The sequence below is a fragment of the Endozoicomonas sp. NE40 genome, assembly GCF_040549045.1.
In the GTDB taxonomy this organism is placed as follows: domain Bacteria; phylum Pseudomonadota; class Gammaproteobacteria; order Pseudomonadales; family Endozoicomonadaceae; genus Endozoicomonas_A; species Endozoicomonas_A lisbonensis.
Window position 1 is genome coordinate 2,252,356 of sequence record NZ_JBEWTB010000002.1, and the last position, 57,645, is coordinate 2,310,000.

49 protein-coding genes, 2 rRNA genes and 1 pseudogene (1 of these 52 only partly in view) are annotated in these 57,645 nt (G+C 46.5%); 10 read left to right on the top strand and 42 right to left on the bottom strand.

Features of this window, described 5'->3' with window-relative positions; all coding sequences use genetic code 11:
- Window positions 1-25 precede the first annotated feature (25 nt).
- Both V5J35_RS11235 and V5J35_RS11240 read right to left on the bottom strand, forming a co-directional pair.
- Complete coding sequence (locus tag V5J35_RS11235; protein WP_354011271.1) at window positions 26-1,072, bottom strand: Leu/Phe/Val dehydrogenase; 1,047 nt, start codon at window positions 1,070-1,072, stop codon at window positions 26-28.
- A gap of 211 nt (window positions 1,073-1,283) precedes the next feature.
- Complete coding sequence (locus V5J35_RS11240) at window positions 1,284-2,642, bottom strand: hypothetical protein (protein ID WP_354011272.1); 1,359 nt, start codon at window positions 2,640-2,642, stop codon at window positions 1,284-1,286.
- Window positions 2,643-2,835: 193 nt separating this feature from the next.
- Between V5J35_RS11240 and V5J35_RS11245 the strand changes: the two genes are divergently transcribed.
- Window positions 2,836-3,246 carry a PilZ domain-containing protein gene (locus tag V5J35_RS11245; RefSeq protein ID WP_354011273.1) on the top strand — a complete coding sequence of 137 codons (411 nt, stop codon included), beginning with the start codon at window positions 2,836-2,838 and terminating at the stop codon, window positions 3,244-3,246.
- Between the two features lie 9 nt (window positions 3,247-3,255).
- On the opposite strand, the gene lrp is transcribed toward V5J35_RS11245, so the two are convergent.
- From lrp to V5J35_RS11290, 9 genes are all read right to left on the bottom strand, one after another.
- Window positions 3,256-3,774 carry a leucine-responsive transcriptional regulator Lrp gene (gene lrp / locus V5J35_RS11250; protein WP_472924777.1) on the bottom strand — a complete coding sequence of 173 codons (519 nt, stop codon included), beginning with the start codon at window positions 3,772-3,774 and terminating at the stop codon, window positions 3,256-3,258.
- A 245-nt stretch (window positions 3,775-4,019) separates the two neighbouring features.
- Window positions 4,020-5,129, bottom strand: a complete 1,110-nt coding sequence (gene alr / locus V5J35_RS11255) for an alanine racemase (RefSeq protein ID WP_354011274.1) — start codon at window positions 5,127-5,129, stop codon at window positions 4,020-4,022.
- A gap of 142 nt (window positions 5,130-5,271) precedes the next feature.
- Window positions 5,272-5,814 carry a BPSL1445 family SYLF domain-containing lipoprotein gene (locus V5J35_RS11260; RefSeq protein ID WP_354011275.1) on the bottom strand — a complete coding sequence of 181 codons (543 nt, stop codon included), beginning with the start codon at window positions 5,812-5,814 and terminating at the stop codon, window positions 5,272-5,274.
- Window positions 5,815-5,923: 109 nt separating this feature from the next.
- Window positions 5,924-6,376: an Lrp/AsnC family transcriptional regulator gene (locus tag V5J35_RS11265; protein WP_354011276.1), complete on the bottom strand. Its 453-nt coding sequence runs from the start codon at window positions 6,374-6,376 to the stop codon at window positions 5,924-5,926.
- Between the two features lie 77 nt (window positions 6,377-6,453).
- Window positions 6,454-7,059 carry an acyloxyacyl hydrolase gene (locus V5J35_RS11270; protein ID WP_354011277.1) on the bottom strand — a complete coding sequence of 202 codons (606 nt, stop codon included), beginning with the start codon at window positions 7,057-7,059 and terminating at the stop codon, window positions 6,454-6,456.
- A 138-nt stretch (window positions 7,060-7,197) separates the two neighbouring features.
- Window positions 7,198-8,484 (bottom strand): capsule biosynthesis protein, encoded by a 1,287-nt coding sequence (locus tag V5J35_RS11275; protein ID WP_354011278.1) that lies wholly within the window; start codon window positions 8,482-8,484, stop codon window positions 7,198-7,200.
- 115 nt (window positions 8,485-8,599) lie between these two features.
- Complete coding sequence (locus V5J35_RS11280) at window positions 8,600-10,681, bottom strand: capsular polysaccharide biosynthesis protein (protein ID WP_354011279.1); 2,082 nt, start codon at window positions 10,679-10,681, stop codon at window positions 8,600-8,602.
- A 53-nt stretch (window positions 10,682-10,734) separates the two neighbouring features.
- The gene (locus tag V5J35_RS11285) at window positions 10,735-11,976 is read right to left on the bottom strand and encodes a type II toxin-antitoxin system HipA family toxin (RefSeq protein WP_354011280.1); all 1,242 of its coding nucleotides are present in this window, start codon (window positions 11,974-11,976) and stop codon (window positions 10,735-10,737) included.
- Window positions 11,973-12,215, bottom strand: coding sequence for a helix-turn-helix transcriptional regulator (locus V5J35_RS11290; RefSeq protein ID WP_354011281.1), 243 nt, complete (start codon window positions 12,213-12,215; stop codon window positions 11,973-11,975). The genes V5J35_RS11285 and V5J35_RS11290 overlap by 4 nt, the downstream gene beginning before the upstream one ends.
- A gap of 269 nt (window positions 12,216-12,484) precedes the next feature.
- Here V5J35_RS11290 and V5J35_RS11295 point away from each other — a divergent pair, with 269 nt between their 5' ends.
- Genes V5J35_RS11295 through V5J35_RS24295 form a run of 3 tightly spaced genes read left to right on the top strand, consistent with a single transcriptional unit; the run spans window position 12,485 to window position 13,345 of the window.
- Window positions 12,485-12,676, top strand: a complete 192-nt coding sequence (locus V5J35_RS11295) for a type II toxin-antitoxin system VapB family antitoxin (protein ID WP_354011282.1) — start codon at window positions 12,485-12,487, stop codon at window positions 12,674-12,676.
- A 5-nt stretch (window positions 12,677-12,681) separates the two neighbouring features.
- Complete coding sequence (gene vapC / locus V5J35_RS11300; protein ID WP_354011283.1) at window positions 12,682-13,098, top strand: type II toxin-antitoxin system VapC family toxin; 417 nt, start codon at window positions 12,682-12,684, stop codon at window positions 13,096-13,098.
- A gap of 34 nt (window positions 13,099-13,132) precedes the next feature.
- A complete protein-coding gene (locus V5J35_RS24295) occupies window positions 13,133-13,345 on the top strand; it encodes a peptide chain release factor family protein (protein WP_419095779.1) in 213 nt (70 codons plus the stop codon).
- A gap of 4 nt (window positions 13,346-13,349) precedes the next feature.
- Here V5J35_RS24295 and tkt read toward each other — a convergent pair whose 3' ends face one another.
- From tkt to V5J35_RS11370, 13 genes and pseudogenes are all read right to left on the bottom strand, one after another.
- On the bottom strand, window positions 13,350-15,347 hold the full coding sequence (gene tkt / locus V5J35_RS11310; protein ID WP_354016387.1) for a transketolase: 1,998 nt from the start codon (window positions 15,345-15,347) through the stop codon (window positions 13,350-13,352).
- Between the two features lie 61 nt (window positions 15,348-15,408).
- Window positions 15,409-16,362, bottom strand: a complete 954-nt coding sequence (locus tag V5J35_RS11315; protein WP_354007241.1) for a KpsF/GutQ family sugar-phosphate isomerase — start codon at window positions 16,360-16,362, stop codon at window positions 15,409-15,411.
- A gap of 16 nt (window positions 16,363-16,378) precedes the next feature.
- Window positions 16,379-17,161 (bottom strand): 3-deoxy-manno-octulosonate cytidylyltransferase, encoded by a 783-nt coding sequence (gene kdsB / locus V5J35_RS11320; RefSeq protein WP_354007242.1) that lies wholly within the window; start codon window positions 17,159-17,161, stop codon window positions 16,379-16,381.
- Window positions 17,162-17,192: 31 nt separating this feature from the next.
- Window positions 17,193-17,753, bottom strand: a complete 561-nt coding sequence (locus tag V5J35_RS11325; RefSeq protein WP_354007243.1) for a KdsC family phosphatase — start codon at window positions 17,751-17,753, stop codon at window positions 17,193-17,195.
- Between the two features lie 129 nt (window positions 17,754-17,882).
- Window positions 17,883-18,680, bottom strand: a complete 798-nt coding sequence (gene kdsA / locus V5J35_RS11330; protein ID WP_354007244.1) for a 3-deoxy-8-phosphooctulonate synthase — start codon at window positions 18,678-18,680, stop codon at window positions 17,883-17,885.
- 161 nt (window positions 18,681-18,841) lie between these two features.
- Window positions 18,842-19,990: a hypothetical protein gene (locus tag V5J35_RS11335; RefSeq protein ID WP_354007245.1), complete on the bottom strand. Its 1,149-nt coding sequence runs from the start codon at window positions 19,988-19,990 to the stop codon at window positions 18,842-18,844.
- A 13-nt stretch (window positions 19,991-20,003) separates the two neighbouring features.
- Complete coding sequence (locus tag V5J35_RS11340) at window positions 20,004-20,744, bottom strand: glycosyltransferase family protein (RefSeq protein WP_354007246.1); 741 nt, start codon at window positions 20,742-20,744, stop codon at window positions 20,004-20,006.
- Window positions 20,745-20,830: 86 nt separating this feature from the next.
- Window positions 20,831-22,039 (bottom strand): annotated as a pseudogene (locus tag V5J35_RS11345) (IS256 family transposase).
- A gap of 165 nt (window positions 22,040-22,204) precedes the next feature.
- A complete protein-coding gene (locus V5J35_RS11350) occupies window positions 22,205-25,660 on the bottom strand; it encodes an HAD family hydrolase (RefSeq protein ID WP_354007247.1) in 3,456 nt (1,151 codons plus the stop codon).
- A 149-nt stretch (window positions 25,661-25,809) separates the two neighbouring features.
- On the bottom strand, window positions 25,810-27,390 hold the full coding sequence (locus tag V5J35_RS11355) for a polysaccharide biosynthesis/export family protein (protein WP_354007248.1): 1,581 nt from the start codon (window positions 27,388-27,390) through the stop codon (window positions 25,810-25,812).
- Window positions 27,391-27,449: 59 nt separating this feature from the next.
- Window positions 27,450-28,715 (bottom strand): KpsE/RkpR family capsule polysaccharide export protein, encoded by a 1,266-nt coding sequence (locus tag V5J35_RS11360; protein ID WP_354007249.1) that lies wholly within the window; start codon window positions 28,713-28,715, stop codon window positions 27,450-27,452.
- 27 nt (window positions 28,716-28,742) lie between these two features.
- Entirely contained in the window at window positions 28,743-29,396 is a 654-nt protein-coding gene (locus V5J35_RS11365; protein WP_354007250.1) for an ABC transporter ATP-binding protein, read from the bottom strand.
- The gene (locus V5J35_RS11370; protein ID WP_354007251.1) at window positions 29,393-30,172 is read right to left on the bottom strand and encodes an ABC transporter permease; all 780 of its coding nucleotides are present in this window, start codon (window positions 30,170-30,172) and stop codon (window positions 29,393-29,395) included. Before V5J35_RS11370 ends, V5J35_RS11365 begins: the two co-directional genes overlap by 4 nt.
- Before the next feature lie 1,872 nt (window positions 30,173-32,044).
- On the opposite strand from V5J35_RS11370, the gene V5J35_RS11375 reads away from it, so the two are divergent.
- Entirely contained in the window at window positions 32,045-33,151 is a 1,107-nt protein-coding gene (locus V5J35_RS11375; protein ID WP_354007252.1) for a M20/M25/M40 family metallo-hydrolase, read from the top strand.
- Window positions 33,152-33,220: 69 nt separating this feature from the next.
- Here the strand turns inward: V5J35_RS11375 and V5J35_RS11380 are convergent, their stop codons facing one another.
- The 3 genes from V5J35_RS11380 to V5J35_RS11390 all read right to left on the bottom strand — a co-directional run bounded on the left by V5J35_RS11380 (window position 33,221) and on the right by V5J35_RS11390 (window position 35,241).
- Complete coding sequence (locus V5J35_RS11380; RefSeq protein ID WP_354007253.1) at window positions 33,221-33,877, bottom strand: lysoplasmalogenase; 657 nt, start codon at window positions 33,875-33,877, stop codon at window positions 33,221-33,223.
- Between the two features lie 71 nt (window positions 33,878-33,948).
- On the bottom strand, window positions 33,949-34,638 hold the full coding sequence (locus V5J35_RS11385; RefSeq protein ID WP_354007254.1) for a YoaK family protein: 690 nt from the start codon (window positions 34,636-34,638) through the stop codon (window positions 33,949-33,951).
- 93 nt (window positions 34,639-34,731) lie between these two features.
- The gene (locus V5J35_RS11390) at window positions 34,732-35,241 is read right to left on the bottom strand and encodes a 2-thiouracil desulfurase family protein (protein WP_354007255.1); all 510 of its coding nucleotides are present in this window, start codon (window positions 35,239-35,241) and stop codon (window positions 34,732-34,734) included.
- 98 nt (window positions 35,242-35,339) lie between these two features.
- On the opposite strand from V5J35_RS11390, the gene V5J35_RS11395 reads away from it, so the two are divergent.
- Window positions 35,340-35,741: a NirD/YgiW/YdeI family stress tolerance protein gene (locus V5J35_RS11395; protein WP_354007256.1), complete on the top strand. Its 402-nt coding sequence runs from the start codon at window positions 35,340-35,342 to the stop codon at window positions 35,739-35,741.
- An 86-nt stretch (window positions 35,742-35,827) separates the two neighbouring features.
- On the opposite strand, the gene cysQ is transcribed toward V5J35_RS11395, so the two are convergent.
- Window positions 35,828-36,670 (bottom strand): 3'(2'),5'-bisphosphate nucleotidase CysQ, encoded by an 843-nt coding sequence (cysQ, locus tag V5J35_RS11400; protein ID WP_354007257.1) that lies wholly within the window; start codon window positions 36,668-36,670, stop codon window positions 35,828-35,830.
- A 25-nt stretch (window positions 36,671-36,695) separates the two neighbouring features.
- Window positions 36,696-37,262 (bottom strand): ADP compounds hydrolase NudE, encoded by a 567-nt coding sequence (gene nudE, locus V5J35_RS11405; RefSeq protein ID WP_354007258.1) that lies wholly within the window; start codon window positions 37,260-37,262, stop codon window positions 36,696-36,698.
- Window positions 37,263-37,363: 101 nt separating this feature from the next.
- On the opposite strand from nudE, the gene yrfG reads away from it, so the two are divergent.
- Together yrfG and hslR are read left to right on the top strand one after the other, a co-directional pair.
- On the top strand, window positions 37,364-38,074 hold the full coding sequence (yrfG, locus tag V5J35_RS11410) for a GMP/IMP nucleotidase (protein ID WP_354007259.1): 711 nt from the start codon (window positions 37,364-37,366) through the stop codon (window positions 38,072-38,074).
- Window positions 38,071-38,499, top strand: coding sequence for a ribosome-associated heat shock protein Hsp15 (gene hslR, locus V5J35_RS11415; RefSeq protein ID WP_354007260.1), 429 nt, complete (start codon window positions 38,071-38,073; stop codon window positions 38,497-38,499). The genes yrfG and hslR overlap by 4 nt, the downstream gene beginning before the upstream one ends.
- A 36-nt stretch (window positions 38,500-38,535) precedes the next feature.
- Here hslR and V5J35_RS11420 read toward each other — a convergent pair whose 3' ends face one another.
- From V5J35_RS11420 to trpR, 8 genes are all read right to left on the bottom strand, one after another.
- Entirely contained in the window at window positions 38,536-39,267 is a 732-nt protein-coding gene (locus V5J35_RS11420) for a nitroreductase family protein (RefSeq protein ID WP_354007261.1), read from the bottom strand.
- A gap of 58 nt (window positions 39,268-39,325) precedes the next feature.
- Window positions 39,326-39,640 carry a Rieske (2Fe-2S) protein gene (locus V5J35_RS11425; RefSeq protein ID WP_354007262.1) on the bottom strand — a complete coding sequence of 105 codons (315 nt, stop codon included), beginning with the start codon at window positions 39,638-39,640 and terminating at the stop codon, window positions 39,326-39,328.
- A gap of 72 nt (window positions 39,641-39,712) precedes the next feature.
- Window positions 39,713-42,733: an autotransporter family protein gene (locus V5J35_RS11430; RefSeq protein WP_354007263.1), complete on the bottom strand. Its 3,021-nt coding sequence runs from the start codon at window positions 42,731-42,733 to the stop codon at window positions 39,713-39,715.
- 123 nt (window positions 42,734-42,856) lie between these two features.
- Window positions 42,857-44,170, bottom strand: coding sequence for a short-chain fatty acid transporter (locus V5J35_RS11435; RefSeq protein WP_354007264.1), 1,314 nt, complete (start codon window positions 44,168-44,170; stop codon window positions 42,857-42,859).
- 60 nt (window positions 44,171-44,230) lie between these two features.
- Window positions 44,231-45,154 carry a proline iminopeptidase-family hydrolase gene (locus tag V5J35_RS11440; RefSeq protein WP_354007265.1) on the bottom strand — a complete coding sequence of 308 codons (924 nt, stop codon included), beginning with the start codon at window positions 45,152-45,154 and terminating at the stop codon, window positions 44,231-44,233.
- Window positions 45,155-45,192: 38 nt separating this feature from the next.
- Window positions 45,193-45,372, bottom strand: a complete 180-nt coding sequence (locus V5J35_RS11445) for a type II toxin-antitoxin system RelB/DinJ family antitoxin (RefSeq protein WP_354007266.1) — start codon at window positions 45,370-45,372, stop codon at window positions 45,193-45,195.
- Between the two features lie 110 nt (window positions 45,373-45,482).
- On the bottom strand, window positions 45,483-46,742 hold the full coding sequence (locus tag V5J35_RS11450; protein ID WP_354007267.1) for an aromatic amino acid transport family protein: 1,260 nt from the start codon (window positions 46,740-46,742) through the stop codon (window positions 45,483-45,485).
- Entirely contained in the window at window positions 46,739-47,026 is a 288-nt protein-coding gene (trpR, locus tag V5J35_RS11455; RefSeq protein WP_354007268.1) for a trp operon repressor, read from the bottom strand. The genes V5J35_RS11450 and trpR overlap by 4 nt, the downstream gene beginning before the upstream one ends.
- A gap of 176 nt (window positions 47,027-47,202) precedes the next feature.
- On the opposite strand from trpR, the gene ispG reads away from it, so the two are divergent.
- Window positions 47,203-48,438: a flavodoxin-dependent (E)-4-hydroxy-3-methylbut-2-enyl-diphosphate synthase gene (gene ispG / locus V5J35_RS11460; protein WP_354007269.1), complete on the top strand. Its 1,236-nt coding sequence runs from the start codon at window positions 47,203-47,205 to the stop codon at window positions 48,436-48,438.
- 141 nt (window positions 48,439-48,579) lie between these two features.
- Entirely contained in the window at window positions 48,580-50,118 is a 1,539-nt protein-coding gene (locus V5J35_RS11465) for a hypothetical protein (protein ID WP_354007270.1), read from the top strand.
- On the opposite strand, the gene V5J35_RS11470 is transcribed toward V5J35_RS11465, so the two are convergent.
- The 5 genes from V5J35_RS11470 to V5J35_RS11490 form a co-directional block, all read right to left on the bottom strand.
- Window positions 50,115-52,505, bottom strand: a complete 2,391-nt coding sequence (locus V5J35_RS11470; protein WP_354007271.1) for a penicillin acylase family protein — start codon at window positions 52,503-52,505, stop codon at window positions 50,115-50,117. The two genes, V5J35_RS11465 and V5J35_RS11470, sit on opposite strands and share 4 nt — an antisense overlap.
- Window positions 52,506-52,673: 168 nt before the next feature.
- Window positions 52,674-53,591 (bottom strand): ribosome biogenesis GTPase YlqF, encoded by a 918-nt coding sequence (gene ylqF / locus V5J35_RS11475; RefSeq protein WP_354007272.1) that lies wholly within the window; start codon window positions 53,589-53,591, stop codon window positions 52,674-52,676.
- A gap of 59 nt (window positions 53,592-53,650) precedes the next feature.
- On the bottom strand, window positions 53,651-54,577 hold the full coding sequence (locus V5J35_RS11480) for a 2-hydroxyacid dehydrogenase (RefSeq protein WP_354007273.1): 927 nt from the start codon (window positions 54,575-54,577) through the stop codon (window positions 53,651-53,653).
- A gap of 442 nt (window positions 54,578-55,019) precedes the next feature.
- A 5S ribosomal RNA gene (gene rrf / locus V5J35_RS11485) occupies window positions 55,020-55,135 on the bottom strand.
- A gap of 123 nt (window positions 55,136-55,258) precedes the next feature.
- A 23S ribosomal RNA gene (locus tag V5J35_RS11490) occupies window positions 55,259-57,645 on the bottom strand; it runs 506 nt beyond the window's last position.

The following is a 57,645-nucleotide window of genomic DNA, read 5'->3' on the forward strand; positions in this document are numbered from 1 at the left end:
GATTGCCTGTTTATAGTAGATAGTTTTAAGCAGTTAGCTGTCTGATCTCATCACCAAACAACATAGCTTCAGCCATCTGGTCTGCAATCCTGTTAACCGGCTCCTGTTGTTGCTGCTGTCTGCGGAAGACCTGTAGCAGCGTTTCTCCAATCCCCTTAATTCTGTGATTCAGCTCTTCGTTGCTTTTGCGGGCGTGCATCATAGCGACAAAAATCAGGCCACCCGCATTAATCAGGTAGTCCGGTGCGTAAAGAATGCCCCGGTTAAACAGTTGTTCCCCACACTCCGGGGTCAGTAACTGGTTGTTGGCAGAACCGGCAACAGCGCCGCACTGCAACTGATCGATAGTCTGCTCATTCAGGATTCCGCCAAGGCCACAGGGACTGAAAATGTCACAGGGGGTTGAATGAATCTCTGCCGGGTTAACCCCTCTGGCACCGAACTCCCGGATACATTGTTCAACCTTGTCGTCATCAATGTCTGACACAACCAGCCGGGCGCCGTCTCTGTGCAACAGCTGGCACAGGGCATACCCCACATTTCCCAGCCCCTGGACAGCAAGGGTCATACCTTTGAGAGTATTGCCAAACCCTTTGTGAACCTTGAGCGTAGAAAGAATACCGTAATAAACCCCCCTGGCGGTTGAAGGCGCAGGGTTGCCACTGGCAGACGTACAGGAAACATGGCGGGTCTGAGTGGCAATGATATCCATATCGGAAACCCCGGTGCCACTGTCAATGGCTGTGATATATCGCCCTCCCAACTCATCAACAAAGCGCCCGAACGCACTGAACAGTTCGGTTCGGTCAAAGTCGCCTTCGGGCATCATGATTACTGACTTGCCACCTCCCAGGTCCAGCCCTGCCAGAGCCGCTTTGTAACTCATACCCTGAGCCAGCCGGATCGCATCGGTCACGGCATCATCAAAAGAGGGGTAAGGGATAAAACGGCAACCGCCCAGTGACGGGCCTCTGCGGGTGTTATGGATGGCGATAATGGACTTCAGGCCTGAATGTTCATCGTATTTAATATGAATATCATTCATTCTGGCCTCGGTTATCTGTCTGAACATACGGGATCCTCCGAATGGTCCAGAGCGGATAAGGCTCTGATTTTGCTTTGTTTCTTATTATTATTTTAGGCATCCTGCAAACGGGTTGGTTACAAGATTAATGCAACAGGATTGTAATCCCTTATTGTGATTAAGAATGAGATCGGAAGCTTTTGTCAAATTCTGAAGGGAAGTTATCCCTGCATCCAACAAAGCACTACCGAATTAAGCTCTATCTTTCCTTAGGCCGGGGCGCTAAGTGACTGGGATCCATCATCGGAGGCAGCCAGCCCCAGCTACGTACAACATTTTCATTCTCCTGACTGGGAAGCCCTCCCTGTTCATATTTTTCTGATTTTTTTCCAGATTCTTCAGGTTCAATACCACCAAACTGTTTTCTGCGCTTTACTTCAAATGTTTCAAAACCTGTCACCCACTCCTCGTAGGTATAGGGTTTCTCCAGAGATTTTCTATGTGTCAAATCGTGATTTATATGCTCTTCTTGTGTATAACCAAGCCAGTCACAATACTTACAGTGAAATAGCTTCTCAGGATGCTCATTTTGCTGATGATCTTTCAGCCCCTTTTCGTTGTAATAGCCTGCTTGTCGACAAATTTTACAAAGAAAAGGCCATTCAAAGTGAGTGTTGCTGACAGGAAATTTGTTGTTTCTTTCTGAATATCGCCTTGTGAGAACCGGAGATCGACGTCCGCACTCTCCACTCTGGTGACTACTACCGCCCTGCTCTTTTCCACAAGTGTTAAATTTGATTTTGGCAGGCAGCTTACCGTGATAGCTAAATTGAGGGTCAAACACAACCAGCTCAGGTGTGTAAACAGGCACCTTCAACGTTACCTGATATTCCCTGTCGTCACGACTGAGATCGTTTTCAATCACCAGGGCTTCGCCCTCATGTATTTTCCTGATTTCCTCCGCTTTCTTCCTAATTTCGTTCTGCCTCTGAAGCCAGTTTGGTTCAGTAGACAAAAACTGGTTTCGCTTTTTGACAAGCTTATCTATTTTTTTCTGCTCTTCCTGTTGAGCCACCATCCGGGAAATCTGCTCCCAGGTTTCGTCATTGAGAGTCCGAACTATATCGACTGAATCATCTGTCGGTATTGATGGCACCAGCATGATTCGGGACTGCTTGTGTAGCGTCAGCGATAATTGTCCATCTGCAAAAAATGTCAGTCCCAGTTTTAACAAAGAGTCACCCGTTTGACCTTTGCAAAACAGCTTGCTTTCGTCAGGGCTATCACCTGATTGAAAGGTACATAAAGAATTAACCAGCAAAGGTTGAACCCATTCGCCCCCCGAAACACTTATTTCAAAGTCAACGGTTCCTTTGCTGAACAGTGATATATACGTTTTCCCGGTAACGGTCTGCACTCCCGGAGAGTCGGGTTCAACACTGAGTTGGTGAGAGGTCAGCTTCTGAATATCATGCACGTAAGAAGCTACAAAAGGATGCATAAATAAAGCGGGATTTATAACCGCTGGAACACCAGCAGCGTTAGCAGAAGCCCCTGAAGCCAGAATGGCGATCAATAAAAAATAGAGAGTAAAACCGTATGCCCTTGTTATCTGCACGCAGACCGCCTCGTGTCATGGATTTTTGATTATTCGGTTAAGATTGAAAGGCAATTCTAGTGCATATAACGGGCTTTGCTCTGCTTTATCCTGGTCAAAATTTGTCATCGGGGGCATTTTCTGGGTATCTTGTTAGATCGAAGCCGCCATGAGCAAGCATGAACGAGCATGAGCGAGAAAAGGAGGACGATCTATGACAGACACTGTACTTGAAAAACGTCGCTTCCCCCGAAAGCTGCTTGAAGAACCTGCAGAGGTTCTTGATAACGATACCGGTCAGTTGTTGGGCATTCTGGAAGATGTTTCGAAGGGAGGTTTCAGCCTGGTCACCAACCAGATGATCCGTCAGGAAGAGGTTCGTAATATAACACTGGTGCTGCCTGGCCCCCAGAAAAGCTATCACCGGGTATCGTTGATAGCTGAATGTGTCTGGTGCCAGTCAAGTAACAAGCAGAGGAGCAGGCAGGACAATAACACGCGTAAAGGCCCCCCCGACAATGCGTCCTCAGATCAGGTTCCAGAAGGCTATGCCGCTGGATTTCAGTTGCGGGAGATCGACGAGCAGGACCTGGTTGCCCTTAATTACTTTATCCGTGACTACTGATACGAAGCCTTAGTCAGGAATGGGCAGGTTCAGAGTTTCCTTCAACTCTTCCATCACGATGTAACTCTTCGACTCTCTTACACCGGGCAGCTTTAACAGGATGTCGCCCAGCAGTTCCCTGTAGGAGGCCATTTCAGAAATCCGGGCTTTAACCAGATAATCAAAGTGGCCCGATACCAGATGACACTCCAGAACATTAGGCAGGTTAGTAACCGCCTTGCGGAAATCATCGAAGATATCGGCGGATTTGGTGTACAAACTGATTTCGACAAACACCAGCAGACCGGCTTGCAGGAATTGTGGATTTAAACGGGCACTGTAGCCCTGAATAATCCCTTCACGTTCCAGTCTCTTAACCCGTTCCATGCAGGGCGTTGTGCTCAGGCCTACACGGTCAGCAAGGTCTACATAGGAGATACGACCATTTTCCTGCAGGGTGCGCAGAATATTACGATCAATCCTGTCTAGTTGGCGAACGACTTCTTTGCGGCTTCTCATGGTTTCAGCTGTTGTTTGACGAACTGTCATTGTATAGCCGTTGGGAAAGATCCCTTCAGCTACGCCATTCAGGAAAATGCCGCAATTTCGCATAAGTATGCATCAGCGAACATTCCGAGGGTGCGTGAGAGTATGGCACAGACAGAAAATCTTCAAGTACTTAAATAGGCCAGCTATGTAAATTTTCCGTTTGCCTGTAAAAAATAAGCAAGATAGCCCTGTGAATGTGAGTACTCACAGTATGATGCTCGTAGTCGATTCTTCACCATCAAACGTCAGGCTCCGACGGCTATAGACGACTGGACGTATTCAACCGGAACCCGGTTAAGATTGCAGTACAGCTGATAAGGTATGGTGCTGGCATAGCGTGCTATTTCTGCTGCCGGGAGATCCTTACCCCATAATACAACGTTGTCACCCGGCCGGGCTTCCTGTGCATCAGTCAGATCGATGGTCAGCATATCCATGGAAACCCGACCAATCACAGGCACTCGTTTACCGTTCACAAGAACGGGTGTGCCGTTCCGGGCGTGGCGCGGGTAACCGTCGGCGTAGCCAATCGCCACCACCCCCTGTCGGGTCGGGCGCTGACTGGTCCATGTGCTGCCATAACCAACCGGGCTGCCAGCAGGAATGTTCTTAATGCTTATTATGGCTGAGTGCAGCGCCATAACCGGTTGCAGCTGTTGCTCAATCGGATGAGCCGTTTCAAAGGGAGAAGCGCCGTACAATAATAACCCGGGGCGATTCCATTCAGCACGGGCCTGGGGGTAGTCCACCAGACCGGCTGAATTAGCAATACTCCGCTCGCCCGGCAGTCCAAGCGTATGTTGTTCAAAGACTTCCAGCTGGTGTCGTGTATAACCATTATCCGGCTCATCCGCACAGGCAAGGTGAGTCATCATTACAATGTCGCTGACCCAGGGCAGTGCGTCCAGACGCATCCAGGCGGCTCGAAACTCTTGTGGTAACAGACCGGCGCGATGCATGCCCGAGTCCATTTTCAGCCAGACACGCACAGGCTCTGATTGTGGGTTCTGCTCCAGCATGGTCAGCTGTTCGGGGTTTTGCACGACGATGTCCAGCTTATGACGGCTGATCTCGTTCAGCTCACTGGTTTCAAAAAAGCCTTCCAGCAGGAGAATCGGTTGCCGGATACCGGTACTGCGCAACTCCAGAGCTTCTTCAATACAGGCCACCGCAAACCCGTCAGCCTGACCTGACAGTGCTTTGGCACAGGCGACCGCACCATGCCCATAAGCATCGGCTTTCACCACTGCCAGAACTTTGCCATTCGCTCGTTCCCGGTTGGCTAACGCTTTGGCAAGCTGGTAGTTGTGTTGCAGGGCATCAAGATTAATGACCGCCTTAGCTGGACGACTCATGGTTGCAGTGTTTCCCCCAAAAGAATCAGCCGCAATGCTAACAATTTATAATTTTTAGCTCTTTATGTGATTATCGAAATTCACTAAGTGAATAAATAATACCAATAACGGTGGCTTATCTACACAGCAAAAGCCGTTCGGGTTACTTATTGATTCTGGTAATCTTGGTTCCTTCCAGAGTCAGGTTGTACATCAAACCCTTGTTGTCACTGATAAAGCCGATAATAGGCGCCTGAATGGTATTGGTTGCGATCGTTTCACCCACACCAAACTCGGCAATAGCAATGCTGCCATCAACGCCTGCTTCCCAGCCTTTGCTGTTGCGGAATTTCTCCAGAGCTTCATCGGTCATAAACATAATGACCTGGGAACGCAATTGAGCACCCAGCTGAAAACCAATAGAGGCCGATGCGGTGTTGTAATAGTCGACCACGCTCTGATTGATCAGCAGCGCACCTTCACCGTACTCACCTCCCAGAAACAAGCCACCCTTAATAATTTTAGGGAAAACCAGAATGCCCCTGGCCTCTTTGCCAAGCGCCCTGGCTGCAGAGCTTTTGTCGTAAAGGCTCGACAATGTTTCCTTAACGGTAGCGTTCAGTTCGGTCTTTGATGAAGCGACGGCGGGCAGAGTCAAAACAGAGACGACCATGAACAGAAATAGATGTCTCAACTGGCGCAACATAATGTTTCCCCATAGTTAATGCTGCCGTAATAGTACCAGTGCGGGGTCGTGTTTCGATGTCTGCTTTACACAACTTTTTCAGGTTTAAGCGTTATTTTCTCGCTCTGATTTAAAGGGGAAGTGCTGTTGTGTATTTCATCTGCTCCATGGCAAAGCTGGACGTCACATCACACAGGCCGTCGACACTGTTAACCAGTTTTTTATAGAAGCGATCAAAAGACTGAATATCTTTGGTCACCACTCTCAGCAGATAATCATACTCGCCGCTCATCCTGTAGCATTCTGCCACTTCCGGGAAACTATTGACGGTGTTTGAAAAAATTTTCAGCCAGTCAGACGAATGTTGTTGTGTTTTTATATGGACAAATACGGAAACCCCCAGGCCTACTTTCTCGGCATTAATCAGGGCCACCCGTTTACTGATGTACCCCTGCCCTTCCAGACGTTTAATTCGGTTCCAGCAGGGAGTAGGCGACAGGCAGACCCTTTCTGCAACTTCGGCCAGGGAAAGGGTGCTGTCTTCCTGCAGTTCAAGCAGAATTTTTCGGTCGATAGAGTCCATTGCGGGGGCAATTACAAGCTGAGGAGATTGGCGGGAATAGTGTCATACTCCCGGGAGCTTGGCAAAATCAGGCTCTTTTACCACTTATAGGCAAATGTTACAGAATGGAAATCAATGGATTCATTCAGCTTTGCCAGCCCCGCATTGGAATAATGCAGCCAACTGTAACTCACGGCATATTGCTGATGACTTCCAAAGGCAAAGCCAGCGCCTAAGCGCGTTTCAAACAGCCAGTGGCTACCCAGATTGATGGGGGATTTCTTCTTCTTTTCCAGATCTTTTTCAGAAAACCAGGCACCTCCAATGCCAGCGTCAACAAAGGGAACTGTGTTTCCAAATAAAGGATGGGCAGAAGAAAAACGGAAGACAGGGGAAAAGCTGATGACACTGGCTTTATCTTTACCATCCGGACTGGGATTATCAGAAGCATCCAGGCGACTCTGCAAAGAGCTGCCTGCCAGCTCGAAGTAACTGGACGCTACAATGCTGTCCGAACGGTACAGCTCTTTGTTCCAGTCCCACTGAATTCCAATACGGTAATGGTTATAACTCGCCTTTCTGCCACTGACGACAGGAAGGTATTGGCCATAGGCAGCTGATACCCCGTCGGGTCTAAGATCCAGGGCAAAGGCAGGCACAGACATCAATGAGGTAATGCCTGCATAGATGAGTCCTTTTTTCACTGATTCCTCCTGCGGGTGCGTGGGTATGCACACAGCACTTACCGTTATATCGGAAGAATCAGAGAGATGATGAGTCGATCTTTAACTCATCACGTTCAGGATGGAGAAGGGAGGGTTGAAGAGTAGAGTTGCCGCTGTTCAGGCGGCATTCAATGGAAGATCACAGACTCCGGTATGGCAGGATTTATGGGAAGGCAGGCTATGAATCGTCGACGGAGCAACGGTTTGCCCTGCCATCTTTTCAAAAAACGCCAGGACATTGCTGCAGCTGATATCGAAGTACTTGAAAAAACTACCGTTGACCTGAGTTTGCTCAAATAACAGGGAGTGGAACTTTGCAAAAAGCGACCGGTCAACCGGCTGAGGCGCTCTCCAGAAAGAGGCCAGACTTCCCTGATGGGTCAGTCTCTGAATATCATACATAGCTCTGCCTGTTACTTTAACAGGCACGCCATGCAACATGGCGGAAACACCGACAGTACTGTTCACAGTGACAACCCCTGCTGTATGACGATACAGTTCAGGAAGCGAAACATCATGACAATAAATCACCCGATCCTGTAAGCCCGTGTGTCTGACTTTCTCGCGAATAAACCTGCCGTAGTGTGTATAGCCCCGATCCATAGGATGATGTTTAAAACACAGTACCTGATCAGGTTTTGCATAGCTTTTGAAAGATTCAATAGTTTCAGAAATAAACGACTCAACAGAACTGAAGTTAGAGTGATAAGTCTTCTGAGAATCGTCGTGTACCTGTAAAGGCACCAGAAAAAACCGCTGACTATAAGTTTTTGTCAACTGTCTTTTAATAAGGTAATCAGAAGGCCTTACCAACCATTTGCGAGCAAATCCCCGTAGCCAGCAGTACCCTTCCTTGACAGGGTTCGAAGCCCGATGGTGAATATAATGTGGAAACTGCCTGCGGCTGAGCTGTGCAGCCCAGTAATACAACGATGCATAAACCGTCCTGCGCAGCATGGTATTACCAATCTTTACAGGCGTTTTAACGGATTTTACGGTGGTTTGCTGCAACCGCTGCGGAGACAGGTCCAGCCGACTTAGTGCATTAACACCGTGGGGCTCAAGCGTGATGGTGTTGGGTCGCAAATACCCCTCCTCAAACACCATAAAAGCAACACCCAACTGATCACAAACCGGTTTTGCCGTTCGATGATAATAACGACAATCTCCCAGCAGAAAGACAGCGTCTATCGAGTGCTCCAGCAGGTATTCCTGTAAAAAAGCCGGCCAGTCGTTTGGCTTTCCCTGATAGTCTACAACGCTGTCTGCACCGGCATAAAAGCGGTCACCACCGTTAAAATTAATTTTATGCGTGTAATAACCCGCACGTGTAAAAGCCCCGGCCAATTCCCGAAAGAAAGGCCCTAACGGCCCTTGTAAAAATAATACAGACGACTTTTGCACGTTGAACCGACCCGAAAAATCTGTCTTAAGACAGATAAAGAATTATATTGTTGTATAAATAAACGACCATTTTGTCAGAATAATAATTCAGTCCGGATGGTGGACTTACGAAGTATCACCCCGTAAAAACCTCTATCAGATAGCCTGCCTTGCGCTTTGTTCTTGCCAGCCAGCTGTATAATTTACCGGACTTGGTCTGATGAACGGCGGCTTCCTGTTTTAGGGCTCGAACCATACGCTCTACTGTCGTAAAACGCCGGGTTCCCCAATGCACGTAACACGGGTAATAACAGTGAACAAAGTACGTTAATTCTGCTAATGATCTTTTTGCTGTTCTGCGGGCAATGTCCAGGTGGTCAATGGTCAGCCCCCACCCGGAATAAAATGGAGCCCCCCAGCAGTGGACTCTTTTGCCTCTGATCAGTGCTTCAAACCCTGCCAGTGATGTCATCACATGCAACTCGTCACACTGATCAATACAATCCAGAATATCGCTGTCTGACACAACGCTGTCTGCCCACTGCAAAGCCCGGGGCTCAGGTATGTGTCCTTCTCTTCCCGCCAGCAACACATCCGGATGCGGTTTATAAACGATATAAGCATTGGGCTCTGAAGCCCTGACAGCCTTCAATAAATCAAGATTGCTGTGTATTGCCGGGCTGCCCCATTTTAAAGACGCATCATTATTCACCTGCCCGGTGACAAGAATTTTCTTCTGTTGAGGCGTTGCGTCAGCAAACACCTGATGCCCGGAGCCCGGCAGGTTATATTTACTTACCCGCTGCTGAACCAGTGTTTTAACCAGCTGACTGCCCCGTTCTATCTGCCTGTCAGACAGTTTTATAGTATTAATCGCGATTTCCAGATCAGAAGGGCGTGTACAGTCAAAATACATTCCCTGTTTATCGATGATCAGTGATCCGGGTCTGCGCAATTCGGCCCCAAGACCATTGCTGCGAATAAAGGCATCTTCCGCACGCCACAGGGCGATGCCTTCAGGTGCTTTAAATTCATACTGCTTTGCTCCCCATAAAAGAATGCCATCACCATCAATTGCTGTTTCAAGTGCCTTTTCAGTGGATCTGACAAACTGAATACGCCCGGCGCGACCACCAATAAAACAATGAAGAAATGCCCGCTTCCACAAACTGAAATCAACGGCATAAAGCGTGCTGACCTCTTGTGTCTGGTACTGCCGCTGCAAAGCAACTAAGTCAACAATATCTTCCAGCTCGCACCGTTCAACGCTTTCCGGGTCAATATAACGAGTGTATTTAAGACAGGCAGCGGCAAACAGACTTTCAACAGTATGTTTTACTGTACGACGGGGACAGCCAATCCGGTCATCCGTTAAAGACCAGCCACTGTAAAAAGGGACTCCAAAGCAAACCACTTCCTTGCCATACCAGAGAGCTTCAAACCCCAGTTGCGAAGTTACAACATAGACTTTGCTGAAGTGGGGAAAGAGAGACTGGGCATTAATCTTATCTGACAGTACTTTCAGGCGATCACTATCAAATCCTTTAATCTTCTGACCGCAAGGCTCCAGTTTAAAATAACCTTTCTTTTTTCCTAAAACGACATCAGGGTGAACTTTTACCCAGACTTCTGAATCAGGGTTTTCTGAAAGAGCTGCTTCCAGCATAGCCTTAAAGCTGGAATCATCAGCCATACCATATTTTACAGAACAGTCGCCGTATGTCTGGTCAACAACCAGCACTCGCTGTTGTGCAGCCCTTTGTGCTTTCCAGTCGGATACCGGTTCATGGTTGTATTTGGTGATCTGATGCTTTCGGATACTCTCAAGCAGGTTAGCCGAACGGGCCTTCAACTCTTCTGTTAACCATTCTTCAGGATGATTCAGCAGGTGTTCAATATCTGAAGACTGAGTGGCATCGTAATAAATGCCAGATTTGTCGACGATCAGGGAGAAGCGGCGATCACCCAGGGCTGGGTGGCCGAGGTAGGAGATGAAGCCGTCTTCCAGGCTCCAGTAGGGAAGGTTGTTCTTTTGGCTATAAGCCTTGGCTTTTGTTGTGTTGTTTTTCCTTCCCCAGCCAAGAACAGTAACGCCAGAACCTCCATGCTTTTTGGTTAACTGCTGGAAAAGATTAACGTAGGAAACGGGCTTTCCGATGAGGGGTTCAAGCTCTCTGGCTCCCGAAATGCCTTTGGAAAAAGTAATGAACTGAGACAATGAGTAGATTCTTTACGATGAGAAATAACGATCAGTCTGAGTCGTGCCTGTATTTAAGTATACCGGTCACTCTTACGCTTTTTGTGCCGTTTGACATCAAATCTTACATTCACGTTCGACGTCGAAACCGCTCGGGTTATGGCACGCTGCAATGCCGTTTTCAGCTCAGGAAAGACTGACCACTGGTCAAACTGGTTAATGAAATCACTGGCAATATCCGCAAGCTCTTCAAGTCTCGTTGCGGCACTTTCTACACCAATGCTTTTGCCATAACGCACCAGCCTGTCACGGTTAGGAAACTCCCGGCTTTTATCCATCTTCAAGGCAAGGTCATGGGACTCTGTTTCATAAACTGTAGTATTCACCACATCGTATAGTGGCGATAGCCTCAAGCCCTGAACAGGACTAATGTTGTCGTACAATAATGAAAAATTTTTCAAATGCGCGTCACCATTACCTAACAGACAACTAATGGCAACGTAATCAAAAATATCGTGTACTTGCTGAATATCTTTCGTGTAAAGCTGTACAACTTTGGCAACGTGCTCGTAGGAACCCAGATACTTATCATCTCCGGATTTTTTCATCAGTACAGCAAAATCTTCCATGCCAAGAGCATGACCATTTTGCCGGTCAAACCGCTTCATAATAAACAGTTCACGATTGCCGGAAATCCAGAACTCAGGAACGCTGATACCACAGGTTTTGGCAATACTCATGCACACAAACTCATTGAATGCCAGATGTTCGTAATCGTCTCCGCCAGATTTAACGATCAGTTCCGGCTCAACAAGTGTGCCTTTTTCACTATTTTTTTTCGTATTGACCAACAGCTTGGGTTGAACACCCGATATAGCTGAAGTGTTTAATAAATATTTGTCCAACAGGTACTCAAAAGCGCTTTCCCGGCTGTTCCAGTTTACGAGAGACTCAAGGCTGTCATAATCTTTCGTCTCAACTGTCAGGTCGCTTTTATAAGACAACCGACCAATGCCCCGGTGCTGTTGAAGCGCAAGAAACAGCATATCGTTTACTTTCACATACCGGCGCAGCTTTTCGGTTAACCTTTCCCGAACATAACCTTCAGGTATATTCATCTGAAACACTGGATGCAACGCCCCGCTGTTATACGATGCAACCTGTGCAGGCATGGTCAGGGAAATATCTTCACCAGAGTTATCCTGGTAAGAAAAAGCATAGGAGCCTCGCTCAAAGCTCAATACCCCGGCTTGCCCACCGGGAGTACAGACATAAACAGGATTTATTTTTTCCGGCCAGCGATGCAATGTGTTCATTCGTCATCACCAAACAGTTCATCCAGTTCATACCATGTAGGTCGTCGTGCTTCTTTTACTGACAGCTCCAACCCTAATAAACCCAAACAATTAACCAGAGCCCACAATGCCCCCCGGTAACGGTCATTCTCGATGGCTGACACTACGCTGCGGGTGGTTCCGGCTCGTTTTGCCAGCTGTGTCTGGTTCCAGCCTTTGGCTTTTCGCCGTGTTTTAAAGGTTTGTCCTATGCTTTCCATAATCTGGTAATTTTGAACTTATATAAATTCAAAATAGTATAAAAAACACTATTTGACTATATATAAGTTCATTTTAAAGCTTGCAAACACTTCAGACTGCTCGAACTAGCCGATCTGATCTATGGTGGTGTCGGTTGATCACCACCATAGATAACCCCCTCAAAAGCAGCCTTTTTACCAGCCTATTCAGAAGTCAGAAAGCGCCCTGCATTGTGTACTAAACTGTTTTTGTGTAAAGCTATGTGTAAGACACTCCGAGGAAGCTGATTATGCCCAGTAACCTTGCTATAGATGATGACCTGATTCTTCAGGTACAAAAACTGAGTGGCTCCAAAACAAAAAAAGCCGCAGTTAATGAAGCGCTGGCGGAGTACGTCCGACACCGGCAACAGTTAGAGCTTCTTGATGAGTTTGGGACTATCGATTACGACACTCCAAAAGCAAAAGAAAAAAGGCGCTGATCATTATGGTGTTGGTCGATACTTGCGTTTGGTCAGCAGCACTGCGACGAAAAAAAACACCCGTAGCGCCCGAAGAAGCCCGGATACTGAAGCGGCTTATACAACAACACAGAGCGGTTATGATTGGCCCTGTTCTTCAGGAAGTACTCACTGGCATACGCTATGAAGAACAATTTCAGCGCTTACAAGCCAAACTAACCGCTTTTGAGTTACTGACCATTACATCAGACGATTTCATTCAGGCTGCCCGATACTCAAGTCTGTGTCGAAGTAAAGGCGTACAAGGCTCACACACGGATTATCTGATAGCAACCATTGGCATCAAGTACAAAATCCCTGTTTTTACAACTGACAACGATTTCAATCATTACCGGAAGCATATACCTGTCCAGTTGTTTGCCAGGCCAGAAGATTTTTCCTGATCACAGGATATACAGTGCAAAGTTTTATCCTAATATGACCAATCAGTTTAACCCAGAAGATCTGCTTATCACGACTTGGAGCAGCACAGAAAACCACCCCGTTCCTTGTGCAAAAAACGGGGTGAAAATTGTTCACTTACCTACGAAACTGGTCGTTACCGTTGATGAAGAGCGAACCCAACATGCCAATAAGTTAAAAGCGCTGGCCATTCTGTCTGAAAAACTGGATAAACTGCTTGCCTATTAACACTTTAACGCAGCATATCTTCAGCAGCTCTTACAATGTTGTCTACTGTGAACCCGAAGAATGGGAACAGGTCACTGGCCGGAGCTGACTCACCGAAGGAGGTCATGCCGATAATGCGACCGTCTAAGCCTACATACTTGTACCAGAAGTCAGCATGAGCTGCTTCGATAGCAATGCGAGCAGGTACTTCCAGAGGCAGTACCTGCTGCTTGTATTCAGCATCCTGAGCGTCGAACACTTCGGTTGAAGGCATGGACACTACGCGTACCTTACGACCCTGTTCGGTCAGCTTGGCTTCGGCGTTCATAGCCAGTTCGATTTCAGAACCGGTAGCGATCAGGATCAGGTCAGGTGTGCCTGCACAGTCCTTCAGAATGTAACCACCACGGGCAATATTGGCGATTTTCTCTTCATCACGAGCCATGCATGGCAGACCCTGACGGGAGAAGATCAGCGCGCTGGGGCCATCGTTACGCTCAATGGCGTATTTCCATGCCACCGCAGATTCAACGGTGTCACATGGACGCCAGGTGTTCATGTTTGGCGTGGAGCGCAGGTTCGCCAGCTGTTCAATAGGCTGGTGGGTCGGACCGTCTTCGCCCAGACCGATGGAGTCGTGGGTATAAACGAAGATGGAACGCTGTTTCATCAGGGCAGCCATACGAACGGCGTTACGGGCGTATTCCATGAACACCAGGAAGGTTGCGCCGTAAGGTACGAAACCACCGTGCAGGGCGATACCGTTCATCATGGCGCTCATGCCAAATTCACGCACGCCGTAGTAAAGGTAGTTACCGGCAGCGTCGTCTTTTTCAACGCCCTTGCAACCACTCCACAGAGTCAGGTTGGAACCGGCCAGGTCAGCAGAGCCACCCAGCAGTTCAGGCAGAAGCGGGCCAAAAGCGTTCAGAGTGTTCTGGGACGCTTTACGGCTGGCAACTTTCTCGGCTTTTTCCTGGCACTCACGAATGTAAGCGTCGGCTTTTTCAGAGAAGTCAGCAGGCAGTTCGCCAGTCATACGACGCTTGAATTCAGCAGCCAGCTCCGGGTGAGCCGCAGCGTAAGCTTCGAATTTCTCGTTCCAGCCTGCTTCTTTGGCAGCACCGGCTTCCTTCGCACTCCAGCCTTCGTAAACGTTGGCAGGTACTTCGAATGCACCGTGGTTCCAGCCCAGACGTTCACGAGTCAGTTTGATCTCGTCATCACCCAGAGGCGCACCGTGGCACTCTTCCTTGCCTTCTTTGTTAGGAGAACCAAAACCGATAACGGTCTTGCAGCAGATCAGGGTTGGTCTGTCAGTTTCAGCACGACCGGCTTCAATCGCAGCCTTGATGGCTTCAGAGTCATGACCGTCAACACCTGGAACAACGTGCCAGTTGTAGGACTCAAAACGCTTAACGGTGTCATCGGTGAACCAGCCTTCTACTTCACCGTCGATGGAAATGCCGTTGTCGTCATAGAAGACAATCAGTTTACCCAGACCCAGAGTGCCGGCCAGGGAACAGGATTCGTGGGAGATACCTTCCATCATGCAGCCGTCGCCCATGAATACGTAGGTGTAGTGGTCTACGATGTCATGGCCTTCACGGTTGAACTGGCCTGCCAGTGCTTTTTCAGCAGCAGCAAAACCGACAGCGTTGGCAATACCCTGACCCAGAGGACCAGTGGTAGTTTCGATGCCAGGCGCATAACCGTATTCCGGGTGACCAGCGGTTTTAGAATGCAGCTGGCGGAAGTTTTTCAGGTCTTCGATGGATACATCGTAACCGGAAAGGTGCAGCAGGGAGTACAGGAGCATGGAACCGTGTCCGTTGGACAGGACAAAACGGTCACGGTCTGCCCACTCCGGATTAGCCGGATTGTGGTTCATATAGTCGCGCCACAGCACTTCGGCGATGTCGGCCATACCCATTGGGGCGCCTGGGTGTCCGGATTTGGCTTTTTGGACAGCATCCATGCTCAGAGCACGGATGGCATTGGCTAGCTCACGACGTGAGGACATATAAATCAGGACTCTTGGTTATCAATTAAACAGGTCAGGAATGGTTTTGAGAATCTGAAATTTAAGCTGCCCAGTCGATCAGACCAACAACATTTCCGTCGTCGTCTTTAGCAATCAGGCACTTCACATGAGCTTCTTTCATTGCTTTTTCAGCTTCGATCATTTTCACATCCTGTGAAATGCATACAGGCTTGTCACTCATCAGATCAGCAGCCTTCAAACCGTGGAGCGTTTCATGGGTAGTCATGTAACGACGAAGGTCACCATCTGTGATAACGCCTGCGAGCTTGTTGTTGTCATCCATAACCAGAGCCATTCCTGAGCGTGTTTCCGTCATGGTCAAAATGACTTCATTCACAGGCATACAAAGCTTGACGAACGGCAGGCGCTCTTTCTGCATAACATCTTTTACACGAGTCAGCAGGCGGCGACCCAAGCTGCCTCCCGGATGGAAGCGGGCAAAATCCTGTGGCTGGAAGTCACGGGCTTTAATCAAAGCAACAGCCAGTGCATCACCAATAGCAATAGCTACTGTTGTAGAGGTAGTTGGAGCCAGGTTGTTCGGGCAAACTTCTTCTTTAACAGAAGCATCCAGAACAACATCTGCATTTTTTGCCAGAGTCGAATCATGACCACCGGTAATGGCTATGATTTTTGTACCAAAGCTTTTCAGGGAAGGTATCAGCTTCAACACTTCATCTGTTTCACCGCTGTAGGAAATCAGAACAACAACATCAGCATGTTCATCGAAGCGTACCATGCCTAAGTCACCATGGAATGCTTCGCCAGGGTGCATAAAGAAACTGATAGTTCCGGTAGATGCCATGGTAGCGGCAATTTTTTTACCGATCAGGCCAGATTTACCCATACCAGAAATAATCACCCGACCTTTGCAGTCAAGGATCATTTCTACAGCTTTCTCAAAAGAGCTATCAACACGTTCACTTAAAACAAACAGAGCATTACCTTGTTCACGCAGAGAGTTTGCCATTACCTGGCGCATATTAATTGTCATATTAAACAGTTATAAATTATTGATGTGTAAATTCGGCTCGAACACGTTCCAGGTCGGCAGGTGTATCGACACCATGTCCAGGCTGCTCTGAAATGCTTTCAACATGAATCCCAATACCCAGCCATAAAGCACGCAGCTGCTCCAAAGCTTCCAGTGTCTCAATATCAGCAGCACTTGCGGCAGCAATTGTCTTCAATGTTTTGGCACGATAGGCATACATGCCAAGATGTCTTTGCGGGTGTGGCAGAGAGACCATTGTGGCTTTGCTGGCTGATTTATAGTTATCACGATCCCATGGAATTGGGGCTCGACTGAAATAAAGGGCCAAACCAGTCTGATTGGTTACAACCTTGACGATATTAGGATCAAACAAATCATCGGCATCATGAATAGGAGTAGAAAGCGTCGAAATACCTGCACTTTTATTCTCAGCCAGATTAATCGCAACTTTTGTGATCAGCTGATGTGGCATCAGAGGCTCATCCCCCTGAAGGTTGACGATGATACTTTCATCATCCCATCCCATAATTTCAGCCACTTCTGCCAGTCGGTCAGTACCGGAGTCATGTTCTGATGCAGTCATAACCGCATGAGCACCAAAGCCATGACAGATATTCAGAATACGTTCGTCATCTGTAGCAACAACAATATTGCCATCCGGATTAATCCCGGTTTCTACAGCTCTTTCAAAAACATGCTGAACCATTGGCTTACCCGCAATATCCAGCAGCGGTTTACCCGGCAGACGCGAAGAACCAAAGCGGGCAGGTATGACCACTTTAAATGAATGTTGTTTCATTAGAATTCAGTCTTTAATAGGGCTAAAAAGGTTACTGAACTACAGCGGCTTTAGGCATCACCAATACCCGATAGGCCTCTGCCAAATCTGTGCGAGCACCAATCAGTAGATCGGCGACTTCTCTTACTACCCCTTTACCACCAGAAGCCTCTGTGACAATGTGCGCCATCTCTTTTACCAATTGATAGCCATCAGCTGGCGCAATGGCCAGACCAACCTGTTCCATAACAGGTAAATCCAATACATCGTCGCCCACATAAGCGACAGCATCATTCTGTACGTTTAGTGTTTGTTTGAGCTGAGCGAAGGTTGCAGCTTTGTCATGACAACCTGGAAAAAAGTACTCTATCTTCAAATCCTGCATTCTACGTGCAAGAGGGGCTGAACGCTTGGCAGTGATGACAGCAACTGCAACACCGTTTTCCTGAAGTAGTCTTATACCAACGCCATCTTTGGCGTTGAATGGCTTTATTAACTCACCATGCTCACCATAAAGCAGCGTACCATCGGTGAGTACACCATCAATATCGAAAATGGCTAGTTTAATAGCCTCAGGTTTCACATGGGGCATATTTGCTTCAGATAAAGACATTTGGCTTGGAAGTGTTCAGATAAAGAGCAAGGTTATTGCAGAAAGCAAGTAACAATGAAGTGTATATGAGTAATAAAAGTGGGAAGCAGAGTCCCACTTTTATTGTTCTTGAAGAAAAGTGCCTAAGAATTAGGACAGTTCATCTTCCAGAAGTGGACGAGCTCGAACTACACGATCAATTTCGATCAGAGTTTCTAGCATTGCTTCCATTTTGTGAAGATGGATCATATTTGGGCCATCACACAGAGCCTTTTCTGGCTCAGGATGGGTTTCCATAAATACGCCATCCACACCTGCAGCGACTGCTGCACGCGCAAGAACAGGAACAAATTCACGCTGACCACCCGAAGTTGCTCCCATGCCACCAGGCTGCTGTACAGAATGTGTGGCATCAAAAACAACTTTTTGACCAGTTTTGCGCATGGTAGACAGACCACGCATATCAGACACTAGAGTGTTGTAACCAAAGGAAGTGCCACGGTCACACAGCCAGATGTTTTCATTGCCTACTTCACGACACTTTTTAACAACCTGAGCCATATCCCAAGGTGCCTGGAACTGACCCTTTTTAACATTCACGGGCTTACCACAGCGGGCAACACGCTGAATGAAGTTTGTTTGGCGAGCCAGAAATGCTGGCGTTTGCAGAACATCAACAACTTCCGCCACCTGCTCTACAGGAGTGTCTTCATGCACATCGGTCAGCACACGCAGACCGTAGGTGTCTTTTACTTTCTGCAGAATTTCCAGACCTTTTTCCAGACCTGGTCCACGGAAACTGTCGGAAGAGCTGCGATTGGCTTTATCAAAACTGGACTTGAAGATGTATTCAATACCCAGTTTCTCTGTCAGCTCTTTCATATAACCGGCAACGTCCATTACCAGTTGTTCGGATTCGATTACGCATGGGCCTGCGATTAAAAACATATAAGCACCAAATAGCTTAATAAATATTGATTATAAAATAACCAACTAGTTAAGTTATGTAAGAAGATAACAAAAAACTTATCGTTTAAGTTATTTACTATAAGCAGCGAAAAACAGAATCAAAAAAGTTAAGTTTTATAACTCAAGTCAAATTAAGAAACTTATTTGTTTATCTGTGCCCTAAGCTCTCTTCTTCTCCTTGCAGCTTCTACTCGTTTAAAATACCCAGTATCTTCACCAAGCTTTTTAATCTCTTCCATATATTTATTCGTAGTATTTTCTAGAACTTCTTGAATATAATTTGACCTATGTCTTTTCCATTTAGATAAATCAAAACAACTGCCATAAGAATTTAACTCCCCAAGCATATCTAACGTCATCATTGTGCGCTTACATTTGTAGCATAGCGAACAATTCAATGACTTATTTGGACTTTTTGCACAAACATCAAGACTATCTCTCCCAATCCCAAATTGACTGATGGATATTGTTTTTTCTACCCTTGATTTATCGGAACCGGTGGAATAGAAAAACAGACTCCTCGTTGAAAGCAGTGGAAGCAAAATTGAGTCTGAATATGCAGCAGAATGTGACTTCCTAATAGCTATATCTTCAAATTTATAACCCGAGGCATAGTAGTAGATACCAACGACATTCCTTAATAACATAGCTACAGAGCAATTAAGCAATGGATGAATTTGAGAATAAGGCAATGAAACATGACTATAAAAATTAGAGCCAATTTGAATTAAAGGAAGATTAACTTCCTCTGCTCCCTTAAGGAACCGAGGCATATTTCTTTGCCATTTAGTATCATACACACCTAGTTTTTGATTATGATTAATCTGAAATAAGTGTGTTATTTTATGACTTTGAACTGGCATCTCATAATAGTTATCAACTAGAGAAGCATAACTATCAATTCCGCATGAAAATCCAGTCCCAACCCCTATACCTTTATGCTCAATTGCAGATTGCATGTTTGAACTTGTCACTTTAATTTGTGCAAGACTTGGCTCAATTATACAATAAATACTCTGTATATCTTTACTAATATTGACATATAAGGTGTCCGTCAATACTCCCTCAAAGTGTAAATCAACACCATTTTTCATTGCAATAATGAGAAAAACAAGAGAGAAAGGATCAGATGAGTCAAAATCTACCTTACTAGAATACTCAGAATCAACATGCATCCATAGTTTCTTACTTTCTCCTTTTAAAGAATAATCACAAAAAATGTATGTTTTATCGTCATAAAGCTTTATATAAGGCTTACCAACAATAAGTAGATTGCTCTTTTCAGACATAATTATTTACTTATTAAGAAATCAAATCCATAACTCTTTCATAGAACTTTTTATTTTGTCTACGAGCATCTTCTAAAGCCTCTGAATAATTGCGAGCTTCTTTCAAGGCTTGCTTCCAAGAAGCTCCTTTTGTTATAACTGGCGTATGTTTATATCCATGAAACTTCGAAGAAAAAGGTATGCATACAACTTTGCGATTCAAAAGGGTTCCCCAATATGCACCATGAAATGAGTTCGTAATAATTAATTCAGAAGAAGCTAAAGCTTTTATCACATCCTCAAATGGTGCACGATTATTTAAAGTTGGGTATCCATACTCTAATACTTCTTGAACTCCAGGTTTCACAGCATGAGCATAAACTATTACATCTTTATCAATCTCATAGTGCTTATCAAAAAGCTCTGACATACAGCTAACACACGGGACATATATGCCACCTTTTCTACCCCACTCACGACGACCTACTAAATCCATATCATCAACAAGCTCTGGATTTGTAGAGCGACGACTTAAAGAAGTCCCAATACCCCATGCTATTTTAAAATTTGCTTCGACATTATGATGTATTTTATCTGTTCGCAACCTAGGTTCAATAGCGCCTCCTCCATAAATCACAGCATGGCTTTTTGGTATTTTATCTTTAAGATCGTAAACTTTGGCTTCTGGGAAGTAAAAGTAATCATAAGGAGTGCAGTGGAAATCACCGGTATTTGGTGTATTACGAATATGAGCTAAAGATGTTTGAATAGTCATAATTTAAATAAAGTAAATAAAGTAAATAAAGTAAATAAAGTAAATATCGAGCCTGTAATTAATTCTGTGTAAACGCTCAACCAACTTTACTGCCTGAACCGGTCTGGAAACATAATTGCAAACCGGTTCAGAGCTGATACCCAATTCCTGATGGGCATCGTCCATTTCGCTGAAGCTCTTTCCATCGCCAGATAAATCACCTTCATCACAGAGTTATCTGATGGGAAGATCTTCCGTTGCTTGATAGCTTTTCTGATCACGCTGTTCAGCGATTCTATAGCGTTCGTCGTGTAAATCGCTTTCCTGATATCATCAGGATAGTCAAACAGGGTTATCAGGTTATCCCAGTTGTTGCGCTAGGATTTACCTATCGATGGAAACTTATCATCCCAGGTCGCCTCAAAAGCGCTCAGTTCACGTTCAGCCTCGTCCACAGTAGCTGACTGGTAGATCTTCTTCAGGTCCGTTGATACGGCCTTACGATCCTTGTAGGACACATACTTCAGAGAGTTACGAACCTGATGGACGATACACAACTGAATCTGGGCTTTTGGATAAACCGTGTTGATGGCTTCAGGGAAGCCTGACAGTCCATCAACACAGGCAATGAAGATATCTTCAAGGCCACGGCTCTGAAGCTCTGTTAAAACCGAGAGCCAGAATTTGGCTCCCTCTGTTTCGGCAATCCAGAGACCGAGAAGTTCCTTTTGGCCTTCAATATCAACACCAAGAGCGACATAAACGGTTTTCCGGACAACCCGCTTATCCTGATGGACTTTAACGACGATGCCGTCAAGGTAGACAATGGGGTAAAGGCTTTCCAGAGGGCGGTTCTGCCAGTTCTGTACTTCCTCTTGAACAGCTTCAGTCACCTTGGATATCAGGTTGTGTGACACGTCTGCGCCATACATTTCCTCCAGGGCATCGGCTATATCGCGGGTGGTCATTCCACGGGAGTACAGAGCCAGAATCTGCTGATCCAGCTTGTTGATTCGGGTTTTACCTTTGGCAATAAGCTGAGGTGAAAATTCACCGTTGCGGTCTCTGGGGGTTTTGACCTCGACTTCACCGAAGTCGCCCTTGAGTGTTTTTTTGGAATAACCGTTGCGACTGTTTCCGGAGTTTTGACCTTCAGGCGCATGCTTGGAATAGCCAAGATGATCTTCCAGTTCAGCGGCCATGACACGCTCAACAGAGACTTTCAACAGCTGACGACTGAGTTCGGCAAGATCATCTTGAGTCTTTATTTGACTGGCAAGTTTTTCGACGAGTTCCGGATCGATGTCAACGCTCATTGTTATTCTCCTCTTTGGAGTTTTAACGACAAGCGTTTACACAATTTGAATTACAGTCTCTAAATATCTTAGATAGCAAAAAATATTTTTACTATCTCAATTGCATCATTATATAGTACTGGTGTATATTTTTTTCAAATCAACTTAGACGGCAATATAGCAACGCTATGTAGATGAAATATGAACTGCCTTTCTAATAAGCTTTGCTAGTTTTGAATCATATAGAAAAGCTTTTGGATCATTTTTTAATTTTTTAACCTTTCTTTTATAAATAGACAAATCATCTATTTTCAAATCAATATTCTTTTCAACCTTTATTTCATAGCTTCTATTGGATGGTGACACTTCATTAACTAAAGAAGCAGCTCCCTCTCTCCACCAACTATCCTGGATGTAATCTGAATAGTTGTCTGCTGTAATTTTATTGAAGGCTGGCGTGGCTATCAAATAACGAGCATCACTGCCACCAAACTGATCGACAAAAGACAAACCATCAAACATTGCAGCGTCTTTTGCATAAGGTGACTGTATAAATTCTATATAAGTCTTAAGTGATCTATTTTTTGAAACATTATACGCATCAATGCGATTATTTAGTGTCCTTAGAACTACTTTTACATAATCTTCAACACCTTTATGCACCACATTAATAACACCAAACCTAGCCGTTTCATCGCCACCTACATATTCTTCTGATATTTTATTATTTTGATCATAGGTAAAACGCTTAAATGAAGGAATAGCAGGTAAGAATAAAAACTCAAACATCCCAATATTTTTACAGTAAGGATGACTTGAAAATCGACTTTCTTCGAAATCTGCTAAATACCCTTGGATATTGAAACCTTCATCGAAAACTTCTTTCGCACCATGATAGGTCATGAAATAATAACCACCAATATCCGCTCTGCTACCTAACAAACGCCCTAAACTTCTTTGTAAAGATGCATTATGTCCAATATCCACAACAGAAATATTTCTTTTATTATTCAATCCCATAGTATCAAGGTATTCTAAAAGACAATTTCTTTCTTTTTCAGCTTTTTCCAGAATAAGTTCTTTATTAGCAGATAAAAATCGCTTAAATTTATTTAATTGGCTTCGTCTCTTAATGTCAACAATCTGATCAAGGCTATTTAATCCAGAGGCTGAAAGAGTCTTATGGTTTATTTCATCTTTATTTATACCAAAGCGAGCATACATTATTTTATGTAACGGCACTTTTGAAAAGCTCAAAGACATTGAATCTAATATATCTTGTTCAGACTTCAAACTCGCGGTGTTATAGCAACGCCTAGATGCAAGGAGATAATGCGATTTAGGAGCATTGGGTGTATTCTTAGCTATCTGGTCGTATATTTTTTTTACTAAATATCCATCTCTAGCTAAAAAATAAAGATCTTCTACTCCGTCGCGAATAGCACACTCCATAACCCATTTTGTAAACCCTAATAAAATTGGCCCACAGGCTTCGAATCCCATTCTGTATGGTGAATTATTAAACCAGCTATCATTTAATATTTTGTTATCGTAAAAGTGTCGAGAAATTACACCATGCATCAAAGAAGAACTAAGAGAGTCAACTACCTCAGAACTAGATAAAGAGTCTCTAGCCAAGCGAGATGCCATGTATGTTTCATTTATCATTGGCAAATGAATTGCTGAAAGACCTGCTTCAACAGCTCTTACAACATCTGACAGGTGGTTATCACCAAAGTGAATTATTTCTTTATTTGGGTAGCTATCTAGAACAACTTTAAACAAAGTTCCTGTTTTTTTTAACTTATTAAAGCTACTTGAAACATAACACTCTTTATAACCGGATATACCATTTTTCTTTATAATGAACTCTATATCTTTTTTATCAAGATACATATCTGAGACAAGTATTATTTCTTTTCCTTTTGAGATGGCAAAATCAAACAATTCTTTGCCAAGATCCCTAACAGTAATTACTTCTTTTTCTGTTCTAAGCTCAAGTTTCCTTAATTTTAAATTTGCCTGATGTGATATTCCTGTTAATTTTTTTATTTCATTATATATATTCTTGAACAGTATTTCTTCTCCACCTGCTTTCTTTACACCTCTTATTATTCTGTTTGCAGCCCTTTCTCTTAGGTTTCTAAAACCACCAAATCTTTCTAAATCAACTCCTTCTTGACTAAAAATTTCTCTTGCTTCAATATCCATCAAATCAAATAAATGATTAGGATGCATCAATCGCCGGGTTATAAGCGTATCAAATATATCAAAGGAAACTACATCATGCTCTAAAATACTTTTTTTCGCAGCATCAATATCAACAACTCTAGTCGAATTCATATGTGATGCAAAACGTTCAATATCAGTAAGTGTTTGTACATCATTTAGGTTTTTAATTATCCTCTCGATAGCTAAGTATTCACTATCTGGCTTATCAAAATAATCAAACTTGATATCACCATTTTTTTTCTTTTCAATAGCTTTGTGAAAAAAAGATAGTAACCATTCCCCATTCTGAACCTGATCTTTCATTAAAGGATAGTAACGAGTTAACAAATGGAAAAGAGCGCCATCAAAGTCATGCTCTTCATCCAACAACCTTTCAGAATCTAACAATTCACCAGCATTGAATGCTGAGACATGTGAATCTCCAAAAGTAAAGACAGGCTTTTTCCAAATAATCGCTTGTAAACCTACAGAACTTGAAACAGTTGCAACGCCATCTACATATGGTAAAAGCCACTGTGAGCACCACCTAATTTTCTGTATCTCAGGAGAAAATAAAAAATTACTATGTTTCTCTCTCAATATCTTCAAGGTAGTTTCATCAAATAAGTCATCTTCTGCTCCATGTAAGGTAACATAGACACCAATTGAAGAAGGAACGGTTTCAAGTACATATTTTACAAAATCTAGTTGATTTTCACATTTAATTCCTTCAGGAAGATTATCATCAAATGCGAAATAGCCAGTTACTTGAAGAGGTAATAATATTATTTTATCAAAATTACCAGGAATATCCTCTGGTCTTATTGGGTTATTCTTTTTAATATATTGTGAATATTTATTTCTTAATTTTTCGAGCAGCTCTATTTGATATGGGCTTGCCTTTAGACTTCTTAACTCATTTTCAAACTTTTTTAAATAGCTTAATTTAAAAACACCGCAAGGGTCAAAGCATCCTAATTCAGGGAAGGGAGCTCTTGATAACATGCCTAAAGTACTATTGATGAATACAGCTTCAGGAAACATACTGTTTAGGTAAGGAGCCGCTCCTTCGTAGCATACAATTATATCTGGTGACCAGTTGCCAATTGCTTTTCTGCAAAGGCGGTGCATAATATTTTCATCTTTTTTATCAAATTCTCCAGTGAAGAACTTCTTGGATATTTCTCGTTCATTTGGAAAATATTTCTTTAACTCTCCTTGTCTAATAGCGAAAATATTTTTCCCAGATAAGAGTTTTTCTTCTAGACAAGCCTTTCTAACTTCATCACTAGTTAACAGTCTAACTTCATTATTATTATCTGCTTTTTCTATAGCCAAAATTTCTTTCGAAATGTGGTTTCTAATTGTTCCTAAACGGAATTTAGGATTACCAAGTTCTTCCCTAGGTTCGAGAAAATAAAGAATATTCATATATTTTTGATAATAATAAGTAGTTATATGCTGCTATATAACAGATAACATTTAATTGAAGAAAAAATTGCCAGTATGTAATGAAATGCTGCAAGGCAGTTTTTGCATTTATACAAATGCCTACCAACTCTTACGAAGCACTCAAACCATCAGAGACTCAAAACAACAGCAGCACTCATGGCTACCTGATAAATCACCTGCATAATATCACTGGTATACTGCATGGTTTTCGGATCAATCTGGGGCATAACAAGAATTTCATCACCAGGCTGCACGTCGTATCTGGCCAACCCTTTATTGAACCAGCCATTTTTATATTCAATACGAGAAATAGTGCCATCTCGATGTAAAATCAGCACACGCGACTGATCAGCTTTTTGTGAATAACCACCAGAAGCATTTACGTAGTCGTTTATGTTGCTGTCATTATCAAAGACCATGGCATTGGGGAACATGACCTCTCCATGCACCTGCACAAGAACCGTTCTGCTTGGAATCACAATGCGGTCCTGATCCTTCAGCATCACGTCCATTCGGTTATCGTTCTGCCCAAGAATCACCTGACCTCTTGGGTCAACCTGTCGTGCTCTGGCAACAAACTGCAGGATAGATTCCGCATCGGACTGCCTTAGCTTGGCTTCACCCACACTTTTACTTCGTGCCGATAGTGCCGTTTGTTCCAGCTGTTGCAGCTGAACTTCCAACATGGCTTTTTGCCTTTGTGCCACTTCATCACGGAACAGCTGCATGGCCTTAAGGTTGGATCGCTCGTTGGGCTGCAGTCTTGCCATCAGGTCGTTGATGGTACTGCCATAAGGAAGAATATAAATAGCCTGACCACTGTGCTCACCTTCTACCGCCACACTAATGGTGCCAGGCATTTTGTCAGAAACCACTGTCACTTCATCGCCACTGCTGATGGTGACATTTTGGGCTTCTGTCAAAGGCAGGTAATCAACACTACGCTTCGTCAACTGATTGCGGGCAATGCGAACATGAGTCGCTTCAGGCATTAGCCCTACCATTTGCAAAGCATCCTTCAGAGGAATCTCACCATCGGTAAATTCAATCTGAACAGTGTTCTCAACCAGACCATTAAAGGCAGCAACGCCCTGACGTGTATTGACGACCAGTGTGTCACCGTCCTGTAACTGCACCTGCTCAATGGTGCCTGTCAACAAAAAGTCATACAGGTTGAACACGGCTCTGGTTTTGTTGCCACGCTTTAGCTCGACATTCAGGTAGCTACCCGATTCTGGTCGAATACCGCCGGATTTTGCCAGAAAGGCCAAAATAGAGTCAGATGAAAAACCACCATACAAACCGGGTGATTGAACAAAACCGGTAACAAAGAGTTTGACGGGCTGGGTAGCATTCAGGCTGGCATAAAGGTTTACGTTACTCTGGTAAACACTGCGAACTTTCTTTTCTACCACCTTGTTCAGGTCTTTGTTAGCCACACCCTGAAGCTTTACAGGACCCACCTGTGGAATAAACACATTGCCCTGAGCATCTACCGTCAGCTCGGTTGCTACCTCGTAAGCCCCCCACATTTGCAGGGTAATCGTGTCACCAATGGCAATTTTATAATCGGGGTTAAAGCCCCTGAACTCTGCCTGACGAAAGCCGTCAAACAAGTTCTGGCCAAAAACAGGCCGGGCAGTAACTGTTTCTACAACAGCAGGCCCAAGGTTATCTGCTTCTGCAACAGGTATTTCAACGTTAGCCATTGCAACTGGCAAAAAAACAGCCGCACAACATATAGCAATCAATCGTTTCATGTCTTTTATTAGTCTCTATGCTCTCGAACGGTCGCACGCATCATACGAACAAGGGCGTATATTGCCAGAAGGATCAAAAGAATGTTCGTCAGCGTGTAAGCAACGCGGGGATATTTTGCTTCTTCTGACAAATGCGGACTGCTAACCACAACAAGCTGCTTGAGCTTTCGGCTTGCTTCTGTTCGTGCGCCTTCCAATGCCACCAGTGCTGATGAGTAAGCTCTTGTTGCAAGATCTAGATCCAGCTGCAACTCCTGTTGCTGTGCCATCAGGTCATTTAGAGTGGTTGCTTCACTGTCGGTGAGTCGATTGGTTTCCTTTTCAAGCTGAACTTGTAAGGCTTCAATACGCTGTTTTAAAGCCACCACTTGGGGCGACTGATCATTCAAATAGGACGTGATGGTCTGAAGTTCTGTCTGGTTGCGAACCAACTCGGCCTGCAACTCATTCATAATGCTGCTCAGAGCTGCCCCTTGATCACTAACACTCAGCAATCCTGTCTCGTTCTGAAACGCAACAAGCTTCGACATGAGCTCTTTCAGGCGTTGCTCTGATAGCATGACTTCATTCTTCACAAATTTTAACTGTTCATCCGCTAAACCATGGCTAATTTCATTCACAAAAGACTCACTGCGCTCAAGAATCAGATCAGCCAGCTTTTGAGCAAAATTAGGATTAAATGCCTGAATTTCCAAGTCAAGCATGCCGCTGGTGTCGTTAAAGCGGATACGCATGTGATCACGATAAAATTTGAGAAAATTTTCATGACTGGCTTCAGGAGATAGCCTTGAAAGGTAATCACCTTCTTGAGAGTAATGCTGCCTTAGTCCGGTCTGCTCATCTAGAAAATACAGCATATCAGGCGATTGAATAAAAGTTTCTACAATACGCTGATCATTCCCTGTCTGCGGCGTGATGCCAAATAAGCTTAAACCTTCTACACCTGAACCATTACCGTCACTTTTTTCAATCATAAAGCTGGCTTCCGAAACGTATCGATCAGAAGCAAAACCTGCATAGTAAGCTGCAGCCATCGACCACGGTACAACGACTATACCAAGAAACCAACGACCCGCCTGTCTATGAAACAGGTGTTTTTTAGCCAGTTTTAATATCTTGTTTTCAGGTGAGCTGCTCTTTCTGGCGATCGGCATTTTAGCCGGGTTGGCTTTTTGTTTCTTGATTTCAATAGTTGTCGGTTGCTGCACTGGTTTGCCAGAGGGCTTCTTAATGGGCTTTTTTATACCAGGAGTTTTTTGTTTTGTTTCAGTCATAAAAAATTGTTGTTCAGCCAGTGACCGTTACATAGCGTTATAGGCTGCAATAGCATCATTAATGCTGTCATGAACGTGTATTTTGCCATCTTTGATATAAATGCCAATATCACACTGGCGCTTTAATTCATTAAGGTTATGGGAAACAAACAGGAAATTCGCAATGCCTTTTTTGGCATCAAACGTTTCTCGACATTTTCGCTTAAACCGTTTATCACCTACAGCGGTTAATTCATCAATAAGGTAATAATCAAAATCAAACGCCATACTGACCGCAAATGAAAATTTGGAGCGCATACCTGAAGAGTAACTTTTGAGTGGCATATCAAAAAAATTACCAATTTCAGAGAACTCTTTAATAAATGCTATTTTTTCATTTATTTCTTCACGGCTTTTACCGTAGATTCTGCAAACAAATTCAGCATTCTCGCGCCCTGTCATACTACCCTGATAGCCGGATAAACCCAGTGGCCAGGACACATTACCTTTAACAGTAATGCGTCCACGGTTAGGAAAATCCGTTCCGGCTAACAACCGCATCAGCGTTGATTTGCCACTGCCGTTTGCACCAAATACACCTATATTCTTATTGCCGGGTAGCTCCAGAGAAACATCCTTGAGGATATAATGCCGACCACTGGGGGTAGGAAAATATTTGGTGACGTTATTGAAAACAATCATATTGTTAACATACTTCTCCAATTAGCACGAAGCATTAACATCCCTAAAGTTACAGATACTATGGCACTTAGTGTTAAGTACTCAAGGCTTACTAGAGAAATATCATAATGATATGAAAAACTTGATCGCATAAGTTCGAATGCATGAATCAATGGATTCCATAGTAACATTTCCTGAAATCCTCGAGGCACCTCATTAATAGAAAAAAATGTGCCAGATACAAACATTAGCGGCCTTAAAGTCATAGGGAGTAGTTTGCTAGGCTCAGGATATAGAGTATTTAAGACTCCAAAAATTAACCCAATACCAAAAGAAAAAAAACTAAACACTAAATATACTAATAGGAACCGTAAAGAGTTGACAACTTCAACTTCAAATCCTATCCACCAAGACCCTGCTATCAAGGTAATAAGTACAATAAATGAAATGTTTGCTTCTAGTATCAGTCGAGTAAGGAATAAATCAAAAATACGAACCTGCCTGTATGAGAGAAGATTTCGATTGCCTGTTACAGCACCCATACATTGATTTATAAGTTTTCTAAAATAAAAAAATGGAGCTATCCCTGTTGCCAAGAAAACTGGCAATTCAAGCCCACCAACCGTAGAGCGGCCACGAAAATAAAACAAACCAAAGAATATTAATATTTGTAAAAGTGGACCTAATATTGCCCAAATTAAACCTAACCTGTACCTTCCAAAACGAGTTTTTAGCTCTCTAGCAGAAAGTGCATAAATCACAGCTAGTTGTATCTGAAGTGAAGAACGTTTTTCCATTAAAAATCTTATTTGAATTTAAAAATTAAGAGAGGCAATGCTTAGGGAAGCAGAGGTGTTCATTTTGACCGGAATATGCATGACCTCAATAAACTGAGTGAATCGCCATTTGCCGTACCTACTGTATACAACTCAGATGCTTATATTGGCTTTAGATATTAATATTTTCTGCCCAATGAGACTATTTTATTGGCATCACAAGACAACTAATTACTCCCATTAGAAATAAATATGTCCTGGTTTTGTTACAAACAACGGGAGGGCGGAATTTTCCTTTACAAATAAGGAGTCTTAAAATAGGCCAAAATACTACAATCAAACCAGCATTCGCAAATATTCTGTCGTTTATTATTCGGCACTTTAATAGAGTTGGAGAAAGGCTACAACTACTGAGAATCAAGGCCTATGAAAAGTTCGGATAACAAAGGAAAGCTAAAATTATATAAATTTGACAGATCAAAAAATTAGTTCGGCTAATTCTCGAATGAACCTTGCACAAACAGACCTGTTTATAAGGGTTTGAGGTGCTATTTAGTTCGACTATTTAAAGGAAACCATCACCATGAATCACAGCTATTTGTATTTGAGATGAAGAACGTTTTTCCATTAAAATTTTATTCGAATTAAAAACTAAACCGCCTTTATGACGACACTGCTCTTGCGAGTCGCTAATTAAAACTAAATTTTATGTAACCACCATTTGGTGGTAAAACCCTGCTTGTTCGTGAATCAAAAACCAGATTATTTATAACCATCATTTGATGGAACAGCTCTTGTGGCACATGAGCTTAAAACCCGGTTTTCAATAGCCCTGAAGTGATATAATGATCACACACTACAAGAGAAATCAGCTAACACATGTAGTATACTTTCTATTCTATCAGACAATTATATTGTTCTTTCTCTTTTGGCTGATTTTACATTCTTGTATAGAAAAAGAACTTCAGGCTTTGTGCCTCTAAGGCTGTACCTAAGTCGCTCTTTATACAGAATGACTACCTCTGGATTGACGCATTGCACGTCACAAGACGCGCAATATTCTAAATTCAAACAGTTGACTGATATTGTCTGCAAGCTATGCAAGCCAAGGCTTTAAACAGTTCGGATAATTTAGGTACTGGTTTTTTGACCGTTTGTGTAGTGATTTTAAAATCAGTTCGGGTTTTTCATAAACCTGATTGAATGGCCGGAAAGGTTTTCCGGCACACAAGTTGTGGTTGTAGTTCGGGTTTCTTTAAGGACAATACAACCCAGCATAAAAAACAAGCAAATGATCATTTATTAAACAAACAATCACATCTATCATTATTCCCTTGCCCTTGTTATTTTTTGACCAGATAAGTTACAAGATGCATGATTAATCATTTAAGATACATTTTTATTTTCTGAAAAACTTTTTATGTTGTTTTTTAAATACATCAATATAAAACAACCTGTTATCAACAAAGCACACTACCGTCCATCAACTTATCTTTTACTGGCTGAAAAATACTCAATAAAAAAGAGCATAGAAATGCCCTTCCAGCCAATGCAGTATGTATATGTTGATACAACAGGAAAACAACTTTTATCTTTACCAATTCTAAAAAAAAGTAGGAAGAATCGAAACTGCGCCAACCCACACACCTATAAGAACTTACCGCTATTAATTATTTTTTACATTAACGTTATCAATTATTAAGATCATCACAATGATAAATACCTTGCAATATATCCAAAAACCTCTTCGTTACAAATCCTTAGAATCCTTCTAAAATATTTTTCCGTAAGTATTTCACCATATAACCACAAGTACAAAAATAAATTATCGTTGAGTCTCACTCATCATAATAACTGGTTGTCTCGGGCTGAAAGGCCTGAAGAAGGTGTACTATGTCCAAGATCAATCAAGACAGACTTGTCCAGCACTTCATTGACCTGGTGAAGATCAACAGCGAGTCCCGCAACGAAAAGGCGATTGCCGAAGCTCTGGCTGAGCAACTGGCCGAGATGGGTTTCCGCGTTGAAAAGCTGCCTGTTCCTGCTGACATTTCCAACGGCTTCAACATCTACGCAAACCTGCCGGGCGATCTGGAAGGCAATATTTTGTTGAGCAGCCATATGGACACCGTCACTCCTGGTAACGATATTGAACCAGTGATTGAAAACGGCATCATCCGCTCTGCTGGCAACACCATCCTGGGTGGTGATGACAAGTCCGGTATCGCCGCTATTATGGAAGCGGTTCGTTCCATTAAGGAACAGGGTTTGAAACACAAAACCATCGAACTCGCCTTTACCGTCCATGAAGAAGGCGGCCTGCACGGTTCCAAGCACTTTGACATGTCTCACGTAGAGTCAAAAAACGGTATTGTTCTGGATTCAGGCGGCCCAATCGGAACCATCATTACCGTTGCACCGGGCCAGCAGAACATCAAAGTAAACATCACTGGTCGTCCAGCTCATGCAGGTCTTGCTCCGGAAGAAGGCATCAATGCCCTGACCGTTGCTGCAGATGCTATCACCAACATGAAGCTGTCGCGCATCGACGAAGAAACCACTGCTAACATCGGCGTGGTAAAAGGTGGCCAGGCCACTAACATTGTTATGCCTGAGCTGTTCATCGAAGCAGAAGCCCGCTCTACCAACGACGACAAGCTGTCTGCCCAGGTCGAACACATGGTAAACACCTTTGAAGCGGCTGCCGAAAAGCACGGTGCTGAAATCGAAATCATTTCTACCCGCGCTTACAACGCTTTCCAGATGGCAGATAACGATCCACTGGTTGAAGAGGTAAAAGCTGCCTTTGCAGAAGCAGGTTTTGAAGGCAAAACCATGCCAACCGGTGGTGGCAGCGACGCGAACATTTTCAGCGAAAAAGGCATCAAAACGGTTAACCTGTCTACCGGCATGGCTAAAGTACATACAACTGAAGAATACATTGCCATCGAAGACATGGCAGGTATTACTGAATTCATGCACACCTATCTGACTCGCTGATCGAAAGATCGTATAAAGCCGAAGCCGGTTCGCCTGCTTCGGCTTTTTTAATGCTATGAACCTTCCGGATTAATCTTTATCAGCCTCCGCCAGCACTCCGGCCACAATAAAATACTGCGCCAAATAATAGGTGGCCATGATCACAATACCCGCCCAGGCAAAAGGCACAATAAACTTGTTCACAGCAATAACCAGGTCAGACAGGGCAAACAGAAGCGCCCCGGCAAACAGACGATTTACCGGACGATCACAAACAGCAGCCCCCATCAACATAGCGCCAATAGCCAATATGTAAGCCATAACAGGTGCCTGCATGTCACCGGTATACGGCACAACCAACATACCTGCAACCGACATAAACACAAAGGCAAAGATCGACAACCCGACCCGATTCTGGCCAGATGCACGGTGCGTCCAGAACAGCCCGGCATACACCAGCTGGGCCATTAAAAAACTGCCCAACCCGGCAATAAACAGATGACTGTCACTCTTATCACCAGAGCCACCAGAGTCAAGCGCCAGCAAAACATCACCTGCTGCTGAAAACAACAGGGCCACTACCATTGCGCTGCGCCAGACACCAGCTAACCGCCACGATACCAGAAACATCAAAAGAACAATCGGCAAAGCCTTAACGCCCGCCCCCATGTAACCAGGCAGTTGCTCGATAAAGGCAATATAGAGACCAGCAAGCAGAAAATAGACAACGGAAAAAGTATGTTTCATAACTGGATAACTCGTTTATGTCGTTTATTAATATTGTTGAACAGAGTTACCCGGTTACTGTACCACTGACATCAGCCAGCGATATAGAGACTCTTTTGCTGCCTGCGAAGTCTGATGACATGGATCATATAGGCTATGCCGGCAAAAGCTGTGATCAGGGCTGGAATCATCAGGCTGTTATAAAGCAGATGAGTAAACAGTAAAGCTCCGAAAGCACCACCCGTTGTAAATCCTGCCAACAGCAGACAATAAAGAAGCAATCGTCGTTTATCCATGGGAGCGCCCCGTAACCAGCGCCCAAGCTTGGCACCAATGTCGGTCAGTATGCCAGTCATGTGAGTGGTTCTCAGTACCGCGCCACTGAAGGTGCTGACCATAGCGTTCTGCAGGCCACAGGCTAGCGATGCCACCAGCTGGCCACTGAAAGAGCTGTGATGGTACAACCATAACGAAATCATCAACAGGCAGGATTCAAGCAGCAGGATAAAACCATAACCCCGCCCCAGCCGCAGCGTTTCGCCCTTGATAATCAAACCACTGAGAAAAGCACCCATAAAAAATGCCAGCACCACCGCCAGCAAGCGCCCGACACTCAGCCAGTCGCCCTGAGCCATCCCGACAGAAGCCAGCGTGATAGAGCCGGTTACGTGCGTAACTGCCTGATTGGTAAAACTGAGATATGCAATCGCATTGACCACCCCTGCCGAGAAAGTCAGCAAAATACCACCGAACCACACCCAGGCAGGAAGTCGGTTGATCATTTTCATTCATTCCGGAAACATAGCAGGCAGAAAGACTAACACAGGGGGCTTTTTGATCTATCGACAATAGTCCTCATTCTCTTGCGAAACCCATCAAGACCTTTTACCGGCTACCGCTTCAATCCGGTTAAGATAATGACAGGCACTGGCTAACTGAAACTGGCTGAACACCTCAACACCATGCCGTTCCAGCAGAGCAGACGTCACCCCCATTCCCGCAATCCGCCGTCCTGAAAATGAACCGTCATACACCTCTGTAGAGCCGCAAGAAGGGCTGCCTTCAGCCAGTATGGCTATTTTAATGTTATGCATCTGGCACAATGACAATACCTTTTGGGCTCCACGCATAAACGGGGAAGTGACATTATCACCCTCAATGGTGATGACCTCCGCAGTGCCGTCCACTACATCGCCTGCCTGCCCATCCACAATTTCTGCAGCTGCCCTGGGAACAGACAACCCGCCTTCCATTTCCGGGCAAATAGCCACCAGTCGCCCCTGCTGCTGCCACTCGTTCAGATGTTTACTCTCAACAGTCAGTGACTTGCCGTTATAACGCACTGGCCTTCCCAACAGGCAGGCACTGATTAACACTTTTTCCACTTTACTCTCCCCGATTCAATAACGCTTACTCTGACTCATCGCTGCGACAGGCATAAGAAGCTATTCTCAGAGTAGAAGCTTTTCAAGGATGAATGTGAATGAAAACTCTATTTTTTAGTGTTGCGGGGCTGGCGTTATTAACAGTATTTACGACTGGAATCTGGTCAGCAGAGCCTGCAGCACACTCCGGCGAAGAGCCTGATCAACCAGCCAGTGCAGACACCAGGGTCGATTACGAAGATCACTCTATTGAAGAAGTGCTTGCCAACCCCACTGATCAGGAACTGGTGAAAATTTCCGGTGAAATCATTCGAAAAATAAAGTGCAGCACCTATCTGTTTCGCGGTGAAAGTGGCGATATTCATATCAAAATTGATACCCATGCCGTTCCCGAGCAGGGCATTCCTTTCAGGGAAGCTACGGTCATCAAAGGCACGGTAAAGCATAGCGAAGATAAAAAGCCCACCATAGAAGCCGACCATATCCACTATGTTTTTTAATGAGCTTGTTTTTTAAAGAGCTTTTTTCTAAAGAGTTTGCTTCCTCAGAAAGCTGATCACTTTATGAGGAAGTAAACGTCAGAAAATCAACTCAATTGCTGTAACGCATCCGGATTCCAGAAAGATTGCCAGTCCATTGACGTGTCACCAATCACCAGAAAATCCGAATTCAACAGGTTGTCCTTGAAGTTGTAGGCAAAACGTTCGCCAGCAGGATTCAGCAACACCCCACCAGCACCTTCCACAACGCCCTGAACGGCAGCAGTATCCCATTCTGAGGTTGGTCCGATACGAGGATAAATATCCGCTTCACCTTCAGCCACCAGACAACTTTTTAAAGCGCTGCCTACCTTTCTGGCAGTAAGGCCCGGATAGATTTCCCTGAGCTGTTCAATAAACGCCGCCGCACCCGTGGTGCCATAAGTACGGCTACCCAGAACCACCACATTGTCGCTGTCTAACGACCGGGGCTTAATACTTTCAACCGGTTTATTGCCAACCTGCTTGAATGCACCGGACTGTCTGCCTCCCCAATAGATCGTATTCGTGACGGGTACATGCACGACACCAAACAGCGGATAGCTGCACCCATTGTCTGCTTGCTCCATCAGGGCAATGTTGACCGTGAACTGTCCATTACCATTAATGAATTCCTGCGTACCATCCAGAGGGTCCACCAGCCAGTAGCGACGCCAGGTCTGCCGCACAGACAGGTCGGCATGGGTGGATTCTTCAGAAAGAATGGGATAGCCCACATTCAGACGCAGCAGATGTTTTTCAATCACTTCATTGGCCCGGAAGTCCGCCAGGGTGACAGGCGTTGCATCGGCTTTTTTCTGAATGCCCAGCTCCTGCTTTTCATACACTTCGAGAATGACTTCTCCCGCCTTGCGGGCGATTTCTCTTACAGCCTTGATCAAGTCGTTCATCATCACTCCAGATTGAAGGTTATGTTCAGAGCAAACCGTCCTGCAGTTTATCCCGCACCAGGTACAAAGCTGCCAGCGTCCGGGCTTCTGAAAAGTCCGGACGATCATTCAACGCCTGCAGACGATCAAATGACCATTCGACTACCTCCATGAGTTCCGGCTCATCCCCTTCGAGCCGATCAGGATACAGGTCACGTGCCAGAACAACATGGATATGGTTCTTCATATAATTGGGCGACACAGTAAAGTCAGTAATGTAATCCCACTGTCTGGCACCATAGCCTGCCTCTTCTTTTAACTCCCGGTCTGCCCCTTCAAACAGTGTCTCATCCAGTTCCACCAGACCTTTAGGCAGACTGAGCTGATAATCCCCGGTGCCAGCCGCAAACTCTTTAACCAGCAGGAAGCGGTTATCATCCAGCATCGGCACTACCATAACGGCTTTATGACCACTGCCAGACCCGGCCAGTCGTTCATAGGTACGTTGTTCACCGTTAGAGAACTCCAGTTCCAGTGCTTCAACCCGGAATAAACGGGTACGGGCAATTTCGGTACAGGACTTAATCCTGGGTTTTTCCTTATCTGTGGTCATTTGTTGTCATCGTTCCCAGTCTCAAACTGAGGCGTTATTATAAGGCAATGATTGCCCATCCTCGCTATCGCAATTTGGCCATCACAGAAGAGTCTTTCCAAATGATTAACTGGAATGCTATCAATACCGTCCTGCTGGATATGGACGGCACCTTGCTGGACCTGCACTTCGACAATTATTTCTGGCAGGAATACGTACCTCAGAAATACGCTGAAAGGCACAGCATCACGGTCATGCAGTCGAAAAATGAACTGGAACCCCGCTTTGCCCAGCAGGAAGGCAGGTTACAGTGGTACTGCCTGGATTTCTGGGAAAAGGAGCTGAACCTGGACATCGTAGCCTTGAAAAATGAGATCAACCACCTCATATCTTTTCGTCCAAATGCCCGGGAATTTCTTCACAGCCTGAAAGAACGCGGCAAACAGGTGATTATGATCACCAACGCTCATCCGAACAGTCTGTCGATCAAACTTGAACGACTGTCGATGGCGCACTATTTTGACCGTTTAATCAGCTCTCACGACTATGGCTACCCGAAAGAATCCCAGGCATTCTGGCAGAATCTGGAAGTCGATATCAGTCTTGATAAGGAGAAGGCTTTGTTTATTGACGACAGTGTACGAATCCTGAATTCCGCCAGAACCTATGGAATTCGCCACCTGCTGGCCGTACGTTATCCTGACAGCAAAAAAGGGGCATGGGATACACAGGGCTATGAGGCTGTCGAAGACTTCAGAGAGTTAATTACCCCTGCAACCATCTCCCCTGAAAAAATTGCCCCTGAAAAAATCGCTTCTGAAAAAACAGTATGAGTCAATCCAACAGCAAATTGAACAACAAGTCTGACAGCAAAATTCGCCTGGACAAATGGCTGTGGGCGGCACGTTTCTATAAAACCCGCAACATTGCCAAGGAAGCCATTGATGGCGGCAAGGTACACCTGAACGGTAGCCGCTGCAAACCGGGCAAAGAGCCCAAAGTGGGCGACGAACTGCGCCTGCGGGTGGGCTGGGACGAAAAAACCGTGATCGTACGGGCGCTGAGCGACAAACGGCAGAAAGCAGACATCGCCCAGCAGCTTTACGAAGAAACAGCCAACAGCATTGCCCGGCGTGAAGCCAGTGCCGAACAGCGCAAAACCCTGCGTGGTGCTACACCAAGACCAGAGCGGCGTCCGGACAAAAAACAGCGCCGCGACATTATGAAACAGAAAGCCGACTTTGGGCTTGATGACTGATTTTTGCACCTGAACAGTTCACACGGTTTGAACTGTTCAGTGTTCAAACATCACCTCATCCAGCGGCACTCGAAACCGTTCACTGTAAACCCCGTCACTGGTGCCTTTACCACAGCCAATGATCATGGTGATTTCGGAACCGCCGGGCAAACCAAGACAGGTTTTGACCCGCCTGGAGTCAAAGCCTTCCAGTGGGCAGGTGTCGTATCCCCGGGACTTCATGGCATACATGAATGTCATCGCTGCCAGCCCTGCACTTTTATGAATACTGACCCTCACATCACTGCGGGACACCTCCCTGACGGTGGGTCTGGACAACCCCCGCAGGAAGGTCAACAGTTTACGAACCGCCCCCCGAACACCAAAACGATCATTGTTATATAACATGGGAATCAGCTTCTCATAATAACCATGAGCCCTTCGGGCTTTAGCGTCGTTCTGGTCTTTGTAGGCTTCACGAATCTTGCCGGCATTAATGTGGGCGTGTTTTTTCCACTTGTCGGGCCGTACCACAATCACCACCAGCTCCCTGGCCATTCTGGCAGCACTCTGCCCCATACAGCAGCGAGCCACCTGTTCGCGGGCTTCTGAAGAAATCACCCGATGGAATTCCCACAGCTGCATGTTGGAGCTGTTTGGCGCCAGAGTCGCCAGTTCAATCGCTTTCCTGACTGCCTCATGGTCAAACGGTGTATCCTGTTCATATTTACGAACAGCACGACGACTGTTGACGATTTGTTCGAAGGACGAAGCCAGAGGTTTATTCATAAATGCTGATTACACTGTCTTTATGTCAGTGCCAGCATTGTACTGCAGATGTTTCAGGTTATGGGAGGTATATGACACCCTCATGGATTTCGTGGGGAATTTTGTTGAGCTTTTCCCCCGGGCATGGGCCGGCAATGCATTCACCGCTGTGAATCAGAAAAAGGGCGCCATGGGTTGAGCATTGAATCAGCCTCTGTTCCGAATCCAGAAACTGGTCTTCTTGCCACTCCAGATTAATGCCAAGATGGGGGCAGCTGTTTTCATAAACGTAGACTTCATCATCCTGCCGAACCACAAAAACATGCCCTTTTTCATTGTGGAAACCTTTGCTGCCAGGGTTTGCCAGCTCATCAACAGCACAGAGTTTAATCATGATTCAGTCCGGTCTTTATTCTTTCAGGTCTGGAACGAGTGTAACGGGTATGTCGTTATCAGAAAAGAAGGGTCAGAATTCATAACGGGCTTTAGCGGAAAAGCTGTGAGACCGGTAATTCTTTTTCCAGTTAACGTTATAGCCAGTGTGGAATGCCCAGCTGTTGGTCAACTGTAGCCCCAGCCCCAGCCCCATATGCAGGCGCAGTTTATCCCGGTCAGGCCCGGTGACGATAAAAGAGTCCCCTCCGGCAAGATAAGTGGACTTAACAATCATACCGTCGGTACCAAAGTCGTAATACCCCATGAAAGCAAGCTCAGGCTTTATGACGCTACTGCGAAACCAGAAGTCGCCATTGAACTTCATGCCACCGCCCAGCTCCCAGGTATTGTAATCTTTGCTCTGGATTTTCTGTTCAAACCCACTGTCGCCTTTCTCTTCATAGTCCTGAGCCCTGATCAGGCCATAGTTAAATTCGGCCTGAGGAGAAATCGTCCAGCTGCCTATGCGCCAGCTGTTGCCGCCAATGACTCTGGCTCCCCACTGGTCAACCGTAAAATCGGCTTTTACACGGTAACCATCAACCACTTTTGTCATATCGTTTGCCGAGCTGCCCATGGACAACATGGTATCGAGAAAATAGCCCCGTCCATTCCAGCTGTTGTACCAGGTGGCCAGATAACCATAATTTTTGTTATTGCTAGTCTCATTGCCATCAACAGTACTGCGCACCAGTGAAACCGCCAGCCCCGTTCTGATTGCAGGCTCAAGCTCGGCATCGGCTCCAAGGGTTATGCCCCATGTCTGGCTTTCAAAGCCCGGCTCACCATCTACGTCGTCCTGTTTGCCACTGTTGTACAACATCTGCCCCCAGAGCGCCCCGTCAGAAAACTGGTCGCCATAGCTGATACCACGACGCAAGCCGTGTATCCGGTTGAACACGATATTGTGAGCCGTATTGGCAACAGCCTGAGACGCTTTCTGAACCTCTCCGGACACCCGGGGCTGAATCTGCCCGGCCAGCTGTTTAACGTCATAATCCGTTGCATTCAGTCTGGCAAAAACCTTGTTGCCTTTGGTCGCATCGGCATAGGTATCGGCACTGATAACATCTACCGCTTTACTAAACACTTCTGATGCCCTCGGGCTGGTGCCGGATTTCATGACTAACTGTTTGACATCGTTGGCATCTCTGGATTTCAGTTGAACCTGCAACTTTTTGTCACCATTGATGTCACTGTAGATCTCAGTGGCTTCCACCAGAAAGCTACCAGAATCGACCGTGACACGTCCGGCCACTGCACCATCAATACTGTTCGGGTCGACCACCGTCAGTGTTACACCGCTTTTAACCAGATTATATTCGGTGGTGGATGCAGGCTTGAACTGAATATTACTGCCCGTTCCCAAAGCATCTAATCGACCTGATACGGTCATCAGGGCATTGCCGTTGAATTCGTAAACCGGAATACCATTTTCTTCCACCACATTGCCCCTTTCGTCAAGCTTTTCCTGTTTTACAAGCTCAACCGTTATCTGGGCGGGCAACGTAAAGTTACCCGACATGGCGACTCCCTTGGTGATAGTACTGACAACCAGATGGTCAACGTTCTGTATCGTCTCACCTTCGAAACTGCCACCCCGGAATGCTACCCAGTCACTTTGATGCTGCGCACTGGCCAGAATGGTACCGGTCGTTTTGGAATTATTCCCTACCTGCTCAAACAGCATCGGCTTGTTGGAAGTGGTGAAATCCAGTGAAACATTGCCGGGGCTGGAAGCCGTGATAAAGCCATTATCCACATAAACCTTACCAATCAGATCCCCTTTAACCGTAATCACACCGCTGTCACTGTCACCCATCGCCTTAATCGTGCCACCGTCTTTGGCAATAATGGCGGCATCCTTTTCAGTCCGACCGGCAAGGCCACCCAGCTGAGCGCCATTGGCAACATAGATTGCACTCTTACCTGAAGCCATAGCTTCAATAGCACTTTTTCCACCAGCAGGGTTTTCTCCTGTTGCGACAACAAAATCAGTCATGGAATGGTCATTCAGATAGACTGCATGATCATCGTTGGATCTGGAGACACCACCGGCGAATGTCGCATAGCCGCCTGACAGAGTAGCAGGATCATTGACAGTACCAAGAGCCTCATAAGCCATTCCACTTGTTGGATTATGGGTGCCACTGATAAAAATACCCCCCTTGATATCCCCTTTGTTTTCATAGTTCCCGGTGTAAGTACCAGTGACCAGCAAAGCAGCCCCGTCTGGCATGCCCCCTCCTTTACCCGACAAGGTGCCGGTCGAAGAAACATGCAGCTTACCCGTTGCAGAACCCGCGATATTAATGGCTTGCCCCCGAGACGAACTCAAAGTGCCTTCAATGGTAAAAACAGAATCTGATTCGCTTTTTCCTGACCTGGAACCACCAATTTCTGCATTTTGATTCACATAAACCGCAGCAGTACCATCACCTGTTGTTTTCAGGGTACTGCCGGAACCAACCTCGATAGAATCGATATAGGAGTGATCATCCAAAAACACGGCATGGTCGTTCATAGCCTCGGTAACACCGCCGTTCAGGACGGTATAACTCCCCCGCAAACTTGCCCAGTTCCCTGTGTTGCCTTGGCTATAGTAAGCCTTACCAGTTTGATGAGTTGAACGGCCAGAGATAAAAACACCGCCCTGAATCGCACCTTCATTCGTCAGCGTACCTGCCAAACGGCCAGAGATAAAAACACCGTCCTGAATCGCACCTTCATTCGTCAGTGTACCTGCCAGAGTGCCGCTATTACTGACATAAATAGCTTCTGCAGGAGGAGATGATTGGTTATCGATGCTTCCCCCCTGCTTAATTCGAATACCTGCAGACTTTGCGTTGATGGTAATCATTGCATCGCCTTTTGATGCACTCCAGCTTCCATCAATGGTAATCACGCTGGAACTGTCAACTGTCAGCTTGTAAGGATCATCTCCCGTACCAAGGGTTACAGCCATGACAGACTGAGTAGCAGTCAGAAAAAAAACGGTGCTGAGCGCTGTGCAAACAAGTCCTTTTGCTTGCACAATCATTCCCTTAGACATTCCCACGTCCCTGTGTCCCTTGCGTGACCGGTTGAGGATAAAGGCATTTAGCCTTTATCCGGCATCTGCCTTTTTAATCGGTCTGCAGAACAGAAACCTTAGAAGGTCTTCTTAAAGCGGTTTTCACATGAAATAAAGCACACTGCCAATCACTACCCCGCTGACCAGCAAGTGCATAATACAGAACCCCATTATGTCCCTTGCCTGTAGTCCGGCAACAGCTAATGCAGGCAATGCCCAGAAGGGCTGAATCATATTGGTCCAGGCATCCCCCCAGGCAATGGCCATGGCGGCTTTAGCGGGTTCTACCCCCAGTTCCAGCGCCGCAGGAATCATAATGGGTGCCTGCACCGCCCACTGTCCGCCACCAGAAGGAATAAACAGGTTTAACAGGCCAGCACTGAGAAACGTCAGCAAGGCAAAGGAGTCTACGGAAGAAATGCTCACAAAGAAGTGGGTGATCGAAGCTCCAAGACCGGAGGACATCATCATCCCCATGATGCCTGCATACAATGGGAACTGAATGATAATGCCGCCAGCCCCTTTGACACTCTGGCTGACCGCGTCCAGAAAACGCCCAACATGACCATGCAGCAGCAGACCAAGCATCAGAAACAGAAAGTTCACACTGTTCAGGCTCAGGGTTGCCCCCGGCCCGGTGAAATAAATCAACAGGTAAGCCAGCCCCATTAATGCAGGTAACAGCACCAGCAGACGACTGTGTTCAAGCTGACGGGCTGGCGTATCGACAGGCTCAAACTCTGTTATAGGGGCATCCTTCAGCAATTCGGGATCGACGGTGACAGTATGATCCAGATGCGCCATCATCCAGCGGTTCAGCAGTGGCATGACCACCAGCAGAACCCCAAGAATCACCAGATTAAAGAGAGCGAACAATGTTTCAGAGGTAGGAACCACGCCCATGACATTCGCCATAAAATGATTTTCAGTGGCAATGGTAAGAGGTACTGAACCTGACAAACCGCCATGCCAGATCAGGAACCCACTGTAAGCGCTGGCAATCAGTAGCCGGTAATCAATATCCGGACGATGTCTGGCGACATGGCGGGCAAACAGCGCACCGGTGATTAACCCAAACCCCCAGTTAATCCAGCAGGCAATAAATGACAGAAGCGTGACCAGAACAATGCCCTGCCCCGGCGTTTTAGCCAGCCTGGACAGAGTTCGCAATAACCAGTGAACAGGAGGGGCAATAGCCAGAACATAACCAGTCACCAGAATCAGTACCATCTGCATGGTAAAGGGAATCAGTTTCCAGAAAGAGTCTCCCCAGTACCGAACCATTTCCACAGAGGTGGTGTCGGTGGTCATGACTCCGAGACCATAAGTCACCAGCGTCAGTAGCAAAGCCAGAACAAAGGGATCTGGCAGATACCGTCGCATCAGATGATCAAAAAATACAGTTAACCGCTTCACAGCGTGCCTCATATTGTTATTGTTGCTTTCAAACTATCGCTTCATTCAGCTTTGCGTTGTCTACAAACGACCGGATTCAACATCCCGGAAAAAGCCCACTAACGCACGGCGATAATTCTCCGGGTCATCCCACATACAACAGTGACTGCCGTTATCACAGATCACCACCCGACTGTGAGGAATAACTGATGCCATCTGCTTCTGGTCATCCGGAGACATGGTGTCGTAGCGGCCTGCCAGCACCAGTGTAGCCGTTCGGATTTCAGCTAGCTCATCCCAGCGGTTCCACCCCAGCAGATTGCCAGTGAAAACGAATTCATTATTGCCCTGCATGGCGTTGTAAACCTTGTGGTTCAAATGTTCGAATGCCCGGTTCAGGGCATCGGGCCATTCTGGCAGGCGGCAGATATGTCGGCGGTACAGATGTTCATCCAGAAGGTTCTGGTACTCTTCATTGTCAAGGTCATCTCTGTCTTCAAACCCTTTCAGTCGCTCAATGACCGGGGCAGGTAAATGTTCCCTGAGATGGTTAATATGAGTGACATAAGACTGAATGCTGCCTGTAATACCGCTCAGCACCAGCCCTTTCAAATGAGTCTGGTATTTCAGGGCATACTCAATCGCAAATAACCCACCACAGGAATGGCCGAACAGGTAGAAGTCATCCAGATCCAGAGCTTTGCGAACCTGCTCAATTTCATCAACAAAGCGATCCAGCTGCCAGAGCGAGTCATCATCGGGCTGGTCAGAACACCAGGAACCCAGCTGGTCATAAAAAATGACCTCAATGCCTGCCGGAACCAGATACTCCTCCAGACACTCCAGATATTCATGGGTACTCCCCGGACCACCATGTAATGTCAGTACTTTAACAGCACCACTGCCGACCCTGAGCGTCCATACCTTGTAGCCATTATCCAGTTCAATCCATTGCACGCCAGGCGCGCTGTGCTTGTTTTGCCTGGTTTTGAAAAGAGCGGTCATGGAAAATCGCTACCCCATGGAAGGTTTTCAGTACGGCTTCAGTTTAGGTGCTTTTTGGGTATCGTCACATCAAACGGCAGCCCCTGACGAAGAACAATCTGGCTGAAGTAGATATTAATAGCCTGTGACGTTGTGATGCCCAGCTCTTTCAGAACCGTCTCAGCCTCTTCTTTGAGGGTTTCATCAATACGGGCGCGTACGGTGGTTTCTTTAGCCATTATGCTTTCTCGTTTATGGGAAAACTTTCATGAAAGCATAAAAAAGCCTGACACATCTTGCGACATATCAGGCTTGAAGGATAAAGAACGGTTTGTGGGGGGGCTATAAATCAGCCAAAGGTTGGCAGCATTCCCATCATATTGACGACTTCCAGAACCAGTACCGTCAGACCAAAGCCGAACACCAGGGCAATTCTTGGCTTACCGCCCGATACCTGAAACTCATCACGTTCTGAACGACCTTTAACCGCCATCAGAACCGGAGACAGCACACTGAATGTCACAGCACCTATACCCGCAAAACCGATGGCTGCAATAAAGCCATTTGGCAGCATCACGCCCAGAACCGTCGGAGGAATAAAGGTCACTGCTGCAGTTTTCAGTCGTCCCGGCAGGTCGTTGCTGAAACCAAAGAAATCAGCAATGTAGTCAAACAACCCCATGGATACACCCAGGAAAGAGGTTGAGACAGCCAGATGTGAGAACAGCTGCAGCATCTTGGAAGTACTCATGTTCAGTCCGGTCTGTTCCAGAGCCAGAACCAGATCACCAATGTTACCGCCAGAAGCAATAATCGCCGGGAACTGATCACGGGACAGGTTACCCAGAATCACCAGCTGCCATACCAGGTAAAAGACCAGTGTCAGCACTGAGCCGATCAGGATAGCTGATTTCAGACTCTTGCTGTCACGCTTCATGTAGCTCGTCAGGCTGGGTACACAGGTTTGAAAACCATAGCTGACCGCAATAAAGGAGATCATGCTCAGGGCAAACGGGCTGGTTTCAGACAGAGGCAGACCGTTGAACAGGTTGTCGGTGCTGACACTGCCCATCAGGCCACCACTGAACCCCAGAAAAGCAATCACCATGGCTCCGAGCATAACGGTTGTGGCTTTATCCACTGCCATAGGGCCAAACACCACGATGGAACCCAGAACCAGTGCAAACAGAGTGCCTGCCAGTTCTGAGCCGATGCTGATGCCAGCCACTGACTGCAGCGTGTGTGCAATGATCGAGCTGCCACCTGAAATGTAGGCATAGGTCAGAATGTAACAGACAAAGCCCACCGCCAGACCATTGACCAGACGCCCGGCATTGCCCAGTGTTGCCTGAGCCATGGTGTCAAAGCTGGCCCCTTCCCGGTGGCGAAGGTTAGCTTCCAGCAAATACAGCCCGGCGCTATACATGCAATACCAACCGATCAGAAGCAACACCAGAGACCAGCCAAACCAAGCGCCGCTGGCAATCACAGGCAGGGAAAACATTCCTGCACCGATACTGGTTCCGGCAACGATCAATGCTCCCCCGAGCACAGACGCACCGCGCTTCTGACCCCGGGCTTCCACGCCCGTCAGTACTGCTTCACTCATTCGTTTATTCCAAACTGCTTGATAAGGAATTGTTTATCCGCTTCTTCCAGCGACTTAAGATTGTTCGACCCTCTGGTAATCGTGGCAATGCTGACCCCCAATCCGGCAGCGACCTCTCGCTGGGACTGCTTACCGTCTAACAGGGCCTTCAGAATCGACAAACGGGACGCAATAGAATCCCGCTCTTCAGGCGCCAGCAAGATCATTAACAGCTTTTCCAGATCCCCGGCGTTACTCTGCTTATGCAATAGTTCTGTAAGCTGATTCCACTGGTTGTTGGGCATTGCTTGAATCCAAAAAATCGTACTACTGTAACAGTACACCAGTACACTATTTATTCTGATCGTGTTTTGTACTTAAACCGCATAAGCGTCTCTATGAGTACGCCCTTGTCGATTAGTGGTAAACTGGAAGGAATTTTATATTCTCTAATGCTCGCTTTCCCGGAGGACTCAGCTTAATGGGCTCACGCCATCAAACCCATTCAGTTAAGGTTGGACATATCACCATAGGCGGTGATGCCCCTGTGGTCGTTCAGTCCATGACCGATACGGACACCGCCGATGTTGAAAAGACCGTGGCCCAGATTAAGCTGCTGGCAGACGCTGGCTCGGAAATTGTCCGGGTAACGGTCAACACCGAAGAAGCAGCCGCCGCAGTGCCTGAAATCTATCGCCAGCTGCGTGCCGATGGTTACCATGTGCCGATTGTCGGTGACTTCCATTACAACGGTCACCTGCTGCTGACCAAATACGACGAAACCGCCCGGCTGCTGGACAAATACCGTATCAATCCCGGTAACGTTGGTTTTGGTAATAAGAAAGACGACCGTTTCAATGCCATGATTGATGTCGCCATCAAATACGACAAGCCTGTGCGTATTGGCGTGAACTGGGGCAGTCTGGATAAAGAGCTGTCTACCCGTTTGATGGATGAAAACGCCCGATCGGATAATCCGAAATCGTCCCAGGAAATTCTGCATGAAGCGCTGGTTCTGTCTGCCATCACCAGTGCCGATGCGGCGGTTGAGCACGGCCTTGGGAAGGACAAAATTGTTATCTCCTGCAAGGTGTCCCGTGTGCAGGACCTGATCAGCGTTTACCAGATGCTCGCCGACCGCTGCCAGTACGCCCTGCACCTGGGGCTGACGGAAGCGGGTATGGGCAGTAAAGGCATCGTCGCATCCAGTATCGCCATGGGCATTCTGTTGCAACAGGGTATTGGTAACACCATCCGCACTTCACTGACCCCTGAACCCAATGGCAGTCGTGATCGTGAGGTTATTGTTTCCCAGCAGATTCTTCAGGCACTGGAAGTTCGCAGTTTTGCGCCAGAGGTCACTGCCTGCCCCGGCTGTGGTCGGACAACCAGCACCTTTTTCCGGGTACTGACCGATGAAGTGGATGCTTTCCTGCGTACCAAAATGGTGACCTGGAGGCACAAGCTGGTCGGTGTTGAAGATATGAAAGTCGCCGTCATGGGCTGTGTTGTAAACGGCCCCGGCGAGAGCAAACATGCCAATATTGGCATCAGTCTGCCAGGAACCGGAGAAGCACCTTCAGCGCCAGTGTTTGTAGACGGTAAAAAAGTGAAAACGCTTAAAGGCGAAAACATTGCTGACGAGTACAAGCAGATGATCGAAGACTATGTTCACAAGAACTATCCGCCCCGAAGTGACCTGATCGCTTCCAGTTAATTCAGCGCCCCGATACAGGAAGTCTTTCCCGGAAAAGCACAACCTGTGCTTTTCCGGCTGCCCTGCTGAACTGCTAGCCGCCAACACCATTAACTGCTTAACTTTATTATGAAAATTGCATTTTCATACAGGGACAGCACTATGGTTTTCAGGCGCACGGCTTCCAGCTCAGGGATTTCTGACCTTTCATCACCTCAGACCAAAGCACCTGAAAAAAAGCATGGAAGATTCCGCAGTTCCAGTGTTTCAACACAGGAAGGCATCTCTTACTTAAGCGCCAGCCCTCAGCTTCAGGTTCTCCCTACTGCTCTTTCTGAACGCACCGTTAAACATGTCACCACCGTTAAAGTCTGTGTCGGTCTGGCAAGGCTGCTGGCAGGCGTAAGTAGCAAAGCCCGGTCGTTTGTCGTTTCACGTTCGCAGGATCTGGTTCACACGCTCCTGCAGAGGAATGATCCGCAGGCCAGCCGTACTGCTCACCAGCTGATCGATAAACTGGCCAGACACCAGCAAGAGCAAAGTGAAGAGTTGGCAGACTGGCGCTGCAATGCTTACAGTCAGCTTGGTCAGCAATATGCCGAAGCAAACGACACAGAGAGCCTGACCCGTAGTACAGAGTCAATGGAAAAAGAACTGAAAAAATGCAGTTCGTCTCATAGCAGACTTGTTCGAATCAGCCTTGCCAATGCCTGTCAGACAATGGCTGAACAATATATGAGCCAGAAAACTCAGACGGGTAATGAAAAGGCAGCTCAATATGTTGCCAGTATCACCCGGTTCAGCTCAGACCCCAAAATAATGGAATGGCAAATACAGCGAGCAACAGATCTGCTGAAGCCGGTGAACAACACATCAACATCGGCGGTACGCAAATTTGCTGTCCAGTTTATGAAAGCTTTGGAAGACAACGCTGGAGAGAACCTTAAGATACGGCTGTTTCTTCAACCCTATAAAACCTGTATTGCTCCAACCGTGTTTGCCACAGAACACCTGTCAGCCGACAAACCTGTACAGCTACTGGCAGACAGCTCAATTGCTCCCAGAAAAATGGTTATCTATGGTCGTAACAGCCATCAGATGACTGACAGGATTGAAACGACCTGTCAAACAACCGGAAAGGTGCAATCATCTGATAATTCATACAAAGATATCTCATTTCACCCCGGTTTCACGACTGCGGTTATGGCCAGCGAACCCGTCAGTCAGAAAGAAGCCTCACTGGTTGCTCAGCAACAACTCAATAAAAGGTCGGGAGCTGGAGATATCACAAGTCTTCCGTCGTCTGGTACAGACTACACGATGTCTCAGCTTGGGCCTGACCAGGCGGATCGAATTCTGTTTTATACCGACATTCATACCCCTTGCACCGAGTCTGAGCAGTGGCAGAAAGACCTGCAGAACTTTGCCGTAATGCTTAACTGTGAGCCCGATGACAAACTGGTCCGCTGGAAAAGGGTTCGTTTCCTGATTAACAGTGACGGTATGACCAACCCTTCGGACATCAGGCTTCGCCGCCAGGGCATAATGGCTGATGTGAACAAACTGCTCAAACCCATGGGGCTGACCATGGATGAAAGTCATTTTGTGATGACTGCCGGGAACCCCGACGAGCTGCCTGAAGCTTATCAACAGGATCTTCAGGGGCAATTTCTCCCTGCCATTTCTGAACCGAACACTTAGTCGCCAGGCTGCAGCGTTAATGTATATCGGGTCTCCTGAGGTAAAAAAGGCGTCTTGCTGCCATTCACCCAATCCATATAGCCCAGCTTGTAAAAAGGCGATAATGGATGCCCGCTCTGACCTCCGGGCATGTGGAAAATGCCATCAGCCTCACGCCCTGGCGCAACAACGATCCGCTCAGAGACACCTGAAGATGGCTTCTGAGCCCTGGGAGTCCAGATATCCCCGCTTAACGGTACCGCAGGCATATTCAGCCACTGGCCAATAACTGGCAGGGCAGAACTGAGAGGATGGTTAATCTTAGCCGTATTACGCAGCCCCCAGTTTGCCTGAGCCAACCCGGATTCCCCGCCAAGGGTTTCAATGACGTCATCAATGGATTCCAGCAACAGTTCATTCCAGCTTTCATACTGAGGGCTGAGCCAGTGCATCGGACGCTCATCCAGTAACCGCCAGATCATTTCTTCTTCATGGTTTAACCGCTGCAACCAGCTGTCATCAATATCCGGGGAAGATTCTGACAGGGACAACTCTGACAGGGAAAAAAAGTAGCGCCCCAGCGATTGCAGTACTTTAAGCGTTACGCTGTCGTTAAACTCCCGGGCCAGGCGATAACCAACATCATCAACCGCTGCTTTACCAGACCATTCTGACAGATAGCGATAAAACGACTGTCGACCGCTATTATCCGCTCTTTCAGGTTCTGTTAAAGCATCCAGAGCTAACTGTCGCCAGCCATTCATATAAATGGCCCGATGATCCAGAGCAACCGCCAGCATGGCGTCTTCATCAGCCTGTTCAAGGCTCATCAGAGCATTTCGTATCTGCAATTGTCTGGGCCCGGGCGCGTAGCCACCATTACCCAGCTTTTTATAATTGTCACCGGAAGCAACCCGGGCATTGGCAGTCCATATCCGGTGAGACTCTAGGTTAGTCACTGCCGGGTATTCATCGGTTGTCAGCCACCGCGACCACTGTAAGTCTGCCTGATCCCACGGGAGGGGATACGTTGAATCCAGCTCAAGCCTTGATGGTATTCGACCTGCGATTGTCCAGCCTATGCTGCCGTGACGATCTCCTGCGGTAAAGTTCTGTGGAGGAATACCGCTGGTACTGGCAACGGTCATTGCCTGTCTGGCTGTTGTAGCCGTTTCCAGCCCTATCAGGTTGAGGTTTGTTGCGTTTGGGTTATGTGCCGTCCAGCGTAACGCGTATTGTTTATCCCCCGAAAGCGATTCAACAACCGGCCCCCACCGGGTGGACTGATAGTCAACAATGACTGGTTCCTGACCTTTTACAAGGATTGTTTCAGACCATTGATACAGAGACTCAAAGCCTTCATTCGTCTGATAAACATTGCCTTCTATATCCAGAGTAACCAGATCGACCCAGTCGCCATAACTGTTGGTGAAACTCCAGGCTACAGAGCCATTACTGCCAACAACAATGATCGGGGTTCCCGGCAGAGAAACACCGGTTATTCGAACATCAGGCTGATTGTTATCTGGATGAGGGTATCGAAACTGCGTCCGGTACCAGACATTAGGAACCCTGTGGCTCAGATGCATATCATTTTCGACAATAGCGCCACCATGATGGGTCAAAGCACCGGATACCGCCCAGTTGTTGCTACCAATGGCAGCCTCTTCAACCAATGTTCCCGTCAGGTTCTTATAGGTACTCTGTGGCTTGTCACGAAGGTTTACCTGCCCTGAATCTGGCAGGGCTGGTGCGGGAAGACTGTCTGCAACCAGGGGGGAATCCCAGCGTGTTGACAAAGGGGACAGAAATTCAACAACCTCTCTGGGAACAACCTGTTCCAGATACCCTTTGGCCTTGTCCAACCCTGCATCACCGTCGTTTAAGTCCAGATACATGCTGAATACTGTCAGAAAGGTATCTTCATTGGTCCAGGGCTGTGGCTCAACATTTAATAACCAGTATTCAAAGGGTTTGGAATCCAGATCCGTCAGGCCAGCATTAACACCTTTTGTGTAAGCATTAAGAATTTGCAGATGTTTGTCGGGCAGCAACGTTTCAGCCTGTTGAGCAACCAGTCTGAATCGATGCTTCCGTTGTCGTTTATCGTGTTCAAGTGCCACTGAGCCAACCAGCTCCGATAGCTCACCGGCAGAGTTTCGCCGTCCAAGATCCATCTGGAAAAAGCGCTCCTGAGCATGAAGATAACCTGTGGCAAAAGCAACATCGGTCCGATTATTGCCAATTATCGAGGGAACTCCATAGCTGTCACGTTCAATGGTGACAGGGAAATCAATCCCCTGTACCTGAACATTGCCGTCCAGTGTAGGGAGGCTGCCCCGCAGTGTATTAATCACCCACAAAAAAAGAATCAGCAGTAAAGAAAAGATGAACAAAAAAAATCGCATAAGCCACCTTTGTTTCAGCGACTTTGCCTTGAGTGACAGCTGCATTATAGAACCTGTTTTATTATTCTTTTTTAACAGGATAAACGTAGCACGACTGAGAGAGGGAAGTAAGGCGGTTCTGTTTTTACCGCCTGACTTCGAATCTGATTAAAAAATCACCTGGCTAAACTATCGTCTTTTTTTGCGGGAAGTTTTCTTGGCTTCTTTCCTGTCTTCTTCCTCTGCTTTCTGCGCCATCAAAACTTCCATCTCATGCTCAATAATATCGGGAGTTTCCAGACTCAGGCGACCAAGGCCACCACTGCGGAATTCATTCAGAAGAATTTCAGAGACTTTGTGAGTATCAGCAATGCCACCACGACGCATACAGTTACGGCGTTGTGCAATCACATCCATCAGCTCAATCTCATTGTCTGGCAGGTCATGAATCTGAAAGCGTTGTTTCAGAGCTTCCGGATAAGCTTTCAAAAAGTATTCAGCCGCAAAGTAGGCAATATCTTCGTACTCAATCACTGCATCTTTAATGGCACCGGAAATCGCCAGACGATAACCGCAGGCTTCCGGTTCCAGCTTGGGCCACAGAAAACCCGGAGTATCCAGCAGAATCATACCGTTCGGCAGCTTGATGCGTTGCTGCTGTTTGGTCACCGCCGGCACATTGCCGGTTTTGGCAATAATCCGGTTAGCCAGTGTATTGATCATGGTGGACTTGCCCACGTTGGGAATCCCCAGAATCATGGCTCGCAACGGCTTCAACTCCAGGTTGCGGTTTACCATACTTTCCGCCAGGGGCAGCAGGCCGCGCACTTTGTCTGGCTGGTTATTGGTGGTGGCAATAGCCTTTACACCTTTTTCCTTCTCCATGTGCTGCTGCCATTGCTGGGTCACCACCGGATCAGCCAGATCGCTTTTGTTAAGCACCTTGATATAAGGCGTATCTCCACGCAGGGATGGCACCAGTGGGTTTCCACTGCTGAAAGGAAGCCGGGCATCCAGAACTTCGATGATAAGATCAACTTCCGGAATAACCTTTTTGATCTCCTTTCGAGCCTTGTGCATATGCCCGGGAAACCAGTTAATCGCCATAATAAAACCCCTAATCTCGTGAAGGCGGTATTTTAATGGTTCGCTCCCAGAGTTCCAGTTTAATAGCCCAAAGATCGATCTATGGGTTCAGGTATGACACCCAGCTCAAACTGTTCAATGTAAGCGGCTATCTGCTCCATCGCCTTTTCCCTTGGGGTTGGCGCTGAAATATGGGGCGTAATTATCACCTGTTCGTACTGCCATAGGGGATGGTTCTCATCCAACGGCTCTTTTTCAAACACATCAAGAACCACTCCGCGCAAGTGTCTGGTATCCAGCAGATTCTGAACAGCCTCAAGGTCAATCACTGAACCCCGGCCACCATTGATCAGGACAGAATCTTCAGGCAACTGTGCCAGCGACTCGTGGTTAAGTAACCGGTAAGTTGACTCTGTTGCAGGCAGCAGGGAAACCAGCACTCTGGACTGCTTCAGCAGTTCACTCAGACCATCATTACCGGTAAAAGTTCTGACCCCCTCAATATCTTTGGGGCTTCGGCTCCAGCCACACACAGGAAAACCCAGCTCCCGAATATGAGTGGCTACGGCCTTACCAATAGTGCCGAGCCCTAATATACCCACTGTCCATTGAGACTTGTCCGCTATTTTAAAGCCTTTCCAGAGTCGTTTTTCCTGCTGTTGACGATAAACGTCAAAGTTACGGTAAAAGTGCATCACTCCATAAGCAACATACTCCGACATCAGCTTTTCCATACCGACACCACGCAGTTTATAAATAGGAAGCTCTTCTGGAAGCCCCTTCATATTAACCAGATGATCGACACCAACACCCTGATTAAAAACGGCTTTTAAAGCTGTCTGGTTCTCGAAAAATTCAATCGGTGGTTGCCAGATAACGCCATAGTCAGCTAACCATTCTGCTTCCTGATTTTCTTTCCACTGTCGAACATCGGCATCAGGAAAAGCTTTCCTGACAGCAGATTCCCACTTATCGCCTGTTTGCCTGTTATAAACGACTATCTTCACAACACGGTCTCCTTCAAAAACACTTATTCTGCGTTAACTGCACAAGAGGTTATTGATGGAGAACAATAGTTTGGAGTTAGAAATGATTACAGTCAGACAAACCATCATGGCTACGGGATAAATGTTTTATATTTAGCGATGCTTTTTTCTATTTTATTTTTGCACATAGAAAAAACCCTGACAGACTTCTCTATCAGGGTTTTCTAATAAGTGCCTGGCGATGACCTACTCTCACATGGCTCCGGGGTAAAAAGCCCCACACGACCGTCACGGATGGCGGGAGTGCAGAAAATGCACGACTGAAGGGATTCAGGAGGTAGGGCGAAGCAGGAAGCCAGAGCCGAGGAGCAATTTTCTGCCTACCATCGGTGATGTGTCGTTTGTTTTTTCCACACATAGCAAAAACCCTGACAGATTTCTCTATCAGGGTTCTCTAATAAGTGCCTGGCGATGACCTACTCTCACATGGGGAATCCCCACACTACCATCGGCGATGTGTCGTTTCACTTCCGAGTTCGGGATGGGATCGGGTGGTTCCAACACTCTATGGTCACCAGGCAAAACTGGTTTGAGTCTCTAGTGTCTAGAAGCTAGTTACTAGTTACTCTGGAATCTTCAACTTAAGCTGTATTTCTTGCTCTACACTCTCTAGTGCATGGCACCAAATCGCTTTGGCGTTATATGGTCAAGCCTCTCGAGTCATTAGTACTGGTTAGCTCAACGCCTCACAACGCTTACACACCCAGCCTATCAACGTCGTAGTCTTCAACGTCTCTTATGGAGGATCTAGTCCTCAGGGAAGTCTCATCTTGAAGGGGGCTTCCCGCTTAGATGCTTTCAGCGGTTATCCCGTCCGAACTTAGCTACCGGGCAATGCGTCTGGCGACACAACCCGAACACCAGTGGTTCGTCCACTCCGGTCCTCTCGTACTAGGAGCAGCTCTCCTCAAACTTCCAACGTCCACGGCAGATAGGGACCGAACTGTCTCACGACGTTCTAAACCCAGCTCGCGTACCACTTTAAATGGCGAACAGCCATACCCTTGGGACCGGCTTCAGCCCCAGGATGTGATGAGCCGACATCGAGGTGCCAAACACCGCCGTCGATGTGAACTCTTGGGCGGTATCAGCCTGTTATCCCCGGAGTACCTTTTATCCGTTGAGCGATGGCCCTTCCATTCAGAACCACCGGATCACTAAGACCTACTTTCGTACCTGCTCGACATGTACGTCTCGCAGTCAAGCTGGCTTGTGCCTTTACACTAACCGCACGATGTCCGACCGTGCTTAGCCAACCTTCGTGCTCCTCCGTTACTCTTTGGGAGGAGACCGCCCCAGTCAAACTACCCACCACACAATGTCCCCGATCCCGGTAAGGGACCTGGGTTAGAACCTCAATATTGCCAGGGTGGTATTTCAAGGTTGGCTCCATGCAGACTGGCGTCCACACTTCAAAGCCTCCCACCTATCCTACACAAGCAACATCAAGATCCACTGTGAAGCTGTAGTAAAGGTTCACGGGGTCTTTCCGTCTAGCCGCGGATACACTGCATCTTAACAGCGATTTCAATTTCACTGAGTCTTGGGTGGAGACAGCGTGGCCATCGTTACGCCATTCGTGCAGGTCGGAACTTACCCGACAAGGAATTTCGCTACCTTAGGACCGTTATAGTTACGGCCGCCGTTTACCGGGGCTTCGATCAAGAGCTTCGCCTAAGCTAACCCCATCAATTAACCTTCCGGCACCGGGCAGGCGTCACACCGTATACGTCCACTTACGTGTTAGCACAGTGCTGTGTTTTTAATAAACAGTCGCAGCCACCTGGTATCTTCGACCAGCCGGTGCTTACGGGGCAAGCCCTTCACACCAGCCGGCGCACCTTCTCCCGAAGTTACGGTGCCATTTTGCCTAGTTCCTTCACCCAAGTTCTCTCAAGCGCCTTGGTATTCTCTACCTGACCACCTGTGTCGGTTTGGGGTACGGTCCCTTTTGACCTGAAGCTTAGAAGTTTTTCCTGGAAGCATGGCATCAACCACTTCCCGGCCGTAGCCGGTTCGTCATCAGTTCTCGGCTTTGTGGGTCCGGATTTGCCTGAACCCACAGCCTACGACCTTAAACACGGATAACCATCACCGTGCTGGCCTAGCCTTCTCCGTCACTCCGTCGCAGTCAAAAGGGGTACAGGAATATTAACCTGTTTCCCATCGATTACGTCTTTCGACCTCACCTTAGGGGCCGACTCACCCTGCGCCGATTAGCGTTGCGCAGGAACCCTTGGTCTTCCGGCGAGGGAGGATCTCACTCCCTTTATCGTTACTCATGTCAGCATTCGCACTTGTGATACGTCCAGCATGCCTCCCGGCACACCTTCAACCGCTTACACAACGCTCCTCTACCGCTCAATGTAAAACATTGAACCCGTAGCTTCGGTGAATAGTTTGAGCCCCGTTAAATCTTCCGCGCGAGCCGACTCGACCAGTGAGCTATTACGCTTTCTTTAAAGGGTGGCTGCTTCTAAGCCAACCTCCTGGCTGTCTGGGCCTTCTCACATCGTTTCCCACTTAACTATTACTTTGGGACCTTAGCTGACGGTCTGGGTTGTTTCCCTTTCCACGACGGACGTTAGCACCCGCCGTGTGTCTCCCTTGATTGCACTCATCGGTATTCGGAGTTTGCATGGGGTTGGTAAGTCGGGATGACCCCCTAGCCCAAACAGTGCTCTACCCCCGATGGTGAGACAAGAGGCGCTACCTAAATAGCTTTCGAGGAGAACCAGCTATCTCCGGGCTTGATTAGCCTTTCACTCCTATCCACAAGTCATCCCCTGGCTTTTCAACGACAGTGGGTTCGGTCCTCCAATCAGTGTTACCTGATCTTCAACCTGCTCATGGATAGATCGCCCGGTTTCGGGTCTATTCCCAGCGACTATGGCGCCCTATTAAGACTCGCTTTCGCTACGGCTACCCTATTCGGTTAACCTTGCCACTGAAAATAAGTCGCTGACCCATTATACAAAAGGTACGCAGTCACCTAACAAAGTAGGCTCCCACTGCTTGTACGTACACGG

Excerpts from the sequence above, each read along its gene's own strand:
- nudE (WP_354007258.1), bottom strand. The coding sequence starts at position 37,262 with ATGACCACAGATAAGGAAAAACCCAGGATTAAGTCCTGTACCGAAATT.
- V5J35_RS11335 (WP_354007245.1), bottom strand. The coding sequence starts at position 19,990 with ATGTCTGAAAAGAGCAATCTACTTATTGTTGGTAAGCCTTATATAAAG.
- vapC (WP_354011283.1), top strand. The coding sequence starts at position 12,682 with ATGGTGTTGGTCGATACTTGCGTTTGGTCAGCAGCACTGCGACGAAAA.
- hslR (WP_354007260.1), top strand. The coding sequence starts at position 38,071 with ATGAGTCAATCCAACAGCAAATTGAACAACAAGTCTGACAGCAAAATT.
- V5J35_RS11295 (WP_354011282.1), top strand. The coding sequence starts at position 12,485 with ATGCCCAGTAACCTTGCTATAGATGATGACCTGATTCTTCAGGTACAA.
- trpR (WP_354007268.1), bottom strand. The coding sequence starts at position 47,026 with ATGCCCAACAACCAGTGGAATCAGCTTACAGAACTATTGCATAAGCAG.
- cysQ (WP_354007257.1), bottom strand. The coding sequence starts at position 36,670 with ATGAACGACTTGATCAAGGCTGTAAGAGAAATCGCCCGCAAGGCGGGA.
- V5J35_RS11430 (WP_354007263.1), bottom strand. The coding sequence starts at position 42,733 with ATGTCTAAGGGAATGATTGTGCAAGCAAAAGGACTTGTTTGCACAGCG.
- ylqF (WP_354007272.1), bottom strand. The coding sequence starts at position 53,591 with ATGGCGATTAACTGGTTTCCCGGGCATATGCACAAGGCTCGAAAGGAG.
- V5J35_RS11360 (WP_354007249.1), bottom strand. The coding sequence starts at position 28,715 with ATGACTGAAACAAAACAAAAAACTCCTGGTATAAAAAAGCCCATTAAG.
- V5J35_RS11325 (WP_354007243.1), bottom strand. The coding sequence starts at position 17,753 with ATGTCTTTATCTGAAGCAAATATGCCCCATGTGAAACCTGAGGCTATT.
- V5J35_RS11290 (WP_354011281.1), bottom strand. The coding sequence starts at position 12,215 with ATGGAAAGCATAGGACAAACCTTTAAAACACGGCGAAAAGCCAAAGGC.
- V5J35_RS11420 (WP_354007261.1), bottom strand. The coding sequence starts at position 39,267 with ATGAATAAACCTCTGGCTTCGTCCTTCGAACAAATCGTCAACAGTCGT.
- V5J35_RS11385 (WP_354007254.1), bottom strand. The coding sequence starts at position 34,638 with ATGATCAACCGACTTCCTGCCTGGGTGTGGTTCGGTGGTATTTTGCTG.
- V5J35_RS11380 (WP_354007253.1), bottom strand. The coding sequence starts at position 33,877 with ATGAAACATACTTTTTCCGTTGTCTATTTTCTGCTTGCTGGTCTCTAT.
- V5J35_RS11425 (WP_354007262.1), bottom strand. The coding sequence starts at position 39,640 with ATGATTAAACTCTGTGCTGTTGATGAGCTGGCAAACCCTGGCAGCAAA.
- V5J35_RS11260 (WP_354011275.1), bottom strand. The coding sequence starts at position 5,814 with ATGTTGCGCCAGTTGAGACATCTATTTCTGTTCATGGTCGTCTCTGTT.
- V5J35_RS11440 (WP_354007265.1), bottom strand. The coding sequence starts at position 45,154 with ATGACCGCTCTTTTCAAAACCAGGCAAAACAAGCACAGCGCGCCTGGC.
- alr (WP_354011274.1), bottom strand. The coding sequence starts at position 5,129 with ATGAGTCGTCCAGCTAAGGCGGTCATTAATCTTGATGCCCTGCAACAC.
- V5J35_RS24295 (WP_419095779.1), top strand. The coding sequence starts at position 13,133 with ATGACCAATCAGTTTAACCCAGAAGATCTGCTTATCACGACTTGGAGC.
- V5J35_RS11470 (WP_354007271.1), bottom strand. The coding sequence starts at position 52,505 with ATGCGATTTTTTTTGTTCATCTTTTCTTTACTGCTGATTCTTTTTTTG.
- yrfG (WP_354007259.1), top strand. The coding sequence starts at position 37,364 with ATGATTAACTGGAATGCTATCAATACCGTCCTGCTGGATATGGACGGC.
- V5J35_RS11340 (WP_354007246.1), bottom strand. The coding sequence starts at position 20,744 with ATGACTATTCAAACATCTTTAGCTCATATTCGTAATACACCAAATACC.
- V5J35_RS11375 (WP_354007252.1), top strand. The coding sequence starts at position 32,045 with ATGTCCAAGATCAATCAAGACAGACTTGTCCAGCACTTCATTGACCTG.
- V5J35_RS11235 (WP_354011271.1), bottom strand. The coding sequence starts at position 1,072 with ATGTTCAGACAGATAACCGAGGCCAGAATGAATGATATTCATATTAAA.
- ispG (WP_354007269.1), top strand. The coding sequence starts at position 47,203 with ATGGGCTCACGCCATCAAACCCATTCAGTTAAGGTTGGACATATCACC.
- V5J35_RS11365 (WP_354007250.1), bottom strand. The coding sequence starts at position 29,396 with ATGATTGTTTTCAATAACGTCACCAAATATTTTCCTACCCCCAGTGGT.
- V5J35_RS11350 (WP_354007247.1), bottom strand. The coding sequence starts at position 25,660 with ATGAATATTCTTTATTTTCTCGAACCTAGGGAAGAACTTGGTAATCCT.
- V5J35_RS11370 (WP_354007251.1), bottom strand. The coding sequence starts at position 30,172 with ATGGAAAAACGTTCTTCACTTCAGATACAACTAGCTGTGATTTATGCA.
- lrp (WP_472924777.1), bottom strand. The coding sequence starts at position 3,774 with ATGACAGTTCGTCAAACAACAGCTGAAACCATGAGAAGCCGCAAAGAA.
- V5J35_RS11450 (WP_354007267.1), bottom strand. The coding sequence starts at position 46,742 with ATGAGTGAAGCAGTACTGACGGGCGTGGAAGCCCGGGGTCAGAAGCGC.
- tkt (WP_354016387.1), bottom strand. The coding sequence starts at position 15,347 with ATGTCCTCACGTCGTGAGCTAGCCAATGCCATCCGTGCTCTGAGCATG.
- V5J35_RS11465 (WP_354007270.1), top strand. The coding sequence starts at position 48,580 with ATGGTTTTCAGGCGCACGGCTTCCAGCTCAGGGATTTCTGACCTTTCA.
- kdsA (WP_354007244.1), bottom strand. The coding sequence starts at position 18,680 with ATGTTTTTAATCGCAGGCCCATGCGTAATCGAATCCGAACAACTGGTA.
- V5J35_RS11395 (WP_354007256.1), top strand. The coding sequence starts at position 35,340 with ATGAAAACTCTATTTTTTAGTGTTGCGGGGCTGGCGTTATTAACAGTA.
- V5J35_RS11355 (WP_354007248.1), bottom strand. The coding sequence starts at position 27,390 with ATGGCTAACGTTGAAATACCTGTTGCAGAAGCAGATAACCTTGGGCCT.
- V5J35_RS11285 (WP_354011280.1), bottom strand. The coding sequence starts at position 11,976 with ATGAACACATTGCATCGCTGGCCGGAAAAAATAAATCCTGTTTATGTC.
- V5J35_RS11245 (WP_354011273.1), top strand. The coding sequence starts at position 2,836 with ATGACAGACACTGTACTTGAAAAACGTCGCTTCCCCCGAAAGCTGCTT.
- V5J35_RS11265 (WP_354011276.1), bottom strand. The coding sequence starts at position 6,376 with ATGGACTCTATCGACCGAAAAATTCTGCTTGAACTGCAGGAAGACAGC.
- V5J35_RS11315 (WP_354007241.1), bottom strand. The coding sequence starts at position 16,362 with ATGACAATTAATATGCGCCAGGTAATGGCAAACTCTCTGCGTGAACAA.
- V5J35_RS11445 (WP_354007266.1), bottom strand. The coding sequence starts at position 45,372 with ATGGCTAAAGAAACCACCGTACGCGCCCGTATTGATGAAACCCTCAAA.
- kdsB (WP_354007242.1), bottom strand. The coding sequence starts at position 17,161 with ATGAAACAACATTCATTTAAAGTGGTCATACCTGCCCGCTTTGGTTCT.